This is a genomic window from Salmonella sp. SAL04213, assembly GCF_046550535.1.
In the GTDB taxonomy this organism is placed as follows: Bacteria; Pseudomonadota; Gammaproteobacteria; order Enterobacterales; family Enterobacteriaceae; genus Salmonella; species Salmonella enterica.
In genome coordinates this window covers 286,090-340,870 of record NZ_JBGDXS010000002.1, presented here as the reverse complement: position 1 = coordinate 340,870, position 54,781 = coordinate 286,090, and the positions used below count along the sequence as shown (strand labels likewise).

The window sequence follows — 54,781 nt, the reverse complement described above, 5'->3', positions numbered from 1 at the left end:
CATATTTTGGCTGTGTGCCGCAAACACCATGTTGATCTGGTCATTTGCGGCAACCATAACCACAGTTTCTTTTCGCGCGCGTCCTGCTCGGCAAAAAGTGTCGTCAGCGCCAGTCAGGTAGATGTGTTGCTGGTACCGTTAGCGGGCGACTAGTCGCCGCTCGCGATATTTCAGGCCAGCTTAGGGAACGTCGCCACGTTGTTCTGCTGCTGACGCTCAGGGCTACGCGGCGTGACCTCCTTTAGGTCATGAATAAAACGCTCCTGCCAGCGGTTAATGTCATTTTTAACGATCACGTCCAGCATTTCCGCATGGCGCGAAATACGCTCGGCAAGGGGCATCGTTAACGCACGATTGAGCGCCGCCGCCACGTCATCCCGATCGTAAGGATTGACGATTAACGCCGACGTCAGTTCATTCGCCGCGCCGGCAAACTGTGACAGTACCAGTACGCCAGGATTAGCGGGGTCCTGCGCGGCGACAAACTCTTTCGCCACCAGGTTCATCCCGTCACGCAACGGGGTGACGAGCCCGACGTCTGAATAACGGAATATCTTCATTAACAGTTTACGGTCGAAATGCTGATTCAGATAATAGAGCGGCGTCCAGCCCAATTGTCCATATTTCCCATTAATCCGGCCTGCTTCCGTCTCAAGCTGGTGGCGAATATCCTGATATGCCTGTACTTCGCCGCGTGACGTAGGCGCAATTTGGGTATAACGAATTTTTCCCCGATGCTGCGGGTAGTTTTCCAGTAGTGCTTCATACGCCAGAAAACGTTCCGGCAGCCCTTTCGAATAATCCAGCCGCTCAACGGAAAAAATATTCTTCACATTTTTCAGTTCCGCCTTGAGCTGCGCCAGTTTTGGCGGCAACGGCCCGGCAGCCTGTAGAGCAATCTCATCGGGCTCAATACCGATAGGATACACTTCTGTCTGGAAGTCTTTACCCCACGCGATATGCTGCTTGCCGCTGCGAGTCGTGACTCGCGTTTGACTCGAAAGGCTATCCAGAAAAGCCAGGCGATCATTTTCGGTCTGGAACCCTAGCAGATCAAAGTCACACAACTGCTCCAGCAGTTCATCATGCGGCGGTAAAGCGTTAAAAATCTCCGGGGTCGGGAATGGAATATGCAGGAAAAAACCAATTCGGTTGTTCACGCCGCGTTTACGCAGTTCGCTGGCAAATGGTAACAGGTGGTAGTCATGCACCCAAATGATGTCGTTCTCTTTAATGAGGGGCAATAACTTATCCGCTAATAACGCATTCACCCGCATATAGCCTTCCCATGCAGGACGCTGAAACTGTACCAGGTCCAGACGATAGTGGAACGCAGGCCAGAGAACCGCATTGGAAAATTGACAGTAATAATCTTCGTAATCTTGTTCACTCAGGTTAAACGATGCCCAGGTAATATTACCTTTTGTCACCTTTTTTAATGGCTCATCCTCGTTACCTGTCTCGCCACTCCAGCCGAACCACAACCCGCCAGCCGCTTTTAGCGCGCCAAGCACGCCAACGGCGAGGCCGCCGGCGCCGCCTTTATTATCCGGGGGGGCAATTCGATTAGATACTACGACTAAACGACTCATAGCCATCTCTCCTGTTATTCATTACTTGTTGTTCTTGTTGTGGATAATTGATTTGTTCCAGCCAGCGCCAGACATCGGGTACGCTTTCCAGCCGCCATGCCGCCTGGGTTGCCCCGACGCCCACTTTTACGGAAATTCCGCCAGCGTGATTCACCACGCCAAAGCCAGCCTCATCGGTCAAATCGTCGCCCACAAAAACGGGAATCCGTCCCGCAAAGGGCGCCTCCTGCATAAAGGCGGCAATCGCTTCGCCTTTATTAGTTCCCTTAGGTTTGATTTCCACAACACATTTACCAGGCTGCAACGCCAGTTGCGGCCAGTGCTGCGTAACGTGTTGCGCAAGCGCCAACAGCGCCGCTTCATGTTCCGGAGCCTGACGGTAGTGCAGCGCAAACGCCATCCCCTTCGTCTCCAGCTCCGTTCCGGGCAGCGCTGCAAGCGTCGAACGTAATAACGCCTCCACCTCACGGACTACCGCTTCAGGAAGGCGCACGATATGGGTTTTACCATTGATGTCACGACGCTCTGCCCCGTGAACGCCAGCGAGCGGAAAGCGAAAAGGCTTCGCCAAAGCATCCAGCTCAGTCATTGAACGCCCTGAAATCAATGCCAGTGCCCCTGCGTTGTGCGCCGCGAGACGGTCTAACAACTGAAGGATTTTATGCGGTACCACTACCTGATCGGGATGAGGCTTTATCTCTGCCAATGTGCCATCAAGGTCAAAAAAATACGCATAGTTCGCAGTGAGTTCGGGGGATACGGTTAACGGTTCTGCCACCCTGGTCTCCTCCTTATCATCATATTGAGATTCACAAACGGTCTCATTAGTCATGTAAGTATAGACAGTGTGACGCTGCTCGCCATTTAGAAAGACCATCGCCAGCCGGGGTAGCGGCTGGCGATGACGTGAAGCTATACTGTTTAGTTGAGTGTTAATTCATCAAATCGTACGCTTCGCTTTTTGCTTATAATGGTCGAAAATAACTGCTGCCAAAAGGATTCAGCCGCGAACCACGTACTGTGCAAAAGGTGAAATGTTGAGCAGGTTCATCGCGTTCTCCACCGTTCCTGATATCAGTACGCTCGCCACCACATATGAGATTTTTCCGAGGCCGCCTCTCAGGAAAACGCCCCCTAATACGCACGCAGAAATAACGATTAACTCATAACCCAGGGAATTCATTGACCTGCTTTAGCGTTTTTTATGTAGGGTAAAATCAAACGATTCTTGTTAGAGAAGACGTAAAACGGTGCACTGTCTTTCATTCATTAGATAAATGCTGATGGCGGGAATAGTTTTAGCGGAAAATGACATAACCCAGAGCGAATTCATCAGCCAAAAGGCAGGAAAGCCAGCACATTAATCCATAACATCAGCCAGCTAATCCTTATGGCCCTGGGTGAATAACGATTACCAGGGATAATAGATATGTTCAGCCTGTTCGCGAACCGGCGCATCGTCTCCCAGCAGTCTGGCGGAAAGGGTTAGCGCGAAATCAAAGACATGACCCAAGCCTTTGCCGCTAATTAAATTACCATCTTCAACAACGGGCGCATCCACATAGACACCTTCCGGAACCGCTTTCCACAGGTCGCCGGAACAGACATAACGACGCCCCTTCAGCAATCCGTGAGCACCCAGCACCCTTGCCGCCGCGGAACAGATAGGACAAATTAATTTGCCTGCCGCATCATGACGCGCAACGAAAGCGATCACCGCCGGATTAGCCGCCAGATTAGCGCTCCCCTGCGGACCGCCCGGCAGCACTACCGCATCGAAAAGCGCCTGCTGGCGTTCACTCAGCGTGCTGTCCGCAACCATAGGAATATCATGGTAACTCACCACCGCCCGTGATTCAGCACACGCCAGCGTTTCGACGTCGATATGCAAACGTCGCAGAATATCAAGAGTAACAATGGCCTCTGCTTCTTCAAATCCTGGTGCCAACAGCACCGCGACCTTTTTCATTGACTGCTCCTTGTTAACGAGTCACCCATCAAAACTGCGCTCAACCGAATAACGTGCTCGTATGATTAATGACATTAAAAATGATCTACCGCAAAATCGGCTAGTTTATAAAAACAGGCATATTTGCTCTCAACCGTTTATGCGTGTGATATCCAGACTGACTAATGTTTATTTTATTGAAATTACCATACTTGAAAGACACACCTCATGATCTGAAACAATGTTTCATAAACCAGAAAATCCATATAATATCATTTAAATTTCAAACAGTTGCAATCTTTCCACACTCAAAATCATTACACCTGAAAAAATCACACCGCTGAAAATGTAAAAAAAGATAAACAATTGCATTTAAGGATTTTCTTATTTTTATTGACGCGCTATTCTCATTACCGATCGATAAACAGGAAATGAGATCGCATAAGGGACTGGCGGAACGGAGTTCTTCTGCTAAGAGTATTTATTGTGCATAGAGGTAAGAATGTGACAACGGCCCGTTGCATTCTCGTCTGTCATGCACATCAACACTTTCTGGAAATAAGGATATTGTTATGGCAGCTGTAGGAATGGTTCAAAAGCTCAACACGCCAATGAACCTTGAGTTTTACGCATCAAATCTTTACCTCCATCTAAGCGAATGGTGTTCTGAACACAGTTTAACAGGCACCGCTACCTTTCTTCGTACCCAGGCGCAAGGCAACGTGACGCAAATGATGCGCATGTTTAATTTTATGAAAAACGCCGGCGCCACCCCTATCGTTAAAGCCATTGACGTTCCGGGTGAAGAGCTCTGCTCTCTGGAAGAATTGTTCCAGAAAACCCTGGAGGATTATCAGCAACGCGCCAGCACGCTGTCGCGTCTGGCAGATGAAGCGAAAGCGCTGAATGATGCCTCAACGCTTGATTTTCTCCATACCCTGGAAAAAGAGCAGCAGCAGGATGGCGTACTTTTACAAACTATTCTCGAAGAAGTTCGCAGCGCTAAACGAGCAGGGCTATGCCTGGCGCAAACCGATCAGCATCTCCTTAACGTCGTGACCTATCAGCATCACTGATAGCGGCACCCCGAGCGACAATATTGAGACGTTATTAGCCGGATAGCAACGCGAAGCAGCTTATCCGGCCTACACCGTTTCTGATCTGTTTGCCAGAGGTGGCGCCTGTCGCTACTGGCGTATTATCGGCACATCATGCCAGCCGACAGGCGCGAAACGCCTCTGTCTTGTCCGGGCATTACCCCAGCATCTCACGTACAAACGCTTCTATTTCTTTATTCTGGCCGTTTTCAAACAAACATTGCTGGAAACGCGGCCCTGAAACCGCCGTTTTAACCAGTTCAGGATCGATAGCCCGTAGTGTATCCAGATAATTCTCTTTGACGACCGCGGCCTTAACCTGGTTCAAAATGCCCGCATTGCGTACCTGCGGCGCTTTGCGCTCAGGCGGATACCCCTCGCCTTTACGCCCGGTAAACGCTTTTTCAAAGATGAAACGCACGTTCAGCTCAGCGCCCCAGCCAAAGCCTTTCGCAAATGGCAGGGACAACGCATTGCCGTTGTTGATCTGCGCAAACAGAAAAGCATCTGCCGGATCGATGCAATAGCCACAAATGACACCTGGATGAATATTTAACGACATCAGCGCGCCCTGACCGGTGCCACAGCCAGTAACCACAAAATCAACCGCGTTTGCATTAAGCAGAATACTCGCCATGATGCCTAAATGAATGTACGTCAGGTGATGGTCATTTTCGTCGCACATGCCGACGTTAAAAACGGGAAATCCCTTTTCATTGGCGACGGCGCTAAGTTCGTTATAAATGATGGCATTTTTGCTGGCCTGGCTATTTTCCATCATCAGTGCAATTTTCATCGTGTTCCTCCTGAATGCAGACGGTCGCGTCTGCGTAAATCATGACGTTTTGCCCACACTACACACTTAAGAACACGCATTCAAATTTAATGAAACCAAGTTTCATTAAATGAAGAGGCGCTCACACATTTTCTGTTCCCGCTGTAAATCTCCTGCCGTTACCTTTAATCAAGGCGAATCCGTAAGTTATTCCAGCCATTGACGGTGCAAGACACGAGGTAGCATGGTCTGATACCGAACTGTCGGAGCGATTTTATGAAGCCTCTTATTTTTACTCTTTCACTGCTAGCCCTGACGGGATGCACCATTACTCGACAAGCGCAGGTCAGCGAAGCCAGCCCGATAAGCGGCATCGTGCGCCTGACGTATAACCAGCCGCTATTTTTTACTTCACGGACAGATGACTATGTATCTCACGGGACCGCAACACGCGAATGCCAGCAGATGGGCTATGCCGATGCCGTTTCGTTTGGTCAGCCGGTAGGAACCTGTAGCATTTATGCGGGCTCGTTGTGTCTGAACACCCGATTTACCCTCTCCTGGCAGTGCCGGGGCGTTGCCGTCCCGCAAATTATGCCGCTTTATTATTAAGGCGGCTGGCTTAACGCCGACACCATGTACAATGGAGGAGAGCGCAGGGTCGCTATTGCCAGCATGAAGGTGCTGGCTTTCCTTTATTTTTATACCCTATACACTGGCGTTAATGCGTTTTATTCCCATTCGTATTTTTAATAATTAAATTTAATATTTTACCTTTTGCAAATAATAAAATAACAAATTATAGTGGCGCCACATTACTGTATATCTTTTGCTATTTGTGGAGCGGAACCATGCTGAAAACAGAAATGATCGACAAACTGAATGAGCAAATGAATCTGGAGTTGTACTCCTCCCTGCTCTATCAACAAATGAGCGCGTGGTGCAGCTATCATAGTTTTGAAGGCGCGGCCGCATTTCTTCGTCGCCATGCGCAAGAAGAAATGACGCATATGCAGCGCCTGTTTGACTACCTTACCGATACCGGAAGCCTGCCGCGCATTAATACCGTTTCTTCGCCCTTCGCTGAGTACACCTCACTGGATGAGCTGTTCCGCGCGACCTATGAGCATGAGCAGCTTATTACGCAAAAAATTAATGAACTGGCTCATGCCGCAATGACCAGCCAGGATTATCCGACATTTAATTTCTTGCAGTGGTATGTGGCAGAACAGCATGAAGAAGAAAAATTGTTCAAATCTATTATTGATAAATTAACGCTGGCGGGAAAAAGCGGCGAAGGGCTTTATTTCATTGATAAAGAACTCTCCACCCTGGATACGCAAAATTAATCCAACACGTCCTTACACGGTGAGACGCGCTCTCACCGTGGCGTATTAATGGCGGCAGATTTTACTCTCATGCGTTGAAAAACCGTCCTCCACGGCAATAAACTTTCCTTTCGCCGCCAGAAACGCGACCAGTTCCGCCGCCGTCATATCTGACGCTGAACAGGTGTGAAATCGTGCCCGCTCGCCAAAGCGCGCTTTTATTGCCGCCTCCAGCGAGGTATGCGTGTACTGCTCGCCAGACTCAATCATCATGTTGAGTACTTCGTGACCGTGAATGGAATCCATAACCCCTCCTGAATAAAACTCGTAGCCTAATGTGTCCTTGTGCGAGCGACTTTGCGCTAGCGCAGGTTTGCGGCGGTTGTCCGCGTCTCCTCCCATACTCGCTTTTATGCCCGTAACTGTAAATTTTACAGTACACCTATTGTAACGACCATTTGACGAAAATAGCGTAATGCCTTACCCTGCGCCGCGGATATCACCGTTCTTTGTTACCGGGGTAGTAGAAAGCGTGAAAAACAGAACTCTGGGCAGTATTTTTATCGTGGCAGGCACCACTATCGGCGCCGGGATGCTGGCAATGCCGCTGGCAGCGGCTGGCGTTGGTTTCAGCGTCACGCTGGGATTGTTGATTGGCCTGTGGGCGCTGATGTGTTATACCGCGCTACTATTACTGGAGGTATATCAACACGTTCCGGCTGATACCGGGCTGGGCTCGTTGGCAAAACGCTATCTTGGACGTTACGGACAGTGGCTTACGGGATTCAGTATGATGTTCTTAATGTATGCGCTCACTGCCGCCTACATTTCCGGAGCCGGAGAATTACTGGCATCCAGTATTAATAACTGGCTTGGCGCCACGCTCTCGCCCGCTGCCGGAGTACTGCTGTTCACCTTTGTTGCCGGTGGGGTGGTATGTGTGGGAACCTCGCTGGTCGACCTTTTTAACCGCTTCCTGTTTAGCGCAAAGATCATTTTTCTGGTCATCATGCTTGCGTTGCTCACGCCACATATTCATAAAGTAAATCTTCTTACGCTTCCTTTACAGCAGGGGCTGGCGTTATCCGCCATACCGGTCATTTTCACCTCGTTTGGTTTTCACGGAAGCGTACCGAGTATTGTGAGTTATATGAACGGCAACATTCGCCGGCTGCGTTGGGTCTTTATGACGGGTAGCGCCATTCCGCTAGTGGCCTATATTTTTTGGCAGCTCGCCACGCTGGGAAGTATCGACTCGCCGACATTCAGAGGGCTACTGGCCAGCCATGCCGGGTTAAATGGCCTGCTGCAGGCGCTCAGAGAAGTGGTCGCTTCGCCACATGTCGAACTGGCGGTCCACCTGTTCGCCGATCTGGCGCTGGCGACCTCTTTTCTGGGCGTAGCGCTAGGATTATTTGATTACCTGGCCGATCTATTCCAGCGCCGCAGTACGGTGTCCGGACGCCTGCAAACCGGGCTGATTACCTTTCTGCCGCCGCTGGCGTTTGCGCTTTTCTACCCACGTGGATTTGTGATGGCATTAGGCTATGCCGGCGTAGCGCTGGCAGTGCTGGCACTACTCATCCCTGCCATGCTGGTCTGGCAATGCCGTAAACAGAGCCCTCAGGCGGGATATCGTGTGGCAGGCGGCACGCCAGCGCTGGCGCTGGTGTTTATCTGCGGCATTGTCGTGATTGGCGTCCAGTTTTCGATCGCACTGGGGTTCCTGCCCGATCCGGGTTAATGTCAGGCAAAGATTACCGGGCCCGGACGCCGTCCAGGCTCGATAATCATCACGCTATGGCCGTTTACGAGCCATTAATGCAGGCAGCACTGCTTAAATTTTTTGCCGCTCCCGCATGGGCAAGGATCGTTACGCCCCACTTTCACCTCTGCTTTTATCGGCATCTGTAGCGGCGTCGTGTGCGGATGCGCCATCCACCAGGCATGCAGCTCAAGCGCCGCGATACGGATAGCGTCAACGCTTTTATCGAACGCTTCCGGGCTCATTTTATCCAACAGCGCAAAGTTTTCTTCCGTGCCGTGTAAGGCAATCGCTTCCAGCGCCGGTTTTAGCGTATCCGGCAAGTCAGACCAGTCGGACAGCGACACTCCGCGCATGTAACCAAAGCACCATTCTTCAACAATCGTTAATTCATGGCCATCAACTTCTCGCAGGCCAAACAGCGGCTCGAACTGTTCTGGATAGTCTTCAAGCCGGGCGGCTGTGTCCGCCATGTGCTGGAACACCAGATCCATAAATCGCGTCATTTCTTTTTCAGATGTCCAGCGCGGTACGTACGCGGGCCCCCCCCATATCGCGACCAGCCACTGTTCCGGCTCGATGGGGCGCGGAGAGCTTAGTACCGCAGTAATCAGACCGTCCAGCTCCGCGACATCCAAAATGGCCTGATCGGTATTGTATTTCGTCAGCACATCATCCAGCCATTCCAGCTCGTTCTCGTTTAATGGTTCCATTTTCATAACGCTTTTCCTCAGTGATGACTTCCGCCTGTAGGCCTCTTACATTGCAGCGGATAAAAATAATTTTTTTGCAGGCAGTTTGGATGGCAACCATCAGGGGCCAGATTAACACGAAATGAGGAGGATTCCGGAAGTTAACGCACAAAAGGAGGATCAGGGCGCAGATTTTCCGCCAGGAAGCGCTCGCCCCACACAAAAGCGAGAGATGGGTTTCTCGCTATATTATACTCATGCTAACTTATACCACCGCCGCGGACAGATAAAACCGCCCTCTCAAATAGAGCTTATTTTCAGTAAAAAAGTGTTTAATGAGTTCGTCTACCGCTTCTCTGTCAGCAGAAAAGGTTATTTCCATAAACAGCGTATCGTACCCTATTTTGATATTTTTTTTCTTACAGTAAACACGGATCTCATCCTGCACACTCAGCAGCGGCAGGCTAAATGTGTATAGCGGTTGCGGTTCTTTTTTCGCCGCTTTCTCAAAAACTTTAGTGACCAGATCCCCAAGATCGCGCTCCGACCGGGCACCGTTATTAAAATGCAATAAATTACGTCTTTTTACCACCCAGCCTCCAGCCAGATACCGCCAACAATAACTCTCACTTCAATGTGTGAGGCACATAATCACATCCAGAATCAGCTCCAGATAGTATTTCAAATAAACAGCCCGCACTATAGCGCATACTTTTTTCAGACACAGTTTACAGGGATACTCTCTTTATATCCACGCGCACGGCTGCCTTAATCATGTCTTCCGCGATAACACAGTTTGTCAACCTATTCTATATAACCAAGCTTAAACAGAACCTTACCAGCCAGCGATATCAGCTCAGGATTTTCAGGATAAAAACGCAGTAACGGCAAAAATACCGCCTCACCGATAATGCTCCGGCTATTAGCATGGTTTGGGCGCAATCCCCAGATATTCTGATAAGTCATCGGTACGACCTGCCCATTCATGGTTGTGTTACCGATATACAGCATAATATGCCCTGGAATATAGACCAGCGTAGTAAACGGTTTTCCGTATCTGGTGAGATAATCGATCCGCATTTGGGGACTTTTATGACTAAGATCGACCACCCGTCCAGCAGCCTCTACCTGCGCGGATGAATGTCTGGGCAGGAATATGCCAAACGGCATTAATAGGCTGCGGACTTCGGCTGAACAATCATTATAAAAGTTAAAATTTCCCCAACCGTAGGGGGCGCCGTGCATTGCTTTCATTAGCACGGCGATATTTTCCGGCGTCATTTTCCACGGCATAGCCGTAAACTCGTTACCGCTTAGCCAGACCCAATGGATAAACGCACGACCATTGCTGTCGCGAACTGGCGCCGCAATCAGGAACTGGCCCGCCCGTTGATGTCGGAACGGTAAAATAGTGCCCGGTCGCCCGGTGAAATAATAGACGCCTGCGGCATGGACAGAAACCGGCGCGTTGATAAATGCCCCCAGTTGCTTATGAGCAAGCAAAACCCACTGTGTTATAAATTTCTGATCCGTACTGGCAATATCTTCACTATGAACCCAGCCAGTTACCGCTGGTGAAACGACATATTGCCAGCGTTGGTCTTTGCTCTTCGTCAGCGTATAGACCGGCGTACCGGGACGCAGCGAAGACATTTGTAAATTATCAAACGGGTACCCCTCGCCCGCCTGACGGGGATCGTTAAAGAGCGGGTCGTCCGTTGGCAGCGCTCTGACTAAACTTTCTCTGACCATAATGCCTCGCCGGGAGGCATGATAGATATTGTCAATCTGCGTATCCGTATTCCCTCTAACCTCCTCTTTCCTGCGAGAGGTATAAAGTCTGAAGTTTTCCCCCCAATAAGCACTGCCGTCGCTAAGAAACTGCTTAATACTGGCATCCCGGGCCTGTGCTGCGTTTTTTTTCAGCAATGCGGTAATATAAAAATCATTCCACGGCGAGTGCGCTTCACTGCCCATTCCGAAATAATGAGATTTTAGTGCGTTAAAGTAGCGTTGTTGGGTAGCACTATCAATAACCGGAATAGTGTAATCAGCCGAGTCCGGAGGTATCCATTTATCAACCGACTGTGAATAATCCGCTAACGGAAAGCGTGTTTTTGTCGGGTCAATATAGCTCCCTGTGAGAATTTCATCTTTGGCTGTTGATCGGTTGGTCGTCTGGTGGCAAGCGGTGAGGCACAATGGTATCAATAAAACGGCCCAGGTTTTCTTTTGCATCATCATCTCCGTAAAGCGGGGAAAGCATAATATAGAGACTGACCAAAACCGCCATTCACGAAAACCCGAAATTATCTGTAGTTGACCTGTTATTAAGACAATATTGCAAAACGTGATTAAAGCATGAAGCGGATCACATTACCTTGTGATGAATATTAGTTCGCTATCTACCTTTAATTAAATTGTGCAGAAAACACCCCCTGAACAGTTTTATACTCGTTTAATTTGCATAAATACTCCACTGACCCGCCCCTGTTTTTTTCAGACAATACATACTGTAGCGCGTCAGTTCTACTTTTTTTATATACTCTGCAAAGTCATTTTCATCGACGTAGCCAATAAAATTCCGCGCATCACATGTTGAAGAGGAAGGCTCTCCTGGAAGAGAGTAGGTTACGATTGCACTCTCAGGCTCATACAAAATAAAAAAAAGTAAAAAAGCGCAACCTACAATCCCAATATTAATGAAGCTAATAAATAATTTTGCATTATCGGTATATTTCACTGGCAGACCTACTCTCTTTAATAAAGCAGGCATAAAACATATCAGCATTTTTTATAGAGATTAATGGATTTTATCGGCTGATTTACCCGACGTTTAGTATTTACCAGCCATAAGTTCTTGCGGGTCGGTAGCACATAACTGCTGTACTGGCAGAAATGCCGCTACCGGTGTTTTTTTACTGTGTATCGCGCTGGAAAGTTCACGCTCGCGGTCGGCATACAAATTGAAGGCACAAAAAAACCACCCGTAGGTGGTTTCACGACACTGCTTATTGCTTTGATTATTCTTGTCTTTCCCATGGTACCCGGAGCGGGACTTGAACCCGCACAGCGCGAACGCCGAGGGATTTTAAATCCCTTGTGTCTACCGATTCCACCATCCGGGCTCGGGAAAAATTGGAGGCGCGTTCCGGAGTCGAACCGGACTAGACGGATTTGCAATCCGCTACATAACCGCTTTGTTAACGCGCCAAATTTTTTGGCTTTTCAGCCAGCATCCGCTTTACGCCAATGCTTTTAAACTGGAGCGGGAAACGAGACTCGAACTCGCGACCCCGACCTTGGCAAGGTCGTGCTCTACCAACTGAGCTATTCCCGCAGTATCAAGCAACTTTGTTAATCACTTGATTTTGTTATCGTCTGGCAATCAGTGCTGCCGTTCGATGCGTTGCATTCTACTTACCTGACGCACTGAGTCAACGATATTTTTCGTCACTCACGATCGTTTGCTGAAATTTGCGGCGAAACGATCACTGATCAAGCAAATCTCCGCGTGCAGCGCTCAAATATTGCAACATGGACCACAACGTTAGCACCGCTGCGACAAAGAAAAGCGCGATCCCGGCATACTCTACCCAGATATTCGGACGCCACAAGAGCCACGCCAGCGCCACCATCTGCGCGGTAGTTTTGACTTTACCGATCCAGGAGACCGCTACACTACTGCGTTTGCCCAGCTCCGCCATCCATTCACGCAGAGCAGAGATAATAATTTCGCGGGCTATCATCGTCGCCGCAGGTAACGTCACCCACCAGCTATGATAATGCTCGGTGACCAGCACCATGGCGATCGCCACCAGCACCTTGTCGGCGACGGGGTCGAGGAAAGCGCCGAAACGCGTACTCTGGTTCCAGCGTCGCGCCAGAAAGCCGTCAAACCAGTCGGTAATAGCGGCAATACAGAAAATCAGCGCGCTGACCATCGGCGCCCAGGCGAACGGCAAATAAAACACCACGACAAAGAATGGAATCAGGATGACGCGAAACAGCGTGAGCAACGTAGGGATATTAAATTGCATAGTGACGGGTAACTATCTGTTGTCAGTGAAATTACCCCTATGTTGCTACAGTGGCCTCAATGTTTCAACGACCAGAAGATCTTTTCTGCCAGACCTTGCGAAATACCCGGCACTTTTGCAATTTCTTCTACGCTGGCGTTACGTAGCCCTTGCAAACCGCCCATATATTTCAGCAGCATCTGGCGACGTTTAGGCCCAACGCCTTCAATGGTTTCCAGCGTACTGGTATTTTTAACCTTCGCGCGTTTTTTACGGTGCCCGCCGATCGCGTGATCGTGCGACTCATCGCGAATATGCTGAATAACATGCAACGCCGGCGAGTCCGGCGGCAGGCTAAACCCCTCGCCTTCCGGTTCAAAAAAGAGTGTTTCCAGACCGGCCTTTCTGTCCGCGCCTTTGGCGACGCCGAGCAGCAAAGGACGATGCTTATCCCAGGGGACATCCAGCTCAGCAAAAACGGCTTTCGCCTGGGCGAGCTGCCCTTTTCCGCCGTCGATCAGAATAACATCCGGAATCTTACTTTCTTCTATAGCCTTGCCATAACGCCGACGTAGCACCTGATTCATCGCCGCGTAGTCATCACCCGGCGTGATGCCCGCGATATTATAACGACGATACTCGGCGCGTAACGGCCCGTTAGCGTCAAATACCACACAGGATGCGACCGTTTGCTCCCCCATGGTATGGCTGATGTCAAAACATTCCATCCGCTTGATCGCAGGAAGTTTTAATACCGCCGCCAGCGCAGTCAAACGCTGCGTGATGGTGGACTGCTGCGAGAGTTTAGTGACTAAGGCCGTTGCCGCGTTGGTCCGCGCCAGCTTGAGATAACGGGCGCGATCGCCACGCGGTTTTGTCTGGACATGAATACGCCGTCCGGCAAGTTCCGACAACGAGTCGGCCAGCAGCGTTTTATCGCTAAGATTAAAATCGAGCAGTATCTCGCCCGGTAGCGTGCGCATCTGGCTACCCTGTAGGTAAAACTGCCCGACAAAGGTTTCCACCACTTCGCCCAGTTCCGTACCACCAGGCACTTTTGGAAAATAGCTGCGGCTGCCCAGCACCTTACCCTGGCGAATAAACAACACATGCACACAGGCCATACCCGCATCAAAAGCCACGCCGATAACGTCGAGATCGTCGCCCGCATTGGAGACAAACTGTTTCTCCGTGACCCGGCGTACCGCCTGGATCTGATCGCGAATACGCGCCGCCTCTTCAAATGCCAAATCCTGGCTGGCCTTTTCCATCCGGGCAATCAGTTGTGTTAAGACCTGGTCGTCCTTGCCGGACAAAAACAACCGGACATACTCCACCTGTTGCGCATACTCCTCCTCGCTGACCAGTCCTGCAACGCAGGGGCCTAAGCAGCGGCCAATCTGGTATTGCAGGCAAGGACGCGAGCGGTTGCGATACACGCTGTTTTCGCACTGGCGGATAGGGAAAATTTTCTGTAACAGCGCCAGCGTTTCCCGCACGGCATAGCCATTAGGAAATGGGCCGAAGTACTCGCCTTTCGCATGTTTGGCGCCACGGTGCATCGCCAGACGCGGATGGGTATCGCCGCTCAGAAAAATAAAAGGATAGGATTTATCATCACGCAACAACACGTTGTAACGCGGTTGGTACAACTTGATGTAATTATGCTCAAGCAGCAGCGCTTCCGTTTCGGTATGCGTTACCGTGACATCAATGTGTTGAATTTGCGCAACTAGCGCTTCGGTTTTACGCGAAGCCAGGTTGCTGCGAAAGTAGCTGGAAAGACGCTTTTTCAGGTCTTTTGCTTTACCGACATAAATAACCGTACCGCCGGCGTCATACATACGATAGACACCGGGTTGGCTGGTAACGGTTTTCAAAAATGCCTTTGCGTCAAATATTTCACTCACTGGCTTGTTAACGTCTCCGCATTACACAGGCCATGGCGGATTGCCAGGTGAGTCAGCTCAACATCACCATGAATGTTTAATTTACTGAACATGCGATAGCGATAGCTGTTCACCGTTTTAGGACTGAGATTCAGCTGTTCTGAAATCTCATTGACCTTCTGACCCTTGGTGATCATCAGCATAATCTGCAACTCGCGTTCAGACAAACTGGCGAACGGCGTTTCCGTTTTTGCAGGCTCGATCTGACTGAGCGCCATCTGCTGAGCGATATCGGAGGCGATATAACGTTGTCCGGAATACACCGAACGAATAGCGCTCACCACCTCCTGAGGCGCAGCGCCTTTGCTGAGATAGCCAGCTGCGCCAGCCTGCATCACTTTGGCGGGCAACGGGTTCTCCGTATGGACGGTCAGCATGATCACTTTGATATCCGCTGTCGAGCGGGCAATTTTACGCGTCGCCTCAAGGCCGCCAATACCGGGCATGTTCATATCCATCAGCACGACGTCAACGGCGTTAGTACGGCACTATTTTACCGCATCCTCTCCGCAGCACGCTTCACCGACAACTTTAATGCCCTTTATATCTTCAAGAATGCGTCGTATCCCTGCGCGCACCAGTTCGTGGTCATCAACAAGAAGAACGTTGATCAAAGGAATATCTCCAGAATAGGGATAACGCTACTGATAGTTAATCGCCCTTATATTAGCTGGTTTTATCTCAACTTTGAAACGTAAAAAAACACCGGGTATTCGATTTTGCTCTCGTTTTTGGAAATTATGTTGTACGTCGTGTGGCAACTGCCAACGTTGTAGCCCCTTCTGACGGCGCTGTCCCGGGCTGCTATTTCATAATGGTGACAAAAATTTCACGTTCCGCTGTCTAAACACTAATTAGGGAATCAACTTTGTAACAATAATTAACGAGTAAAATACGCGTAATAAACAAAGAATGAAGAAAATATATGCATCACGCAGCAACGTTTATTTTGTGGGTAACCCCTCCGCTTTTTGATCAAAAAACAACCACTGCTATTTTTAGCGTAGCTTATGGTATACTCCGCCGCCTTAACATCTGCTATCGCACATTTTCACTGAAACATAACGAGGAAAATAAATGAGTACGCCTGATTTTTCCACCGCTGAGAATAATCAAGAACTGGCTACTGAAGTCAACTGCCTGAAAGCCATGTTAACGCTGATGCTGCAGGCGATGGGCCAGGCCGATGCAGGGCGCGTGATTCTTAAAATGGAAAAACAGATCGCGCAGATGGATGATGAAGCACAAGCGGCGGTATTTTCCAGTACGGTTAAGCAAATTAAACAGGCTTACCGCCAGTAGTAAAAAACCGGCTGTTAGCATCGCTTTCAGCCGGTTTCGCGTCTGGCGCGAAGCATCGTCAGCACGTCATATCAGACCTGTCGCCGCAGCGTAGCAGGCAATCTGTGTTTTATTTGGCGCATTGAATTTCTTCTGCATGTTTTTCTGATGGAAGTTAACGGTATTTTCAGAAATTGACAGAATAATGGCGATCTCTGATGAGGTCTTCCCTTCCGCCGTCCACTTCAGAATCTCTTTCTCACGTTTACTGAAACGCATCTCAGGCGCCATCACCATGTCGTCTTCAAATCTTGTCAGCGCCGAAAGACTCTCCCGCGCCAGCAGTTGCAACCTCAGCTCCACTTCATCGTAGGTAAACGAGGAGCAGCGTAAGCTGCTACGGGAGAAAGATAAAAAGCCCAGCGCCCGGTTCGGCAACATCACACACTGGGTTACGCCTCTGCGTAATCCGAAACGCTGGGCGGCATCCCACATCGCCTGCGCTTCATGAAATAGCACGTCATCCCAATGTAAATGACCCTGCCTGAAATTTTCCGGCTTTAATACCGGATCGATCGCGAAATAGTTTTCGGACTGGTAATGCGTTACCCACGCCTGAGGATAGGTGGTACGAAGCGATATTTTAGGCCGGGTAAAGGGAACGGGATGGCGAACACACAGGGCATAATAATCAAATTCCAGCCGCTGTGTCTGATATTGCAATTCAGTATAAACATCCTCTGCTGCCGCCATCTCCTGAAAGCGTAACAACATTGCGCGTCGCCAGGTGAAGAAATCATTTTCCTGCATATTTTATGGTCACGCCTTTGATATTGATAATCATTATTATGAATGACTTAAATTAATACATAAATAGTGTTTATATATAAGAAATATCGGACGAAACGTAGAATACTTGAGCGACATTACACTTTTTTGGCTTCCGCCTGAGAGCGAGGCTAATAATCTGGCAGAATGAGTTCATAATTATTCATTGCGCTCGCCAGAGGCACGGCTAATTCGGGCGAGCGTTGAAAAGGTATTATTTCACTAAAAATTTCTCAAGGAACTGGCGGGTACGCGGATGCTGAGGATCGGCGAACAAGGTTTTCGCCGGCCCCTGCTCAACGATTTGCCCCTGATCCATAAATATCGCCCGGTCAGCCACGTCACGCGCAAAGCCCATTTCGTGAGTAACGATCACCATCGTGCGCTTTTCCTGCGCCAGCTGGCGAATCGAATTAAGCACCTCGCCGACTAATTCAGGATCAAGCGCCGACGTCGGCTCATCAAACAGAATCACTTCCGGGCGCATCGCCAGCGCGCGTGCAATCGCCACGCGCTGCTGTTGCCCGCCCGACAGGCGGCGCGGATAACGGGTCTCTTTACCGGCCAACCCGACTTTGGCTAACAGTTCCCGCGCCAGCGCCGTCGCCTCGGCTTTCGGCTCTCCCTTTACAATCACCGGACCTTCAATGATATTTTCCAGCACGGTACGATGCGGGAACAGGTTAAAACTCTGAAAGACAAAGCCGACATGCTGGCGTAGCTGGCGAATCAACCCTTTTTGCTGGCTGAATGGGCGGGCGGTATCGATGATAATATCGCCCACTTTAATGGTGCCCGCTTCCGGTTGTTCCAGCAGGTTAATACAGCGTAATAACGTTGTCTTCCCTGAGCCGCTCGGGCCGATAATGGCGACGACTTCTCCGGGCTTCACCTCAAGGTCAATACCGTGCAGCACCGTTTGACCATGAAATTTTTTGACCAGGTTGGTGACTTCGATCGCACTCATTTTGGCTCTCTCTCCTGGCGGTTAAGCTGGTTTTCAAAATAGTTTTGCAGTGCCGATAAGACGGTCGCCATTACCCAGTAGATTAACGACGCGGCCAGATACATGGTAAACACCTCCAGCGTTCGCGAGGTAATTAACTGCGCCTGGCGGAACAACTCCGGCACCTGAATCGTCGCGGCGAGCGACGTATCTTTCACCAGGCTGATAAAGCTGTTGCTCAACGGCGGAAGCGCGACGCGAGCGGCCTGCGGCAAAATAGCGCGACGTAGCGTTTGCCACGGCGTCATGCCAATGCTCGCCGCCGCTTCCCATTGTCCCTTGTCGATAGCCGAGATCGCCGCGCGCAGCGTCTCGGACGTGTAAGCCGCGGTATTGAGCGATAAACCAATCATCGCCGCCGGGATAGGGTCCAGCTCAATCCCAAATTGCGGCAGGCCGTAATAGATCATAAATAACTGGGCGATAAGCGGCGTACCGCGAAAAATCGAGATATAAAAGCGCGCCAGCCAGCGAACCGGCCATAGCGGAGACATCCGCATCAGCGCCAGCACAAATCCCAGCAGCAGACCAAAAAACATACCGCCAATACTCAGTTGCAGGGTAAAGACGGCGCCTTTAAGCAAATACGGCAGCGATTCAATAACCAGTTGGATACTTTCTTGCATTCGCGTTGATTACCTGGAGGTTATACATGAGGATGGTAGGCAAACAGCGCAGGCGCCCCACCGGTGTGAATAAAGAGAATCGGCCCGTCATCGTTAAAGCGTTTCTGGCTGATGCCGTCTATCAGACCCGCCATCGCTTTACCGGTATATACCGGATCCAGCAGCACTCCCTCCAGGCTCGCCAGCAGTTTCACCGCCTCCATCCCCGCGTCATTTGGCACGCCGTAACCCGGGGCAAAATAGTCATCCCATAAATGAATATCCGCCGTCGCCGTCAGCGCCAGCTGACCGGCAATAGCCTGCTGCAAGGCAATCACTTTGGGTTTCTGCTCGGCGACAGAACGTGAAACGGTCACGCCAATCAGTTCGACATCCGGCATCAGATGTTCCAGCCCGACAGCTAACCCGGCGTGCGTTCCGGCGCTGCCGGAGGCCACCACCACCGAAGAGAGCCCGACGACCTCTTCACACTGCTGGGCGATTTCCAGAGCGCTCTCTACGTATCCCATTGCGCCCAGCGCGCTGGAGCCGCCGACCGGAATCACATAGGGCCTGAACCCTTGCGCTTCAATGCGCGTCGCCAGCGTTTGCAGCTGCGCATCCGGATCGGTTAGCGCATCGCACATCTCAATTTGCGTATTAAATAAATCCAGTAACAGGCGATTACCATTCGTCAGGTAATTTTCCGCGGTGGTACCGATTGGATTTTCCAGCAAGGCGACGCAATGCAGTCCCAATTTGGCCGCGACTGCCGCCGTCTGACGGACATGGTTCGACTGAATCGCCCCTGCGGTTATCAGCGTATCCGCCCCTTCTCGCAGCGCGTCGGCCACCAAAAACTCCAGCTTGCGCAGTTTATTGCCGCCCATTGCAATGGGCGTAACGTCATCGCGCTTAATGTAAATCTCACGGCCAAGATAATCAGACAATCGCGGCAGGTATTCGAGCGGGGTCGGCGCGCCAATAAGCTCCAGGCGAGGAAAGCGCGTTAAGTGATGTAGTGGCATTGAGCCTCCGGTAACGTTGTGGTGTGTTCTTTTTATTATGCACGTTGATCTAACGGAAATAAAAAAGGCGCCGATTCACGCGCCTCCGTTTGCTGACATAGTATGAGGTTGATATTGCCCGGCGGCGCACTGCCTGCCGGGCAACGTAGAACATTATTGGGTCACGTCAGCGCCAAACCATTTTTCAGAGAGGGCTTTTAAGGTGCCATCTTTTTGCATTTCCGCAATGGCGTTATCTACCGCCTTCAGCAAGTCTTCGTTGCCTTTACGTAACGCAACGCCGGACTCCTGACGCGAAAACGCATCACCGGTGACGGCCAGCGTACCTTTGGTTTTTTTCACCAGATCCAGCGCCGCCAGACGATCGACTAAAATCGCGTCAATACGGCCTACGCGCAGATCCTGGTATTTTGTAGGATCATCGTCATAGGTACGGATATCCACGCCCTGCACATGTTGACGTAGCCACTCTTCATAGTTAGTCCCCAGCCCAACGCCAACTTTTTTGCCCTGCAGATCGGCCGCCGTTTTGATCGTGCCTTCATTGCCTTTTTTCACCAGCGCCTGAACGCCGGAGACAGTGTAAGGCGTAGAGAAATCATATTTTTTCTTGCGGACGTCTGAAATCGTGACCTGGTTTATCACTACATCAATGCGTTTAGCGTCCAGCGACGCCAGTATTCCGTCCCATTTGGTCGGCTTCAACGACGCTTTAACGCCCAGATGTTTTGCCAACGCCTCGGCGAAATCGACTTCAAAACCGGTTAATTTGCCGTCTTCGCCCTGAAAGCTAAACGGCGGATAGGTACCTTCCAGCCCTACCAGCAGCGTGCCACGTTCTTTAACTTTGTTCAGCAAACCCTCATCGGCAAAGCTCTTCGCGCTCATTCCCGCCACCAGCGCTACAGCCATTACTCCCATCAGTGCCTGACGTCCCAGCAGTGCTAATTTCATAGTAACCCCGAATATTGCCGTTAATGACCATAGACTGTGTCCCGCCATGGCGCATCGTCACGTCTCGCGAACCTTTGGGGGACTCAGCCTAATGTAGAAGGTTTGCCACGTTTCACCAACACGACTCTGCTACATCTTATGCTTTTTTAATATATATCAGAACTGGCGGTAAAGGGGGATTTCTGTCTGGGTGCAATCTGCTGATGCGCTTTATATTGCTGGTATTTACGTAGTGCGATACGGTAATTATTGGTGCTGGTTTCCGGCAACCATGGCGCCAGGCTTTCATCGAGAAAACCGTCCTGCAGCAGATCGTGGGAAATGTTTTGCTCGCTGAGGTAATTGCCAAGACGTCGTAAACGCACGACATATTCCCGCACCGTGCCATGGCTCATCTCGGTTTGTTCAAACAAATACTGTTTGAAACCGATAATATCGAAAAAATCACTCTGCTTTTTGCAGTGCAAATCGCCGCAAAAGCGACATAGCGCCACCCACTCCTTCTGCTCCCGCTGCCAGGCAGCGTCGTCAAGTAGCATATCCAGCTGTGAAATAGCGATTTTATTAACGATCTTGCCACGGCGAACCAGCGTAATGCGATCGAGCAGTTTGTGACAATGCGCGCAATGCGTCTGGCTGTGTTTAAAGTCTTTAAGATAGCGGCTCAAGGGCCGCCTTTTAGGTTGCTGCACCGTCATGAGAACTCCTGGTAGTCTATACGTTGTGCGGCACTTTTCGGGTGCGACCATGCGCGACCTATAACTTACCCAGTTTGGTGCGTAATCGTTTGATGGCCTGACTATGCAACTGGCTGACCCGCGATTCGCCGACTTCCAGTACCGCGCCAATCTCTTTGAGGTTGAGCTCTTCCTGGTAATACAGCGTTAACACCAGTTGCTCGCGTTCCGGCAGCGATTCAATCGCGTCCATTACCCGCTGTCGCAGGTCGCCCTCCAGCAGTTGATGTAACGGGTTTTCCTGTTGATGTTCTTCAGTCACCAGTTCGATGCTATCGCCATGCTCTTCCCGCCACTCATCGTAAGAGAAAAGTTGGCTGTTGTTGGTATCGAGCAACATCTGACGATACTCCGCAACAGGGATGCCAAGACGTTCCGCCACTTCGGTTTCCGTCGCATTACGCCCCAGTTCCTGCTCCAGTTGTCCCATCGCCTGCGCCACTTCGCGGGCATTACGCCGGACGCTACGCGGCACCCAATCGCGGCTGCGTAATTCATCCAGCATCGCCCCACGAATACGCTGCACTGCGTAAGTGGTAAATGCCGTTCCTTGCAAAGCGTCATATCGGTCGACCGCATTTAATAACCCGATGCCGCCCGCTTGTAGCAGATCGTCCAGTTCCACGCTCGCCGGCAATCGCACCTGCAGGCGCAATGCTTCGTGACGCACCAGCGGTACATAACGCTGCCACAGCGAGTGTTTATCCATTACACCTTCAGCGGTATACAGTGAATTCACGATAAACAGCCCTGCGTTAAATGAGTTATCGGCATGATTATCCGTTTCTACAGAGGGTTCTATCGAAGGAATAAGGCTATAAAAGAAGGGTTATTTCACTTATGTAACCTGTAGCGCCTTTTTTGCGGCTAAAAGAGCAGAATAAAATCAGCCAGATAGGATAAACGGGATGCGCAAGCGCCCACCCCGAATAAAACTATGTCAGAAGATGAATCATCGACAGATCGTCGCCAGTACGCACCGTTTCTATATGGCGATGAAAATTCTTCGCCACCTCGCTGTTATGCTGGCTGCGGGAGTGAAAGCTATACACAATATTAATAACGTCATCCCACTCAAGCCGCCCGCGCTCATACACGCTGGCTGCCGTTAATAGCTTAATAAAGGCATATTCCGCCACGATAATATACAGCGCGCGTAACGGGTCGACATTCGGCTGGTTGGGGAAATTATTTTCCCAAATTTTATAGAGAATTAAATTTCTGAAAGCCCAGTTCTTCTGCTGCTCATCCGCCTGTAAACAGCGCGCTAATGAGGACTCAATATCGCTAACCTTCTGCTCCATTGAAACACCCTCTTCCGCCGTCAGCACCCGCAGAAGGCACTGGATATAGTGATCGAGGATAACACTGCCACGATTAAGCGGGAGCGAGCGGAAATAGTCCTGCATCTGCAATACCAGCGAGGTTTTTACCTTGCTATCCGGCGCGATATTCATTAACTCCTGCGCCAGCACGCCGGTCTGCAACTGCTCAAGTAGCGCAGCATACACCTGTTCCAGTTCACCCAGCGCCGCATCATCAATTTTGGCAAATTTCTGCGTATACATGACAAATTTTATTAACGCATAGAGCGCCGCTTCCGTACTGCTGTTGGCATGATTGATCAAACTCAGGCAAAACAGATTGAGTAACTTTTGCTGCGCTGGGAATAACGGCGCAGTATTGAATGTCTGCTGAATGATTGTTTTTTCGCCGAGCGCCATCGCGTCAGGATCGTTTAAAATGCGGGACGTCACCTCCGGGCAGGCAAGACTCAGGGAGTTACGTACCTCATTTTTGTAGGTATGATGCGCCCGCGGGAAAGAGGAACAGGTATGACTTAATGCCTTTGCGCCTAACGTTTTTTGTACCCGGCACAGACGGTCCTCATCCAGATAAGGGCAATTCCCCAGCGCCGAAGGCAGCTTAATTTCGCCCCAGTGGCTGTTGTTCTTTTTCAGCAGGATAATATGGTCTTGCGCGATGGTACGAATCGTCGCGTCTTTACTGGCGAGATACTTTTTAACCGTCGTCTTATCCAGCGTGATTTTCCAGCCCTTACAACAGTGGTCGCGACAGGCCGAGCCAGAACAGGAAAAGCGGGTGACAAAGGCAGGTTCAGTGACGGTGATTTCTTTCATTACACAGGCTCCGGAATTAAAAAAGGCAGCTTTCGCTGCCTTGATTGTGTACCACGTGTCGGTGAATCAATCGCCGGATTAACGCAGTAAAGAGAGGACGTTTTGCGGAACCTGGTTCGCCTGCGCCAGAACGGAGGTACCGGCCTGCTGCAGAATCTGCGCGCGAGACATGTTGGAAACTTCGGTCGCGTAGTCGGAATCTTCGATACGGCTACGGGCAGAAGTCAGGTTGTTTACGGTGTTGCCCAGGTTGGTAATAGCGGAGTTGAAACGGTTCTGTACCGCACCCAGGTCAGAACGTAACGTGTCAACCTGTGCCAAAGCAGCATCAATTTTCTGCAGCGGGTTTTCGGTGGTTGTAGCAGCCGCTTCCGCCAGATCAGGCTGTGCTTTAAAGTTGTGACCTTCGGCTTTACTTGCAGCGTAAGTTTTACCACCAATAGAAACAACTTCGGTTTTGCCGTCTGCGCCACCCAGTTTGTTTAGTGCAGTTTTGGATGTACCGTCATCTGCAGTGTATTTCGTAGTATTAATACTTATGGAACCATCTTTATTTTGAGTTGCAGAATAGTAATCATCGCCTACCTTAACTGCTAAACCACCATCAATAGTTTTACCGTTATTATCAGTATAAGACATCTTAACAACAGATGCTGTGCCGGTAACACCTGCTGCTGTCAATGCGGCTTTAGCCTCTGTCAAATCAGCATTTGCAACTTGTACATTTTTCACATCCTCAGTTGCTGTCGCAGGTAGTCCACCTGTAAGCGGGGAAGTCGCACCGCCAGCAAGAGTCACCTCACCGTTCGTCTTATCAACGGAAACTTCATAATAGCCATCTTTACCAGTTCCCCCCGTAACGGTAACTTTGGCGTAATATTTTCCAGTCGTATCATCAAATTTTAAATCGCCATCAATTTTCTGGTCAGTACCACCAAGACCAGTAGCCGAGGCTTTAAAAGTACTATTGTCTAAAGCAATCGTAGTATCGGCATATCCTGTAACAGTTGCAGCCGTATCGCTGACCTTATATTTTTGTTGCACATTCAGCGTATCCAGACCCAGGGTCTGAGAGTTGATCTGCTTCAGATCGATATCGATAGTTTCACCGTCGTTGGCACCAACCTGGATGGTCAGGGTGTTGTCCTGCGCCAGGACTTTCACGCCGTTGAACTGAGTCTGGCCGGATACACGGTCGATTTCGTTCAGGCGCTGGGTGATTTCAGCCTGGATGGAGTCGAGGTCAGACTGGGAGTTGGTGCTGTTAGCAGACTGAACCGCCAGTTCACGCACACGCTGCAGGTTGTTGTTGATTTCGTTCAGCGCGCCTTCAGTGGTCTGCGCAATGGAGATACCGTCGTTAGCGTTACGGGAAGCCTGAGTCAGGCCTTTGATGTTCGCGGTGAAACGGTTAGCAATTGCCTGACCTGCCGCATCGTCTTTCGCGCTGTTGATACGCAGACCGGAAGACAGACGCTCGATAGCGGTACCCAGAGCAGACTGGGATTTGTTCAGGTTATTCTGGGTCAACAGCGACAGGCTGTTTGTATTAATGACTTGTGCCATGATCTTTTCCTTATCAATTACAACTTGATGTTATTGGGCTGTTGCCCACGGTTTCTCACCGTAACCCTTGTATCGGCACCTGAATTTCGAACTTTAGAAAATTTTTCACTTCCCCCGATCTTTTTCTTAGGCGGCGAAATAGCCGCTTTATGCATCATTATTCCGCGCATTATTTTTGCAAAATTATCATTAAACTTTGCCTCCAGATTGCCGATAACGCGCTTAACTACTGTTTGCAATCAAAAAGGAAGAAGGCATGGCTTCAATTTCATCATTAGGTGTGGGATCAAACTTACCGTTAGACCAGTTGTTGACAGACCTGACAAAGAACGAAAAAGGACGCTTAACGCCAATTACCAAACAGCAGAGCGCGAATTCGGCAAAGCTAACCGCCTATGGCACATTGAAAAGCGCATTAGAAAAATTCCAGACGGCAAATACCGCGTTAAATAAAGCGGATTTATTTAAGTCTACCGTGGCGTCCAGCACGACAGAGGACCTCAAAGTCAGTACTACCGCAGGCGCTGCCGCAGGGACTTATAAGATTAGCGTAACCCAGCTTGCCGCCGCGCAGTCGCTGGCGACAAAAACCACCTTCGCAACCACCAAAGAGCAGTTGGGCGATACGTCGGTCACGTCCCGGACAATTAAAATTGAACAGCCGGGACGTAAAGAGCCGCTGGAAATTAAGCTGGATAAAGGCGACACCTCCATGGAGGCGATCCGTGACGCCATCAATGACGCCGACAGCGGTATCGCCGCCAGCATCGTTAAGGTCAAAGAGAACGAATTCCAGTTGGTGCTTACCGCCAATAGCGGTACCGACAATACGATGAAGATCACGGTGGAGGGCGATACAAAACTTAACGATTTACTCGCTTATGACAGCACCACCAATACCGGCAATATGCAAGAGCTGGTGAAAGCAGAAAACGCGAAGCTGAACGTAAACGGCATCGACATTGAACGTCAGAGCAATACCGTAACCGACGCCCCTCAGGGAATTACGCTCACCCTGACGAAGAAAGTGACCGACGCGACCGTGACGGTAACGAAAGATGATACCAAGGCGAAAGAGGCGATTAAATCCTGGGTGGATGCCTATAACTCGCTGGTGGATACCTTTAGCTCGTTAACCAAATATACCGCCGTTGAGCCGGGCGAAGAAGCCAGCGATAAAAACGGCGCGCTGTTAGGCGATAGTGTGGTTCGTACTATCCAGACCGGGATTCGGGCACAATTTGCCAATAGCGGCAGTAATTCTGCGTTCAAAACAATGGCGGAAATTGGCATCACCCAGGATGGGACTTCCGGCAAACTGAAGATTGATGATGATAAGCTGACCAAAGTACTGAAAGATAACACAGCCGCAGCGCGTGAGCTGTTGGTAGGTGATGGTAAAGAAACGGGGATCACCACCAAAATTGCCACCGAAGTGAAAAGTTATCTGGCGGATGACGGCATTATTGATAATGCGCAGGACAACGTTAACGCCACGCTGAAAAGCCTGACGAAACAGTACCTGTCCGTTAGCAACAGCATCGATGAAACCGTTGCCCGTTACAAGGCCCAGTTTACCCAACTGGATACCATGATGAGTAAGCTGAATAACACCAGTAGTTATTTGACCCAGCAATTTACAGCTATGAACAAGTCCTGATAACAGAGGTCACCATGTACACCGCGAGCGGTATCAAAGCTTATGCGCAAGTCAGCGTGGAAAGCGCCGTGATGAGCGCCAGCCCGCATCAGTTGATTGAAATGTTGTTTGATGGCGCGAATAGCGCTCTGGTGCGCGCTCGCCTGTTTTTAGAACAAGGCGATGTTGTCGCGAAAGGTGAAGCGTTAAGCAAAGCCATCAATATTATCGATAACGGGCTGAAAGCCGGTCTCGATCAGGAAAAAGGCGGTGAGATTGCGACGAATCTTTCCGAGCTATACGACTATATGATTCGCCGTTTACTGCAGGCTAATTTGCGTAACGACGCTCAGGCCATCGAAGAAGTGGAAGGGTTACTCAGCAATATTGCAGAAGCCTGGAAGCAGATTTCACCGAAAGCATCTTTCCAGGAGTCTCGTTAATGACCTCAACCGTGGAGTTTATCAACCGTTGGCAGCGTATTGCGCTGCTCAGTCAATCGCTGCTTGAACTTGCGCAGCGAGGTGAATGGGATCTCTTATTGCAACAAGAGGTCTCCTATCTGCAAAGTATTGAAACGGTGATGGAAAAGCAAACTCCACCGGGCATTACGCGAAGTATTCAGGATATGGTCGCCGGATACATCAAACAAACGCTGGATAATGAGCAGCTCCTGAAAGGGCTGCTGCAACAGCGACTGGATGAACTCAGTAGTTTGATCGGACAATCCACCCGCCAAAAATCACTCAACAACGCTTATGGCCGTCTTTCCGGTATGTTACTCGTGCCAGACGCGCCTGGTGCCTCATAATATTTTCCCGTCTCGTATGAAAATTCTTCCATACTCCAGAGGTCGGCTAAACGACTTCTGGAGCACGGAAGATGAAAAACCCCACGTTATTGCAGTACTTCCACTGGTATTATCCCGACGGCGGTAAACTCTGGTCTGAGCTGGCGGAACGTGCTGATGGGCTGAATGATATCGGTATCAATATGGTCTGGCTACCGCCCGCCTGTAAAGGCGCCTCCGGCGGCTATTCCGTAGGCTATGATACCTACGACCTGTTTGACCTCGGCGAATTTGACCAAAAAGGAACTATCGCGACAAAGTACGGCGATAAACGCCAGTTACTGACGGCGATAGACGCGCTCAAAAAAAATAATATTGCGGTGCTGCTCGACGTCGTCGTGAACCACAAAATGGGCGCAGACGAAAAAGAACGTATTCGCGTTCAGCGCGTGAATCAGGATGACCGCACGCAAATCGATGACAACATCATTGAATGCGAAGGCTGGACGCGCTACACCTTCCCTGCCCGCGCGGGCCAGTATTCCAACTTTATTTGGGACTATCACTGTTTCAGCGGCATTGATCACATCGAGAATCCCGACGAAGACGGCATTTTTAAGATCGTCAATGACTATACCGGCGATGGCTGGAACGATCAGGTTGATGATGAGATGGGTAATTTCGACTATCTGATGGGTGAAAATATCGATTTTCGCAATCACGCGGTTACGGAAGAGATTAAATATTGGGCTCGTTGGGTCATGGAACAAACCCACTGTGACGGCTTTCGCCTGGACGCGGTAAAACATATACCCGCCTGGTTTTATAAAGAATGGATTGAGCATGTACAGGCGGTTGCACCAAAACCGCTGTTTATTGTCGCAGAATACTGGTCGCATGAAGTGGATAAACTGAAAACGTACATCGATCAGGTCGACGGGAAAACCATGCTGTTCGACGCGCCGTTGCAGATGAAATTTCACGAGGCCTCGCGCCAGGGCGCGGAGTATGACATGCGCCACATATTCACCGGCACTCTGGTAGAAGCCGACCCTTTTCATGCGGTGACGCTGGTCGCTAACCACGATACACAACCGTTACAGGCGCTGGAAGCGCCGGTAGAACCCTGGTTCAAACCATTGGCCTATGCGCTGATCCTGCTTCGTGAAAACGGCGTGCCGTCGGTGTTTTATCCCGATTTATACGGCGCCAGCTATGAGGATAAAGGCGAAAATGGCGAGACCTGTCGGGTCGACATGCCGGTGATTAACCAACTGGATCGGCTGATCCTCGCTCGTCAGCGTTTTGCGCACGGTATACAAACACTCTTTTTCGATCATCCTAACTGTATCGCCTTTAGTCGCAGCGGTACTGAAGAGAATCCAGGCTGTGTGGTCGTACTTTCCAATGGCGACGACGGTGAAAAAACCCTCCTGCTCGGCGACAATTACGCTAACAAGACCTGGCGTGATTTTCTGGGAAACCGCAGTGAGCATGTTGTAACTAATAATCAAGGCGAAGCGACGTTCTTCTGCAACGCAGGCAGCGTCAGCGTGTGGGTCATTGAGGACGTGTGATGAGCGTTCCCGGCGGCAGAGCGCTGCCGGGAAGCGAAATTACGGCAGCGGCGTCGGCAGCGGCGTTTTTTCTAACGCGGCGGCGCATTCCGGCGTCGGACGAGCGACCCGTTGCAGCGTCATGCCATCATATTCCAGGGTATTCCCGTCGCGCTCAATCTCATAGAGCTCACGCTTAACCGTAACATTGGTTAAGTCATCGGAGAGCATGGTCAGCTTGCCCGGCAGAGCAATAACGCGCTGCCACTGGCGGCAGTCCAGCGTATCGCCTTCTTTAGTCACCACCAGGCTGGCGATAGCTTCAGGGCTCACCAGCTTACGTTGCGGGCCTTTTGACTGCCAGTACCCTTCCAGACCGGCCGGCGCGGGCGTTTTCACCACATCATTATAGTTTTCCACCTCGGCGCATCCGGCCAGAACCAGCAATGCGCCAACGATCGCTACTTTTTTCATCATTCATCCTGCATCAGAAGAAAGAAGAATTGTGGCATTAAAGCCCTGACGCCGCCAGCCTTTCCAGGCGCTGGCCGCAATTTGATCCAGTCGGTATTACCGCTTATTAGGTGTAGGCAAATTCTGTGATCGGTGTAGTATGCGCACTTCTTGTTTCACACCTTCTGAGTTCAGAGGCTAAACACATGTCATGGCAACACTTCAAGCAAACCTGGTTAATTAAATTCTGGGCGCCGGCCCCTGCGGTGATCGCAGCCGGTATTCTCTCTACCTACTATTTTGGCATCACCGGCACGTTCTGGGCCGTGACGGGCGAATTTACCCGCTGGGGCGGGCAAATTTTGCAGCTTTTTGGCGTTCATGCCGAACAGTGGGGCTACTACAAGCTGATTCATCTGGAAGGTACGCCGCTGACGCGTATCGACGGCATGATGATCCTCGGCATGTTCGGCGGCTGTTTCGCCGCGGCACTGTGGGCCAACAACGTAAAACTGCGTATGCCGCGCAGCCGAATCCGTATCGTACAGGCGGTGGTCGGAGGCATTATCGCTGGCTTCGGCGCGCGTCTGGCGATGGGGTGTAACCTGGCCGCCTTTTTTACCGGGATCCCGCAGTTCTCCCTACACGCGTGGTTCTTTGCGCTGGCGACCGCTATCGGTTCCTGGTTCGGCGCCCGCTTTACGTTGCTGCCGATATTTCGCATACCGGTGAAAATGCAAAAGGTCTCCGCGGCTTCGCCACTGACGCAGAAACCGGATCAGGCAAGACGGCGTTTCAGGCTCGGTATGCTGGTCTTTATCGGCATGATTGGCTGGGCGTTATTAACGGCAATGCATCAGCCGAAACTGGGGCTGGCGATGCTGTTCGGCGTCGGGTTTGGGCTGCTGATCGAGCGCGCGCAAATCTGCTTTACTTCGGCCTTTCGCGACCTGTGGATCTCCGGACGCGCCCATATGGCGAAAGCGATTATTTTCGGCATGGCGGTCAGCGCCATTGGTATTTTCAGCTACGTGCAGTTGGGCGTTGCACCTAAAATTATGTGGGCTGGCCCGAATGCGGTCATTGGCGGACTGCTGTTCGGTTTTGGCATCGTGCTGGCGGGCGGCTGCGAAACCGGCTGGATGTACCGCGCCGTAGAAGGCCAGGTGCATTACTGGTGGGTGGGCCTCGGCAATGTCATCGGTTCGACCATCCTGGCTTACTACTGGGATGATTTCGCGCCCGCGCTGGCGACCAGTTGGGATAAAGTTAACCTGCTGAATACCTTTGGTCCGCTGGGCGGTCTGCTGGTCACCTACCTGTTGTTATTTACCGCGCTGATGTTAATTATCGGCTGGGAAAAACGTTTTTTCCGCCGTGCGGGGCTGACGCCTGCTAAGGAATCTGTATGAAAAATATCGTCCCTGATTACCGTCTGGATATGGTTGGCGAACCTTGCCCGTACCCGGCGGTCGCCACTCTGGAAGCGATGCCGCAGCTAAAAAAAGGTGAGATCCTGGAAGTGGTGAGCGACTGTCCGCAGTCCATTAATAATATTCCACTGGATGCGCGCAATCATGGCTATACGGTGCTGGATATCCAACAGGATGGCCCGACAATTCGTTATCTGATTCAAAAATAAGCGCATACTCCCGCTGTACGTTACGGCGGGAGACCTTTTACGGCATAACCGGCAAAAATCTACAACGCATAAAAGAAATCAGACAAGGTCGTCTTGTGCGCCGTGGCATAAATCTATTATATAACGTATACCGTTTTAATTTTGTCTGAGCCGATGAAAAATCCAGGGTTATTTTAATCAAAACATAAAACAATTATTATTTTCCCTCTACGCCATAAAAGACTATCAGGTATTTATATTTTTACTCACTGACACCATCAGGTGATGATTTATGCACAGCAGAAGCCCAAAAAATGATAAAAATTATTTTCATCTCCATTATTGGAGTCGTCTGTCTTGCCGCTGCCCGTTACTCACCCGTCACAGTGGTCAATGCACATCCGAGCGCCATTGCCCGCTGTCTCGCTGATAATCTGTCCCCGTATGGGTATATACTGGATCTCCATGAAACAGATATTCCAGGCATTAATAAAGAATTTACCGTGTATTATCGCAACGGCGCATATATTGCAGGAACATTCTGGATTGCAAACTCAATGACAATCGCGTCAGAACGAATAGTAGGAATGAATGGCGTCAGTAAACAGGCGTACCCTATTTTTAATAAGTCCCTGCAACAATGTGCAACCCGCTTATCAATAAAATGAGCGCGCCTCGCAAAAAACAAGCCCACATAATCACGCACTGGTTGCATGGGCGTCGCGTCCCCCGCCGCTGACTTAGGTAAGCGCCCGGGAGTTCGCTGCGGATGTGTTGTCAACCCTGGCTTAAACCTGCATGGACATGACTTCCTGATACGCGGCGACCAGCTTGTTGCGCACCTGAATCCCCATTTGCATAGAGACGGACGCTTTTTGCATATCAGCCATCACGTCATTAAGCGCAATGCCCGGCTCACCCAGAGTGAATTTTTCCGCCTGAACGCGCGCCGCCGTTTGTCTGTCGCTAATACGATCCAGCGCAGCATGTAGCTGGCCGGCAAAACTCACCGTCGACTGCGAGTGTGTTTCTTGCCCGCTTGCGGCCATCGCCGTCGCCTGTAACTGGCTAATAACCCCTTCAATCCCCTGTATTGCTGCCATGTTATTCCCCTGGATGATTTTTTACGCAGCAGAGATTACCAGTTTGTCAATAAGATAAAGGCGTTAAATAACGATAAAAAACCTCGGTTTTTAGCGCATAGAAAAATTCGAAACCACAAATAATGAGACCGTCAATTTTTCGAGTTTGCTGACCCGGGAGTGAGTCTTGTTCCACTTTGCAAAAAACGCCGTCCACGATCAGTCACGAGGTGCGAGATGAGTGCGACTGCATCGACTGCAACCCAACCTAAACCTCTCGAGTGGCTTAATCGCCTACGCGCGAATCCCCGAATTCCGTTAATTGTGGCGGGTTCCGCCGCCGTGGCGATCGTCGTTGCGATGGTGCTGTGGGCCAAAACGCCCGATTACCGCACGCTATTTAGCAACCTTTCCGATCAGGACGGCGGCGCGATCGTCGCGCAGTTGACACAGATGAATATCCCCTATCGCTTTGCCAATGGCAGCGGCGCGATTGAAGTGCCCGCCGACAAAGTGCATGAACTGCGTCTGCGTCTGGCGCAGCAGGGGCTGCCTAAAGGCGGCGCGGTAGGCTTTGAACTGCTTGATCAGGAAAAATTCGGTATCAGTCAGTTCAGCGAGCAGGTGAATTATCAGCGCGCGCTGGAAGGTGAACTGGCCCGGACGATCGAGACGCTGGGTCCGGTAAAAAGCGCTCGCGTTCACCTGGCGATGCCAAAGCCGTCGCTATTTGTGCGGGAACAAAAATCCCCTTCCGCCTCCGTCACCGTCACACTGGAACCGGGCCGGGCGCTGGATGAAGGACAAATTAGCGCCGTGGTACATCTGGTTTCCAGCGCTGTCGCCGGTTTGCCGCCAGGAAACGTCACTCTGGTCGATCAATCCGGTCATCTACTCACGCAATCCAATACCAGCGGTCGCGACCTTAATGACGCGCAATTAAAATTTGCTAATGATGTGGAAAGCCGCATCCAACGCCGTATCGAAGCCATTCTGTCGCCTATCGTCGGGAACGGTAATGTTCACGCTCAGGTAACCGCCCAGTTGGATTTTGCCAATAAAGAACAGACGGAAGAGCACTACAGCCCGAACGGCGATGCGTCGAAGGCCACCCTGCGTTCACGTCAGTTGAATATTAGCGAACAGGTAGGCGCGGGCTATCCCGGCGGCGTGCCTGGCGCGCTGTCGAACCAACCAGCGCCGCCTAACGAGGCGCCGATCGCCACGCCGCCGACCAATCAACAAAACGCGCAGAATACGCCACAAACCAGCACCAGTACCAACAGTAACAACGCTGGCCCGCGCAATACGCAGCGTAATGAAACCAGTAACTACGAAGTGGACCGCACCATTCGTCACACCAAAATGAATGTGGGCGATATTGAGCGCCTCTCCGTGGCCGTCGTGGTGAATTACAAAACGCTGGCGGATGGCAAACCGCTGCCATTAACCGCCGATCAGATGAAACAGATCGAGGATCTAACCCGTGAGGCGATGGGTTTTTCTGATAAACGCGGCGATACGCTAAACGTGGTGAATTCACCGTTTAGCGCAGTGGATAACACCGGCGGCGAACTGCCCTTCTGGCAACAGCAGTCCTTTATCGATCAGTTGCTCGCGGCAGGTCGCTGGTTGCTGGTGCTGGTGGTGGCCTGGATTCTGTGGCGCAAAGCGGTACGTCCGCAGTTGACGCGCCGCGTTGAAGAAGCGAAAGCGGCGCAGGAACAGGCACAGGTTCGCCAGGAAACCGAAGAAGCCGTGGAAGTACGCCTTAGCAAAGACGAGCAGCTCCAGCAACGCCGGGCTAACCAGCGTCTGGGCGCCGAGGTGATGAGCCAGCGTATTCGCGAAATGTCAGACAACGATCCGCGCGTGGTGGCGCTGGTCATTCGCCAGTGGATGAGTAACGATCATGAGTAATCTTAGCGGTACCGATAAAAGCGTCATTTTGTTGATGACCATTGGCGAAGACCGGGCGGCAGAGGTGTTTAAACACCTCTCCACCCGCGAAGTGCAGGCGCTAAGTACGGCGATGGCTAACGTGCGTCAGATCTCCAACAAACAACTGACGGACGTACTATCAGAGTTTGAGCAAGAAGCGGAGCAGTTCGCCGCGCTGAATATCAACGCCAACGAATACCTGCGCTCCGTACTGGTTAAAGCGCTGGGCGAAGAACGCGCCTCCAGCCTGCTGGAAGATATTCTGGAAACGCGCGATACCACCAGCGGTATCGAAACGCTCAACTTTATGGAACCGCAGAGTGCCGCCGACCTGATTCGCGACGAGCACCCGCAGATTATCGCCACCATTCTGGTCCACCTCAAACGCAGTCAGGCCGCCGATATTCTGGCGCTGTTTGACGAGCGTCTGCGTCATGATGTGATGCTGCGTATCGCGACATTTGGCGGCGTACAGCCGGCGGCGCTGGCGGAGTTGACCGAAGTGCTGAATGGCCTGCTCGACGGTCAGAACCTGAAACGCAGCAAAATGGGTGGCGTAAGAACCGCGGCAGAAATTATCAACCTGATGAAAACGCAGCAGGAAGAAGCGGTTATTACCGCTGTGCGCGAATTCGACGGCGAACTGGCGCAGAAAATCATCGACGAGATGTTCCTGTTCGAAAATCTGGTGGATGTGGACGATCGCAGTATCCAGCGTCTGCTGCAGGAAGTGGATTCCGAATCGCTACTGATCGCTCTGAAAGGCGCCGAACCGCCATTACGCGAGAAGTTCCTGCGCAATATGTCCCAGCGCGCCGCCGATATCCTGCGCGACGACCTTGCCAACCGTGGCCCGGTTCGTCTGTCTCAGGTGGAAAACGAGCAGAAAGCGATTCTGCTTATTGTGCGTCGTCTGGCGGAAACCGGCGAAATGGTGATTGGCAGCGGCGAGGATACCTATGTCTAATGAATTGCCGTGGCAAGTCTGGACCCCCGACGATCTCGCCCCGCCGCCGGAGACGTTTGTGCCGGTTGAGGCTGATAACGTGACCTTGACAGACGATACGCCGGAGCCCGAACTCACTGCCGAACAGCAGCTGGAGCAGGAGCTGGCGCAGCTAAAAATACAGGCCCATGAACAAGGTTATAACGCCGGGCTGGCGGAGGGACGGCAAAAAGGACACGCGCAGGGATACCAGGAAGGGTTAGCGCAGGGGCTGGAGCAAGGACAAGCCCAGGCGCAGACGCAGCAGGCGCCGATTCATGCCCGTATGCAGCAGTTAGTGAGCGAGTTTCAGAACACGCTTGACGCGCTCGATAGCGTTATCGCCTCACGGCTGATGCAAATGGCCCTGGAGGCTGCGCGTCAGGTCATCGGCCAAACGCCGGCGGTGGACAACTCGGCGCTGATTAAACAGATCCAACAACTGTTGCAGCAAGAGCCGCTCTTTAGCGGCAAGCCGCAGTTGCGCGTGCATCCGGACGACTTACAGCGGGTGGAAGAGATGCTGGGCGCCACGCTCAGTCTTCACGGATGGAGGTTACGCGGCGATCCAACGTTGCATCACGGCGGGTGTAAAGTCTCTGCCGATGAGGGCGATCTGGACGCCAGCGTCGCTACTCGCTGGCAAGAGTTGTGTCGCCTGGCGGCGCCGGGAGTGCTCTGATGACCACGCGCCTGACCCGCTGGCTTACCGCGCTCGACAACTTTGAAGCCAAAATGGCGTTATTGCCGGCGGTGCGTCGTTATGGACGTTTAACCCGCGCCACTGGCCTGGTACTGGAGGCCACCGGTCTCCAGCTTCCGCTGGGCGCCACCTGCATTATTGAGCGCCAGGACGGCCCTGAAACCAAAGAGGTGGAATCGGAAGTCGTCGGTTTTAACGGCCAGCGTCTGTTTTTAATGCCGCTGGAAGAGGTCGAAGGCATTCTGCCCGGTGCCCGCGTTTACGCCCGTAACGGGCATGGCGACGGTCTGCAAAGCGGCAAACAGCTACCGCTCGGCCCGGCCCTGCTTGGTCGGGTGCTGGATGGCGGCGGTAAACCGCTCGACGGACTGCCTGCGCCGGATACGCTGGAAACCGGCGCGTTAATCACGCCGCCGTTTAACCCGCTACAGCGAACGCCAATCGAACATGTGTTGGATACCGGCGTACGCGCTATCAACGCGTTGTTAACCGTAGGGCGCGGTCAGCGTATGGGACTCTTTGCCGGTTCCGGCGTCGGTAAGTCGGTTCTGCTTGGCATGATGGCGCGCTACACGCGGGCGGACGTGATTGTCGTGGGACTTATCGGCGAACGTGGCCGCGAAGTTAAAGATTTTATCGAAAATATTCTCGGCCCCGACGGCCGCGCGCGTTCGGTGGTGATCGCCGCCCCGGCGGATGTTTCGCCACTGCTGCGAATGCAGGGCGCCGCCTATGCCACCCGCATCGCCGAAGACTTTCGCGATCGCGGACAGCATGTGTTGCTGATTATGGATTCGCTGACGCGCTATGCGATGGCACAGCGTGAAATTGCGCTGGCAATCGGCGAACCGCCAGCCACCAAAGGTTATCCGCCCTCGGTGTTCGCAAAGCTACCGGCGCTGGTCGAGCGTGCCGGTAATGGTATCCATGGCGGCGGCTCTATCACCGCGTTTTATACCGTGTTGACCGAGGGGGACGACCAACAAGATCCCATTGCCGACTCGGCACGCGCAATCCTCGACGGACACATTGTCTTGTCCCGCCGTCTGGCGGAGGCCGGGCACTATCCGGCCATTGATATCGAGGCGTCAATCAGCCGGGCGATGACCGCGCTCATTACCGAGCAGCACTATGCGCGGGTACGGCTATTTAAACAGTTGCTTTCCAGTTTCCAGCGTAACCGCGATCTGGTCAGCGTCGGCGCCTATGCCAAAGGTAGCGATCCGATGCTCGATAAAGCCATTACCTTATGGCCGCAACTGGAAGCGTTTTTACAGCAAGGCATTTTTGAACGGGCCGACTGGGAGGACTCTCTGCAGGCGCTCGATTTAATTTTCCCGACGGAGTGATAAAGCAGGAGGGCGACGATCATGGCACAACATGGCGCTCTGGAAACACTCAAAGATCTGGCCGAAAAAGAGGTAGATGACGCGGCGCGTTTACTGGGCGAAATGCGTCGCGGCTGCCAACAGGCGGAAGAACAGCTCAAAATGCTGATCGATTATCAGAATGAGTATCGCAGTAATTTGAACACCGATATGGGCAACGGCATCGCCAGTAATCGCTGGATCAACTATCAGCAGTTTATTCAGACACTGGAAAAGGCGATAGAGCAGCATCGCCTCCAGCTTACGCAGTGGACGCAAAAAGTCGACCTGGCGCTGAAGAGCTGGCGTGAGAAAAAGCAGCGACTTCAGGCCTGGCAAACCTTACAGGACCGACAAACCGCGGCAGCGCTGTTAGCTGAAAACCGCATGGATCAGAAAAAGATGGATGAATTTGCTCAGCGTGCAGCAATGAGGAAACCCGAATGATCACCCTGCCCCAACTGATCACCACCGATACCGACATGACCGCGGGTCTGACGTCAGGAAAAACCACCGGTTCAGCCGAGGACTTTCTGGCGCTACTGGCGGGCGCGTTAGGCGCAGACGGCGCACAGGGCAAAGACGCCCGCATCACGCTGGCCGATTTACAGGCGGCAGGCGGCAAGTTATCGAAAGAGCTACTGACCCAACATGGCGAGCCGGGCCAGGCGGTGAAGCTTGCCGACCTGCTGGCGCAAAAAGCGAATGCGACGGATGAAACGCTTACCGATCTGACACAAGCGCAGCATCTACTGTCTACGCTAACGCCATCGTTGAAAACCAGCGCTCTGGCCGCACTGAGTAAGACGGCGCAGCATGATGAGAAAACGCCCGCGCTGAGCGATGAGGATCTTGCCAGTCTGAGCGCCTTATTCGCCATGCTGCCCGGACAACCTGTCGCGACGCCTGTCGCCGGAGAGACGCCGGCTGAAAATCACATCGCCTTGCCGTCACTGTTGCGCGGCGACATGTCATCGGCGCCGCAGGAAGAGACACATACGCTCTCTTTTAGCGAGCATGAAAAAGGGAAAACCGAGGCGTCGCTTGCGCGCGCCAGCGACGATCGCGCCACGGGGCCAGCACTGACGCCGCTGGTGGTCGCTGCCACCGCGACCAGCGCGAAAGTGGAGGTGGATAGCCCGCCCGCGCCAGTAACGCATGGCGCGGCAATGCCGACGCTCAGCAGCGCCACGGCGCAACCGCAACCGCTACCTGTCGCCTCAGCCCCGGTACTCAGCGCGCCGTTAGGCAGCCATGAATGGCAGCAAACGTTCAGTCAGCAGGTCATGTTATTTACGCGTCAGGGACAGCAAAGCGCGCAGCTTCGATTGCATCCGGAAGAGTTAGGTCAGGTGCATATTTCGCTCAAGCTGGATGACAATCAGGCGCAACTCCAGATGGTATCGCCGCATAGCCATGTCCGCGCCGCGCTGGAAGCCGCCCTGCCCATGTTGCGCACTCAGTTGGCGGAAAGCGGCATTCAGTTGGGACAAAGCAGCATCAGTAGCGAAAGCTTTGCCGGACAGCAGCAGTCTTCATCGCAACAACAGTCTGCCCGCGCCCAACACACGGACGCGTTTGGCGCTGAAGATGACATAGCGTTAGCGGCGCCGGCCTCGCTTCAGGCCGCCGCGCGCGGCAATGGCGCAGTGGATATCTTCGCCTAACGCCAGAGGTAGCATGATTATCCGCGTCTTTTCCACGCTTTGTCGTGGACAGGACACGGGATAATCAGCCAATAAGCAGTACCGAAACAGGAAGCCCGTATCAGATGACTGACTCCGCGATTAACAAAAAGAGCAAACGCTCGATTTGGATACCTTTGCTGGTGTTGATTACCCTCGCCGCCTGCGCGACCGCCGGTTATAGCTACTGGCGTATGCAGCAGCAACCGACCACGAACGCTAAAGCGGAACCGGCTCCGCCGCCCGCGCCGGTATTTTTTGCGCTGGATACGTTTACCGTCAATCTGGGCGATGCGGATCGCGTGTTGTATATCGGCGTGACCCTGCGTCTGAAAGACGAAGCGACGCGCGCACGATTAAATGAATATCTGCCGGAAGTGCGCAGCCGTCTGCTGTTGTTATTTTCCCGTCAGAATGCCGCCGAGCTCTCAACAGAAGCTGGCAAACAAAAACTGATTGCCGCCATTAAAGAGACGCTGGCCGCGCCGCTCGTTGCCGGACAACCAAAACAGGTCGTCACTGACGTGCTTTATACAGCTTTTATTCTGCGGTAACGACATGGGCGATAGTATTCTTTCTCAGGCTGAAATCGATGCGCTGTTGAACGGCGACAGCGACACCAAAGACGAACCCACTCCCGGTATCGCAAGCGATAGCGATATTCGCCCTTACGATCCCAATACCCAGCGTCGCGTCGTGCGTGAACGCTTGCAGGCGCTGGAGATTATTAACGAGCGTTTCGCACGCCAGTTCCGGATGGGATTATTTAACCTGCTGCGCCGCAGCCCGGATATTACCGTGGGTGCCATACGTATTCAGCCGTATCACGAATTTGCGCGTAACCTGCCGGTACCGACCAACCTGAACCTGATCCACCTGAAGCCGCTACGCGGCACCGGGCTGGTGGTGTTCTCGCCGAGTCTGGTGTTTATTGCCGTCGATAACCTGTTCGGCGGCGACGGTCGTTTTCCGACCAAAGTCGAGGGCCGCGAGTTTACCCATACGGAACAGCGGGTCATCAACCGTATGCTGAAACTGGCGCTGGAAGGCTATAGCGACGCATGGAAAGCCATTAATCCGCTGGAAGTGGAGTATGTGCGTTCCGAAATGCAGGTGAAATTTACCAATATCACCACCTCGCCGAACGATATCGTCGTCAATACGCCGTTTCATGTGGAGATCGGCAATCTGACCGGTGAATTTAACATCTGTCTGCCATTTAGCATGATCGAGCCGCTGCGTGAGCTGTTGGTGAATCCGCCGCTGGAAAACTCGCGCCATGAAGATCAGAACTGGCGTGATAACCTGGTACGCCAGGTTCAGCACTCTGAACTGGAGCTGGTGGCCAATTTTGCCGATATTCCGTTACGTCTTTCCCAGATTTTGAAGCTGAAACCCGGCGATGTACTGCCGATTGAAAAACCCGACCGCATTATTGCTCATGTGGACGGCGTTCCGGTACTCACCAGCCAATATGGCACCGTAAACGGACAGTATGCGCTACGCGTAGAACATTTGATCAACCCAATTTTGAATTCGCTGAATGAGGAACAGCCCAAATGAGTGACATGAATAATCCGTCCGATGAGAATACTGGCGCATTGGATGATCTGTGGGCTGACGCGTTAAACGAGCAAAAAGCGACCACCAATAAAAGCGCCGCCGACGCGGTTTTCCAACAGCTTGGCGGCGGCGATGTCAGCGGTGCTATGCAGGATATCGATCTGATTATGGATATCCCGGTCAAACTGACCGTAGAGCTGGGCCGCACGCGAATGACCATTAAAGAACTGTTGCGTCTGACGCAGGGGTCGGTCGTCGCGCTGGACGGGCTGGCGGGCGAGCCGCTGGATATCCTGATTAATGGCTACCTGATTGCCCAGGGTGAAGTGGTCGTCGTGGCGGATAAATACGGCGTACGTATCACCGATATTATTACGCCATCCGAGCGTATGCGTCGTTTGAGTCGTTAATGATGAAGACAGAGGCCACGGTTTCTCAGCCCACCGCGCCAGCCGGATCGCCGCTCATGCAGGTGAGCGGCGCATTAATTGGCATTATTGCGCTCATTCTGGCGGCGGCCTGGGTGATTAAGCGTATGGGATTCGCGCCAAAAGGAAATAGCGTCCGGGGACTGAAGGTGTCAGCCAGCGCCTCGCTTGGCCCGCGCGAACGCGTGGTGATTGTCGAGGTCGAAAATGCGCGTCTGGTACTGGGCGTGACCGCCTCGCAGATCAACCTGCTGCACACCCTGCCGCCCGCGGAGAATGACACGGAAGCACCCGTTGCCCCACCGGCGGATTTCCAGAACATGATGAAGAGCTTACTCAAGCGTTCCGGGAGATCCTGATGCGCCGTTTGTTATTCCTTTCTCTGGCGGGTCTGTGGCTTTTTAGTCCCGCCGCCGCTGCGCAACTGCCGGGGCTTATCAGCCAACCATTAGCGGGCGGAGGCCAAAGCTGGTCATTATCCGTCCAGACGCTGGTTTTCATCACCTCGCTGACGTTTCTGCCGGCGATTTTACTGATGATGACGAGCTTCACGCGTATCATCATTGTTTTTGGCCTGTTGCGTAACGCGCTGGGCACGCCCTCGGCACCGCCAAATCAGGTGTTACTCGGGCTGGCGTTGTTTTTGACCTTTTTTATTATGTCGCCCGTCATTGACAAGATTTACGTGGATGCTTACCAGCCGTTTAGCGAGCAGAAAATTTCTATGCAGGAAGCGCTGGATAAAGGCGCGCAACCGTTACGCGCGTTCATGCTGCGCCAAACCCGCGAAGCCGATCTGGCGCTGTTTGCCCGTCTGGCCAACAGCGGTCCGTTACAGGGACCGGAAGCAGTACCGATGCGTATCCTCCTGCCCGCTTATGTCACCAGCGAATTAAAGACGGCGTTTCAGATCGGTTTTACGATTTTTATCCCTTTTTTGATTATCGACCTGGTGATCGCCAGCGTATTGATGGCGTTAGGGATGATGATGGTGCCGCCAGCGACAATCGCCCTACCGTTTAAGCTGATGCTGTTTGTGCTGGTCGATGGTTGGCAATTGCTTGTGGGGTCGCTGGCCCAAAGCTTTTACAGTTAGAGGCGCAAAATGACTCCTGAATCCGTCATGATGATGGGCACCGAGGCGATGAAAGTCGCTCTCGCCCTGGCTGCGCCGCTGTTACTCGTCGCGCTGATTACCGGCCTCATTATCAGCATCTTGCAGGCCGCGACTCAGATTAATGAAATGACGCTGTCGTTTATCCCTAAAATCGTCGCGGTATTCATCGCAATTATCGTTGCCGGCCCGTGGATGCTCAACCTGCTGCTGGATTACGTGCGCACTCTGTTCAGCAATTTACCTTATATCATCGGATAAACAGAACGATGATACAGGTTACAAGCGAGCAATGGCTATATTGGCTGCATCTCTATTTCTGGCCTTTGCTGCGCGTACTGGCGCTGATTTCAACGGCGCCAATTCTCAGCGAGCGCACTATTCCCAAGCGGGTAAAACTGGGGTTGGGAATAATGATTACCCTCGTTATCGCGCCGTCGCTACCAGCAAACGATACGCCGCTTTTTTCTATTGCCGCCTTATGGCTGGCGATGCAACAAATTCTGATCGGTATTGCGCTGGGATTTACCATGCAATTCGCCTTTGCGGCGGTGCGTACCGCAGGCGAGTTTATCGGTCTGCAAATGGGGCTTTCCTTTGCCACCTTCGTCGACCCGGGCAGCCACCTGAATATGCCGGTTCTGGCGCGTATTATGGATATGCTCGCCATGCTACTGTTTCTCACCTTTAATGGCCATTTGTGGCTTATTTCGCTGCTGGTCGATACCTTCCATACTCTGCCCATCGGTAGTAACCCGGTGAACAGTAATGCATTTATGGCGCTCGCCAGGGCCGGAGGGCTCATTTTCTTAAACGGACTGATGCTGGCATTGCCGGTCATTACCCTCCTGCTTACGCTCAACCTGGCGCTGGGGCTATTAAACCGCATGGCGCCGCAGCTCTCGATATTTGTTATCGGTTTCCCGCTTACCCTCACCGTCGGCATTATGCTGATGGCCGCGCTAATGCCATTAATTGCGCCGTTTTGCGAACATTTATTCAGCGAAATTTTCAATTTGCTTGCTGATATTGTTAGCGAGATGCCGATAAATAATAACCCATAATTTTTATCCTGTTTTACTAAGGTTTATCCGAAAATAAATTTTAAAAAACATTCACCAGGATATATCCGCTGCCCCTTATTTGTTTTTACTTCACTCACATAACGCAACATTCACTTTACTTTAAGATGATTCCTGGCAAATTATATGTAACTTTACGGGATAGTAAGTTCGCCTGAAAAACCGCGTAAGCGTTGTCTAAGGTGACTATTCGTGTTCCGTCTGATTATGGTGAGTTATTCAGGTAAGGGGAATTATCGTTACGCATTGAGTGAGGGTATGCCATGTCAACGATTATTATGGATTTATGCAGTTACACCCGGCTAGGGTTAAGCGGGTATCTGGTCAGCAGAGGGGTGAAAAAAAGGGAAATCAACGACATCGAAAACGTTGACGAACTCGCTATCGCTTGTGGCGCGCATCAGCCTTCGGTGGTGTTTATTAATGAGGACTGTTTCATTCATACGCCTTCAGACAGTCAACAAATAAAGCAAATCATTAATCAACATCCTGACACGTTATTTATTGTTTTTATGGCAATTGCTAATGTGCATTTTGATGAATATTTATTAGTAAGAAAAAACTTATTGATTAGCTCGAAATCGATTAAACCTGACTCGCTGGATACCATTCTTGGCGATATTCTGAAAAAAGAGTCGGGTATTTCAGGAACCATAAATTTACCAACATTATCGTTAAGTCGAACTGAATCCAGCATGTTGCGAATGTGGATGGAAGGTCAGGGAACCATTCAGATTTCTGACAGAATGAATATTAAAGCAAAAACAGTATCCTCCCATAAGGGGAATATAAAAAGAAAGATAAAAACGCATAATAAACAAGTGATCTATCACGTAGTGCGGCTGACAGATAACGTCACTAACGGCATTTTTGTTAACATGCGCTGAGACATCCGGACTGGCAATGTACCTCCAGTCCGGCTCAATTAGTCCTGCTCCGCCTTCTCGACAAAAATACCATCCTGGTGACCTGACTCATTGAAGAACCAGATGCCGAGCGGGTAATCCTCCAGCGAAACCAGATACATTGTGCCTTCACTAAATTCTTCCACTGCCAGTACCACGCCCGGTCGGCGGGGACCGCCGTCCGTTTTAACGGTTACCCGATCATTCACCTTCATCATTTTCCTCCTGTCGCTTTGTGCCAGTGTAGAACAATTTTCTGCGTCTGACAGCGCCTTGCCGGCGTGTTTGCTGGTTTTCTCAACGGTCTATACTTAGGCTGTCAGGAACCCGTGAGGTAGTGAAGATGAAAACGGCAAAAGAGTACAGTGATACGGCCAAGCGCGAAGTGAGCGTCGATGTAGATGCGCTACTGGCGGCCATCAATGAAATCAGCGAAAGCGAGGTTCACCGTAGCCAGGAAGATCCTGAGCGGGTGAGCGTAGACGGACGGGAATATCATACATGGCATGAATTAGCTGAAGCATTCGAGCTGGATATTCATGATTTTAGTGTAACAGAAGTAAACCGTTAAAAATGGCCGAAAAAAATCCCGGCCCTACGGGTCGGGATCAAACTTGCTTATGCAAGAAGCACTTGAAAATTCGTTACACCAGGAAATCTGATGTGAGATTTACCTTATCTGCAATTTTTTTGCATGACAAGTAAATATTTTTTACATGAATGATTAAGCGCGCTAATAGTTCGGTAGCAAAAGTGTGACAACGCATGTGCTGCCTGGAAGCGACGGGATCGGTTCCAGTTAGCGTTCGACTTCTTTCGGGTGTGCTTTAGGACTTTTCCTGGAAATAAGCCCGCCGTTGCAACGGAAAATGAGGAAAAAATGCTCTCAATCCATGACCCCTTGCTGATTTTTACCGATCTGGACGGCACATTGCTGAACAGCCACACTTTTGAGTGGCAGCCCGCGGCTCCCTGGCTTACACGCCTGCATGAAAGCGGCGTGCCCGTGATCCTCTGTAGCAGTAAAACCGCGGCTGAAATGCTCCAGCTCCAGACGACGTTAAATCTACAGGGACTGCCGCTGATTGCGGAAAACGGCGCGGTGATCCAACTGGACGTTCATTGGGAAGACCATCCCAACTATCCCCGCCTGATAGCCGGTATTTCTCACAACGAAATCCGCCTCGTCCTGCATAAATTGCGTGAAAAGGAACAGTTTAAGTTCACCACGTTTGATGACGTTGACGATCAGGTGATAAGCGAATGGACGGGCCTAAACCGGGCACAGTCTGCCCTAACCCGTCTGCATGAAGCGTCGGTGTCGCTGATCTGGCGCGATAGCGATGAACGCATGGCGCAGTTTGTCGCCCGTTTAAATGACCTGGGACTGCAATTTGTCCATGGCGCCCGTTTCTGGCATGTGCTGGACGCCTCCGCTGGTAAAGATCAGGCTGCTAACTGGCTGATAGAAGCATATCGTCGGCAGTGGCGCGCGCGTCCTCTGACGTTGGGGCTAGGAGACGGCCCCAATGATGCGCCCTTACTGGATGTGATGGATTATGCGGTTGTCGTTAAAGGGCTAAACCGGGAGGGCGTACACTTGCGTAACGACGATCCTCAGCGCGTCTACCGTAGCCAGAACGAAGGGCCGGATGGCTGGCGCGAAGGAATGGACTATTTCTTTTCCCGCTCCTGAGTCGCGTCGCTGGCGCAAATACGGTTACGTCCGGACTGTTTGGCGTAATAAAGCCGTTTGTCGGCCAGCGACTGCAACTGCTCAAAATCATAGTCGCCGTATTCCTCCGCGCTACTGATCCCCATTGACGCGCTGATACGAAGCGTCGTGCTTTTCGTCACCAGAATCTCTTTGTCATTAATGCGCTGGCGTATGCGTTCGGCAATCTGCAGCGCCTGCGCTTTCGTCGCGCCGGGCAGCACGATACAAAACTCTTCGCCCCCTACCCGTCCGGCGATGTCGTGCGCTCGAATGGTGCTGCCAATGAGCCCAGCGGCATGGGACAACACGCGATCGCCTGCCTGATGACCAAAGCGATCGTTAACGCTTTTAAAATAATCTAAATCCAGCTGTATCACAGAAAATGGCTGGCGGGCTTCCCGGTAGCGCTTTGCCAGCCTGGACGCTTTTTCAAACAGCGCGCCACGGTTATATAGCCGGGTCAGCGGATCGTGCCATGCCTGCCATTGCAGCGAATTTTGCAGAACAAACATGTTTTTGACCATATGTCGAATAACGCCCCAGGAGATCAACAGCATCGCCGTAAAAAGCACCCATAACAGCGTCAGCGCGATACTAATACTGCCAAAATTCCCTTGTATGCCTTCACGTAATGTATGCACGCGCAGCAGGACGCCATCAAAATGATCCAGCCGCTCCCAGCTTACATAATGCGTTCCTAAACGCAGCCCGCCCAGGGTATCTTTTTCTATTTCACGCGCCAGTAAGGCGCGCTCACGGTCATTTAACGTATTCGCGGTTTGTTGTTCCGGCGCGGAGTCCGTCAACAAACGGAGATGGTTATCGTATAGCTGATATTCCCCTTCAATATCCTTTTCGGCCGCATCGCGCAGGAACCGCTGTAGTGACGCGACGGGAATATCCATTGCCAGTACGCCATACCAGTAATTATCGTGATCCAGCGGTAGACTGGCTGTCACTTTTTTCTGCTCGTCAGCAACATAGGGCTGTGCGGAGGTAAACCACCGCACGCCGCGCTGTGGGTTACGCCGTTGGCTTTGCTCGATAAACCAGGGCTGGGTCACGTACTGATAGTAACGGGAGACAATATCGCTACCGTACGCCGTAGGGAGAGTTGAGAGGTAAAACCCTGAGCGAGAAACATACATCGTCTCCAGCGTCAGCATGGCGGATGAGCGCGCCAGACGCGCCAGATACCCTAACTCCAGCGTGGCGGTTAATTCATTTGCCAGGTCACGACTCTCCCGCGAAAGAAGCGTCGTCCGGGCGACAAATTGATCGGAAACGCCATATAACGGCAATGTCCGCCGCTTATCCAACTCCAGTTGCCAGAAATGTCTGATGCGTCGTTGCTCAAACTGCGTCACCGCGCTTTGCAATGCGGAAAAAGCCAGCGGCGCCACCAGCGCTTCATGCATACCGTTGCGTAAAAAGATCAACCTGTCCATGTTGAATTGCAGTTGGCGGTCAAGGACATTCGCGACGCTCCCCAGATGATTGCGCTGACTGGCGACATACGCGTCTTTCAGTATCATCACTTCCCGCCAGGTAAGTAGCGTCGAGAACAGCATCACGATCAGAAAACAGGTGTTGACGACATGACCGGGACCAAAACGCCGCGCCAGCTTTTTAAACCAGCCTTGATTGTCTAACAGTGTTTCGTGCGGCACCCTGGTAACTCCTGGTTATTGATACAACGCCCCCTGATGGCTTACGGTAGCCAGACCTCATCAAGGGATACCACTCAATCCTGGCATAACCAGGTAGCAGCATGTCGCAGCGCGACGACTCTTTTTCTCCACAGCAAAACGCCCGGCATTAACCGGGCGTTTTGTCATCGGGCTTCGTCCCGCCCGCGCCTTTCCTTGCCTGGCACGAGCTCATTCTCATGGAATGCCTCCCGCTTTACGCCAAAACCATCATACCAGCGACACTCTACCATTCCGCTGGAATAACCGGTGACGATCATCCGGGGTCCACCTTCTTTCACGGTAACTTCCTCACTGACAGAAAAGACCATACCTGCCTCCTGTATCAGATGAAACGTTTTCACCTTAGACGAGGATGGGCAATTTTGCATAATTCATTCTAGAAAATCAGTGCGAAACACCGCGAATTTTCGCCACACCTTTCACCAGCGCCACCACAATAGCGCCGATAATAAAGCCGAGCACCAGATTCAGCCCCGCAGGGATCGTATGCGCCATGAAAGCCCCCTGCTGCTGCGCAAAATGTTCAATGGCATGGTGCAGCGGCGCAATACCGTGTACGACAATCCCGCCGCCAACCAGAAACATCGCCAGCGTACCGACAATGGATAATGCTTTCATTAACCAGGGCGCGATAATCAGTAATCCTTTACCGACGCCCTGCGCCAGCACGCTACGCTTTTCCGCCAGCCAGTACCCCATATCATCCAGTTTGACAATAATACCCACCAGGCCATACACGCCAATGGTCACAACCAACGCAATCCCCGCCAGTACCAACACCTGATTAAGCAGCGGCGCCTGCGCGACAATCCCCAGGGTAATGGCCACAATTTCAGCGGAAAGAATGAAATCGGTACGGACCGCCCCTTTTACTTTATCTTTTTCAAAGGCCAAAGGATCTTGCGCAGCCAGCGCCTCAAGACGTTTTTGCCGCTCCGCCGGGTCTTCTTTGTGTTTTCGCGCCTCAAAGGTATGCAGGACTTTTTCTACCCCTTCAAAGCAGAGAAACGCGCCGCCTAACATTAATAAAGGCGTAATGGCCCACGGGATAAATGCGCTTATCAGCAGCGCCAACGGCACCAGAATAACCTTGTTGATTAATGATCCTTTCGCCACGCTCCATACCACTGGCAGCTCGCGATTAGCGCGAACGCCGGTCACCTGCTGCGCATTGAGCGACAGGTCGTCCCCCAGTACGCCCGCGGTTTTTTTCGCGGCCAATTTGCCCATTACCGAAATATCATCCAGCAGCGTGGCGATATCGTCGAGTAATGTCAGTAAGCTACTTCCTGCCAAAATGATTTCCTCGGTCTTTTCTTCTAAGACGTTAAGTATGTAGCAAAACGCGCAATGCCGAAACCGGCGGCGCGGGTCAACGCCTTTTTATTCCAAAAGGGCAATTATAATGCTCGCCAGCATAATAATTTTGACGTTTACTATATCCACCCTTTTTATTTCACCGTGAGTGATTATGCGTTTCCGGCAGTTATTACCTCTTTTTGGCGCGCTTTTTGCCTTGTATATCATTTGGGGGTCTACCTATTTTGTTATCCGCATAGGCGTTGAAAGCTGGCCGCCGCTGATGATGGCAGGCGTACGTTTTCTCTCGGCGGGTATGTTGCTCATGGCGTTTTTGCTGTTGCGCGGCGAAAAACTTCCGCCGCTGCGCCAGACCATCAACGCCGCGCTGATTGGTCTACTGCTGCTGGCGGTGGGTAACGGCCTGGTGACGGTGGCGGAGCATCAAAACGTGCCATCGGGCATTGCTGCCGTCGTGGTCGCCACTGTCCCGCTATTTACGCTGTGCTTTAGCTACTTTTTTGGTATTAAAACGCGCAAATTAGAATGGGTGGGGATTGCCATTGGACTTGCCGGGATTATTCTGCTGAACAGCGGCGGCAACTTAAGCGGCAATCCGTGGGGCGCGATTTTGATCCTGATAGGTTCGATGAGCTGGGCATTTGGTTCCGTTTACGGCTCGCGCATCGCCCTCCCTGTGGGCATGATGGCGGGTGCGATTGAAATGCTGGCGGCGGGCGTGGTATTGCTTTGCGCGGCATTTCTTTCCGGCGAAAAGCTCGCCACGCTGCCTGGCTTATCGGGGTTTATGGCCGTCGGCTACCTGGCGTTATTCGGTTCTATTATCGCCATTAATGCCTATATGTACCTGATTCGCAACGTCAGTCCGGCGCTGGCGACCAGCTACGCCTATGTGAATCCGGTTGTCGCCGTGTTGCTTGGCACTGGCCTGGGCGGTGAGAGGTTATCGCCCGTTGAATGGGCCGCGCTGGGCGTGATTGTGTTTGCCGTAGTGCTGGTGACTCTGGGTAAGTACCTGTTTCCCGCCAGGGCGGTGATCACACCGTGTAAAACGGAAGATTCACGCCAGTAGATGAATCCCCTGGGTGTCGATCTGCGCGCTGGCGCCGCCGCCGCAGATCCACTCTTCCAGGCGCTCCGCCAACGCCGCGTCGCTCAATTTCGCTCGCCCGCGCAAGGCGCACTCCCAGACGATCAGTACCCGCCAGCCAAGCGCCTGTAAACGCTGAATATCGCGCTCATCGCGCTCAACGTTCTTACCGATTTTTTCCAGCCAGAAAGCCGTTCGCGTGGCCGGCACTTTGAACAGATAACAGTGGTGATGATGCCAAAAGCAGCCGTGAGTAAAAATCACACAATCATAATCATTCACCACAAAGTCCGGCTTGCCCGGTAATGTCGCGTCCTGAGTATGAAACGTAATCCCCTGCGCGCTTAACAGGCCAGCAAGACGTTTTTCAATAGCCGTATCGCGGGTCGCTATCGCGCGCATATTTTTACTGCGCGTGGCTTTATCGTGAACGTCCGCCATCTACCGTCTCTCTCTGACGCAACGTCACCGCCTGGTGAATTTTGGGTTCCAACAGCTTTGCTACCGCAGCAAATACCGGCACCACCACGGAGTTGCCAAACTGGCGATAGGCCTGCGTATCCGAGACAGGTATCCTGAACTGGTACGTTTGCGGCGCCTCAAATCCCATTAAACGCGCGCACTCTCTCGGCGTGAGTCGGCGGGGACGATGTTGTTGGTTGCCAGCATCGTCGAAATTCACTTCGCCTTTCGCCATATCCCAACCACGATCGATCAGAATTTCGGCACCATCTTTGTAGTAGCGAGCAGATAACGTGCGCGCCACACTTTCCGGATTGTCAGGATAAACCATGCCATAGCCAAAACCGTTTCCCCGCGCCTGGTGCTTTTTCGCGTAGCGATATAAATATTTCCACAGCACCGGCGTCAGGATATATTTGGCTTCGACGACGGGCTCCAGCAGTTCTGCCAGCGTCGGACGGCGCGGTGGATAACAACGGGCGATATTGCGTAACGTAAAATCGGTTTTCAGGTTTAAATCGCGACGGAATCCCACCAACACAATACGTTCCCGATGCTGAGGAAGAAAGTGCTGCCCGTCGATAATTTTCGGATCGTCCGGGCCATTGTCAGCGGCATCCGCCACGTCATATCCCAGTTCATCGAGCGTTTGCATAATAATGCGGAAGGTGTTGCCCTGGTCGTGACTTTTAAGGTTTTTCACGTTTTCCAGCACAAACAGCGCGGGGCGGCGGGCGTCGATAATTCTTACGACATCAAAAAATAACGTCCCCTGAGTCTCGCAGGCAAAGCCGTGGGCGCGGCCCAGCGCATTTTTCTTGGAAACGCCCGCCAGAGAAAATGGCTGACAGGGAAAGCCCGCCAGCAGGACATCATGTTGCGGAATATGCTGGCGAATGTGTTCCGCCGCCTCATCATCGCTGACCCCTTCCCGGTGGCTCAATGTGATATCGCGGATATCTTCATTAAAGCGATGTTGCAGCGGATCGCAAAAATAGTTCGCTTTATATGTCCGTACCGCGTGCTTATTCCATTCGCTGGTAAACACGCACTGCCCGCCTATCGCTTCAAATCCGCGGCGAATGCCGCCGATGCCCGCGAAGAGATCGATAAAACGAAAGGCGTAATGTGGATGATGCGCTGGCGGCGTCGGCAACTCTGTTTTAAGACAGGTGAGTTCATTGTCGCTCAAACGATGCCATGCCGCGTTCATCATTACGCGCTTGAAGATGGCCGGGCTCCAGTGCTGTTCGCCCAGGCCGTTAAGGTGCGCCACCAGCGTTTTAACATCGTAGATTTCCAGCAATTGACTCAGCATCGCCTGGATCTCGCTTCCGGCGTCGTCGGCGATGAGGTTCCGGGCGTGTGTTACTGAAATATTTTCCTGCATACATTTAACCGGCCAAAAATAATTGCCGACAGACTAACATAAAATGACGCGGTTTACGTTTCAGCGGCAGGGGTTACTGATGCGTAGCAAACATCTGGATGACCGCCTCATCCCGTGTTTCATAGTCGCCTTTCAGCTCAGCGCTCAGTTTCGCCATGTACGACACCAGAAAATCCGCATTACGCTGCGCCAGGTACTTGCCCCGTTCAGTCTGCATCGTCAGCGGCAGTTTCAGCAGCTTGGTTTGAAAATGGTCGAGCGCGAATTGCTTATCGTTAAGAGGCCGTCTGTCGGCAAAGGGATCGTCGGCATCAAACAGCGCGACGCCCAGCGCGCCGGAGACCGCGAAGACCCGCGCCAGACCAATGGCGCCCAACGCCTCCAGCCTGTCTGCATCCTGCACGATTTTTGCCTCTGGCGTGGTGGGCGCAATTTTTGCGCTGAAACTATGCGCTTCGATAGCATGACAAATGCCCGTCAGTTTTTCTGCCGGAAAGTCAGGAAAATCCCGCAGAAAAATACGCCGGGTTTCTGCCGCCGCCAGAATGGAAGAACGATGCCGCTGCGGATGATTTTTCGCCAGGCTGACGATGTCATGGAAATAACATGCCGATAGCACCACCAGCCAGTCGACAGGACTGTTTTCCCCCAGCGTTTGCGCGGTTGCCCAAACACGACGAAAATGGAAGATGTCATGGGCGGCATCCTGTTCCTGGTGGTGGTGACGTAGCCAGTCTTCAAACTGCGATTGCCAGTATCCTGAGTCCATACGCCCTCTCTTTATAGCAGACCATTTTTATTACATGCCTGAGCACAGGGTTCGCTATCCTGACATATCCGCCACCACTTTACATCCTTGCGTGCTTGCGCGTTTCTGGCTGAGTGTCGGCGGGATACCCCCTGTTTTTGCGAGGCCGGGTGTACCAGGCAATATTCCCCAGAATAAGCCAGACGACGCCCAGCGAAAGCGCGTTAAGCCATTTTTCCGTTGCGCTGCCAGGAGTGCTGATTGGGCCGAGAACCGGCTCGGTTTGTATGGCGGACATCAGCCACACGCAACGCGCCATCGCCCAGATGAAGTAGCCGCAAAAGGTATAAAAAACCCATAACGCTAATTTACCGCCCATGCTACGGGTGGCGTTGTCCTCCCTGGTACTCAAACTTTACTCCGCTTTTGTGATGTAAGTCATATGACATTAATTACATTATAATGTGACATTAGTCACATTTCGACCATAGAATACCTTATCCACCTGTTCTGGTCATTCGCCCCACAAATAGTTTATTCTCAGTTAATGTTGCGTCAGGCGCTGAACCTGCTGTTAAATAAGGGAATGGTGATTGAATCGCACTCTGATGCAGAATAACCCATAACCAGAACAACTTATTTTTACGCACCGCGATAGCGTTTTATTTTATTAGCATTAAATGTCAGAATGATTCGGTTATTAGCCTTTTATCATTTATTTTATCATTACCCACATTACCGGCATTTATGCCGGTTTTTTTTATGCCTTTTCATAATCAAAGCATCAAATACATATAAAAAACAAATTATATTCACGCCAACATCCATCAAACCAAAACATATAACTCATTGATAAAAAATGATAATTATAGAATATATATTCTTAGTTATTTATATATCCAGTATTATAAAAAACCAAAAGGAAACAAATTGAAATATTTTAAATAGCTTTGTTACATGTTATTTTTTAAATTCCATGAACTTCATAGAATAGTATCAATTTGTAGTTTTGTTGAAGTGGCTACATATTCATATAAATTATTATCATAAGGGAATACATAATGAACAGAAAAGTTCTGGCACTGCTTGTCCCGGCGTTATTAGTGGCAGGCGCAGCAAATGCGGCTGAAGTTTATAATAAAAATGGCAACAAACTCGACCTGTACGGCAAAGTTGATGGTCTGCGTTACTTCTCTGACGATGCAGGCAGCGACGGCGACCAGTCCTACGCCCGTATTGGCTTTAAAGGCGAAACGCAGATCAACGATATGCTGACCGGCTATGGTCAGTGGGAATACAACATGCAGGCGAGCGGCACTGAAGGTAACAGGGATACGTCCTGGACTCGTCTGGGCTTTGCCGGTCTGAAATTCGGCGAGTACGGCTCTTTCGATTATGGCCGTAACTATGGTGTTATCTACGACGTTGAAGCCTGGACCGATGTGCTGCCGGAATTCGGCGGCGACTCTTACACCCAGACAGATGTATATATGCTTCAGCGTGCTAACGGCCTGGCCACCTATCGTAACACCGACTTCTTCGGCCTGGTGGAAGGCTGGAACTTCGCGCTGCAATACCAGGGTAATAACGAAAGTGGCAATAACGGATTTGGCCAGGAAGGCTCCGGTAATGGAACTAACCGCGGTACAAATAAAGAAAACGGTGACGGTTTCGGCCTCTCTACCTCTTATGACTTTGACTTCGGGTTAAGCCTGGGGGCTGCTTATTCAAATTCTGACCGTACCGATGCCCAAGTAGGTAATGGATATGGTGATGGTCATCGTTACTATGGCAACAATGATGCCGGCGGTGAAACTGCCGAAGCCTGGACCGTAGGTGTCAAATATGACGCCTATAACGTATACCTGGCGGCGATGTACTCTGAAACCCGCAATATGACCTCTTATGGAGACAGCGACTATCACTCTGCAGACGGTAAGTTGGGTGGCGGCGGTATCGCTAACAAAACCCAGAACTTTGAAGTGGTTGCGCAGTATCAGTTCGATTTCGGTCTGCGTCCGTCCATCGCCTACTTGCAATCTAAGGGCAAAGATTTAGGCGGCCAGGATATGGATAGCCATGGTAACTATCGTTACACCGACAAAGATCTGGTTAAA

Annotated in this window: 62 protein-coding genes, 3 tRNA genes and 2 pseudogenes (2 of these 67 running past the window's edge); 32 read left to right on the top strand and 35 right to left on the bottom strand. The window is 51.7% G+C overall.

What is annotated here, in order from left to right:
- Window positions 1-153, top strand: partial view of a universal stress protein UspC gene (gene uspC, locus ACLJPQ_RS06505; protein ID WP_000122606.1) — the 3' end only. The gene continues 276 nt to the left of window position 1, outside the view; 153 of the gene's 429 nt are visible here — the last part of the coding sequence; the start codon falls outside the window, past its left edge; its stop codon occupies window positions 151-153.
- A gap of 17 nt (window positions 154-170) precedes the next feature.
- Here uspC and otsA read toward each other — a convergent pair whose 3' ends face one another.
- The 4 genes and pseudogenes from otsA to ACLJPQ_RS06485 all read right to left on the bottom strand — a co-directional run bounded on the left by otsA (window position 171) and on the right by ACLJPQ_RS06485 (window position 3,561).
- A complete protein-coding gene (gene otsA / locus ACLJPQ_RS06500; protein WP_000089042.1) occupies window positions 171-1,592 on the bottom strand; it encodes an alpha,alpha-trehalose-phosphate synthase in 1,422 nt (473 codons plus the stop codon).
- A complete protein-coding gene (otsB, locus tag ACLJPQ_RS06495) occupies window positions 1,567-2,370 on the bottom strand; it encodes a trehalose-phosphatase (RefSeq protein ID WP_000830109.1) in 804 nt (267 codons plus the stop codon). Before otsB ends, otsA begins: the two co-directional genes overlap by 26 nt.
- A 222-nt stretch (window positions 2,371-2,592) precedes the next feature.
- Window positions 2,593-2,775 (bottom strand): annotated as a pseudogene (gene araH / locus ACLJPQ_RS06490) (L-arabinose ABC transporter permease AraH); the annotation flags it as partial.
- A 228-nt stretch (window positions 2,776-3,003) separates the two neighbouring features.
- Complete coding sequence (locus tag ACLJPQ_RS06485; protein WP_000754800.1) at window positions 3,004-3,561, bottom strand: DJ-1/PfpI family protein; 558 nt, start codon at window positions 3,559-3,561, stop codon at window positions 3,004-3,006.
- 551 nt (window positions 3,562-4,112) lie between these two features.
- Between ACLJPQ_RS06485 and ACLJPQ_RS06480 the strand changes: the two genes are divergently transcribed.
- On the top strand, window positions 4,113-4,616 hold the full coding sequence (locus tag ACLJPQ_RS06480) for a non-heme ferritin-like protein (RefSeq protein ID WP_000741707.1): 504 nt from the start codon (window positions 4,113-4,115) through the stop codon (window positions 4,614-4,616).
- 178 nt (window positions 4,617-4,794) lie between these two features.
- Here the strand turns inward: ACLJPQ_RS06480 and ACLJPQ_RS06475 are convergent, their stop codons facing one another.
- A complete protein-coding gene (locus tag ACLJPQ_RS06475) occupies window positions 4,795-5,433 on the bottom strand; it encodes an RpiB/LacA/LacB family sugar-phosphate isomerase (RefSeq protein WP_000684804.1) in 639 nt (212 codons plus the stop codon).
- A gap of 255 nt (window positions 5,434-5,688) precedes the next feature.
- On the opposite strand from ACLJPQ_RS06475, the gene ACLJPQ_RS06470 reads away from it, so the two are divergent.
- Complete coding sequence (locus ACLJPQ_RS06470; RefSeq protein WP_000803229.1) at window positions 5,689-6,024, top strand: YecR-like lipofamily protein; 336 nt, start codon at window positions 5,689-5,691, stop codon at window positions 6,022-6,024.
- 239 nt (window positions 6,025-6,263) lie between these two features.
- Window positions 6,264-6,761 carry a non-heme ferritin gene (ftnA, locus tag ACLJPQ_RS06465; protein ID WP_000920619.1) on the top strand — a complete coding sequence of 166 codons (498 nt, stop codon included), beginning with the start codon at window positions 6,264-6,266 and terminating at the stop codon, window positions 6,759-6,761.
- A 45-nt stretch (window positions 6,762-6,806) separates the two neighbouring features.
- On the opposite strand, the gene ACLJPQ_RS06460 is transcribed toward ftnA, so the two are convergent.
- Complete coding sequence (locus tag ACLJPQ_RS06460; protein WP_000377238.1) at window positions 6,807-7,046, bottom strand: YecH family metal-binding protein; 240 nt, start codon at window positions 7,044-7,046, stop codon at window positions 6,807-6,809.
- Between the two features lie 226 nt (window positions 7,047-7,272).
- Between ACLJPQ_RS06460 and tyrP the strand changes: the two genes are divergently transcribed.
- Window positions 7,273-8,484 carry a tyrosine transporter TyrP gene (tyrP, locus tag ACLJPQ_RS06455; RefSeq protein ID WP_001562965.1) on the top strand — a complete coding sequence of 404 codons (1,212 nt, stop codon included), beginning with the start codon at window positions 7,273-7,275 and terminating at the stop codon, window positions 8,482-8,484.
- Window positions 8,485-8,558: 74 nt separating this feature from the next.
- Here tyrP and ACLJPQ_RS06450 read toward each other — a convergent pair whose 3' ends face one another.
- From ACLJPQ_RS06450 to uvrY, 10 genes and pseudogenes are all read right to left on the bottom strand, one after another.
- A complete protein-coding gene (locus ACLJPQ_RS06450) occupies window positions 8,559-9,224 on the bottom strand; it encodes a YecA family protein (RefSeq protein WP_000781521.1) in 666 nt (221 codons plus the stop codon).
- A gap of 238 nt (window positions 9,225-9,462) precedes the next feature.
- On the bottom strand, window positions 9,463-9,789 hold the full coding sequence (locus ACLJPQ_RS06445; protein ID WP_000240837.1) for a glucose-6-phosphate dehydrogenase: 327 nt from the start codon (window positions 9,787-9,789) through the stop codon (window positions 9,463-9,465).
- A gap of 212 nt (window positions 9,790-10,001) precedes the next feature.
- The gene (locus ACLJPQ_RS06440) at window positions 10,002-11,441 is read right to left on the bottom strand and encodes an SH3 domain-containing C40 family peptidase (RefSeq protein ID WP_080185037.1); all 1,440 of its coding nucleotides are present in this window, start codon (window positions 11,439-11,441) and stop codon (window positions 10,002-10,004) included.
- A gap of 214 nt (window positions 11,442-11,655) precedes the next feature.
- On the bottom strand, window positions 11,656-11,988 hold the full coding sequence (locus ACLJPQ_RS06435) for a hypothetical protein (protein WP_023139758.1): 333 nt from the start codon (window positions 11,986-11,988) through the stop codon (window positions 11,656-11,658).
- A 250-nt stretch (window positions 11,989-12,238) separates the two neighbouring features.
- Window positions 12,239-12,325 (bottom strand) — tRNA-Leu (locus ACLJPQ_RS06430).
- Between the two features lie 11 nt (window positions 12,326-12,336).
- Window positions 12,337-12,410, bottom strand: a tRNA-Cys gene (locus ACLJPQ_RS06425).
- A gap of 51 nt (window positions 12,411-12,461) precedes the next feature.
- Window positions 12,462-12,537 (bottom strand) — tRNA-Gly (locus tag ACLJPQ_RS06420).
- Window positions 12,538-12,688: 151 nt separating this feature from the next.
- Window positions 12,689-13,237 carry a CDP-diacylglycerol--glycerol-3-phosphate 3-phosphatidyltransferase gene (gene pgsA, locus ACLJPQ_RS06415; RefSeq protein ID WP_001160192.1) on the bottom strand — a complete coding sequence of 183 codons (549 nt, stop codon included), beginning with the start codon at window positions 13,235-13,237 and terminating at the stop codon, window positions 12,689-12,691.
- Between the two features lie 56 nt (window positions 13,238-13,293).
- A complete protein-coding gene (gene uvrC / locus ACLJPQ_RS06410) occupies window positions 13,294-15,126 on the bottom strand; it encodes an excinuclease ABC subunit UvrC (RefSeq protein ID WP_023254656.1) in 1,833 nt (610 codons plus the stop codon).
- Window positions 15,123-15,779: pseudogene (uvrY, locus tag ACLJPQ_RS06405) on the bottom strand (UvrY/SirA/GacA family response regulator transcription factor). Before uvrY ends, uvrC begins: the two are co-directional and overlap by 4 nt.
- Window positions 15,780-16,090: 311 nt before the next feature.
- Here uvrY and ACLJPQ_RS06400 point away from each other — a divergent pair.
- Both ACLJPQ_RS06400 and ACLJPQ_RS06395 read left to right on the top strand, forming a co-directional pair.
- Window positions 16,091-16,246 (top strand): hypothetical protein, encoded by a 156-nt coding sequence (locus tag ACLJPQ_RS06400; protein WP_000546186.1) that lies wholly within the window; start codon window positions 16,091-16,093, stop codon window positions 16,244-16,246.
- Complete coding sequence (locus ACLJPQ_RS06395) at window positions 16,243-16,467, top strand: DUF2594 family protein (RefSeq protein WP_000106483.1); 225 nt, start codon at window positions 16,243-16,245, stop codon at window positions 16,465-16,467. The genes ACLJPQ_RS06400 and ACLJPQ_RS06395 overlap by 4 nt, the downstream gene beginning before the upstream one ends.
- Before the next feature lie 66 nt (window positions 16,468-16,533).
- Here ACLJPQ_RS06395 and sdiA read toward each other — a convergent pair whose 3' ends face one another.
- From sdiA to ACLJPQ_RS06350, 9 genes are all read right to left on the bottom strand, one after another.
- Window positions 16,534-17,256: a transcriptional regulator SdiA gene (sdiA, locus tag ACLJPQ_RS06390; protein WP_001157172.1), complete on the bottom strand. Its 723-nt coding sequence runs from the start codon at window positions 17,254-17,256 to the stop codon at window positions 16,534-16,536.
- Between the two features lie 232 nt (window positions 17,257-17,488).
- A complete protein-coding gene (gene tcyN / locus ACLJPQ_RS06385; protein WP_080185038.1) occupies window positions 17,489-18,241 on the bottom strand; it encodes an L-cystine ABC transporter ATP-binding protein TcyN in 753 nt (250 codons plus the stop codon).
- Window positions 18,238-18,906: a cystine ABC transporter permease gene (tcyL, locus tag ACLJPQ_RS06380; RefSeq protein WP_001158238.1), complete on the bottom strand. Its 669-nt coding sequence runs from the start codon at window positions 18,904-18,906 to the stop codon at window positions 18,238-18,240. Before tcyL ends, tcyN begins: the two co-directional genes overlap by 4 nt.
- Window positions 18,907-18,926: 20 nt before the next feature.
- Complete coding sequence (gene dcyD, locus ACLJPQ_RS06375; protein WP_001128188.1) at window positions 18,927-19,913, bottom strand: D-cysteine desulfhydrase; 987 nt, start codon at window positions 19,911-19,913, stop codon at window positions 18,927-18,929.
- Between the two features lie 153 nt (window positions 19,914-20,066).
- On the bottom strand, window positions 20,067-20,867 hold the full coding sequence (gene tcyJ, locus ACLJPQ_RS06370) for a cystine ABC transporter substrate-binding protein (RefSeq protein WP_000761634.1): 801 nt from the start codon (window positions 20,865-20,867) through the stop codon (window positions 20,067-20,069).
- Window positions 20,868-21,013: 146 nt separating this feature from the next.
- A complete protein-coding gene (fliZ, locus tag ACLJPQ_RS06365; protein WP_000218080.1) occupies window positions 21,014-21,565 on the bottom strand; it encodes a flagella biosynthesis regulatory protein FliZ in 552 nt (183 codons plus the stop codon).
- Window positions 21,566-21,623: 58 nt separating this feature from the next.
- A complete protein-coding gene (locus ACLJPQ_RS06360) occupies window positions 21,624-22,343 on the bottom strand; it encodes an RNA polymerase sigma factor FliA (protein ID WP_001087453.1) in 720 nt (239 codons plus the stop codon).
- Between the two features lie 196 nt (window positions 22,344-22,539).
- Window positions 22,540-23,745 (bottom strand): flagellin lysine-N-methylase, encoded by a 1,206-nt coding sequence (gene fliB / locus ACLJPQ_RS06355; RefSeq protein WP_000659222.1) that lies wholly within the window; start codon window positions 23,743-23,745, stop codon window positions 22,540-22,542.
- Window positions 23,746-23,823: 78 nt separating this feature from the next.
- The gene (locus tag ACLJPQ_RS06350) at window positions 23,824-25,311 is read right to left on the bottom strand and encodes a FliC/FljB family flagellin (protein WP_000079805.1); all 1,488 of its coding nucleotides are present in this window, start codon (window positions 25,309-25,311) and stop codon (window positions 23,824-23,826) included.
- 256 nt (window positions 25,312-25,567) lie between these two features.
- Between ACLJPQ_RS06350 and fliD the strand changes: the two genes are divergently transcribed.
- The 4 genes from fliD to amyA all read left to right on the top strand — a co-directional run bounded on the left by fliD (window position 25,568) and on the right by amyA (window position 29,317).
- A complete protein-coding gene (gene fliD / locus ACLJPQ_RS06345; RefSeq protein ID WP_000146806.1) occupies window positions 25,568-26,971 on the top strand; it encodes a flagellar filament capping protein FliD in 1,404 nt (467 codons plus the stop codon).
- 14 nt (window positions 26,972-26,985) lie between these two features.
- Window positions 26,986-27,393: a flagellar export chaperone FliS gene (gene fliS / locus ACLJPQ_RS06340; RefSeq protein WP_000287764.1), complete on the top strand. Its 408-nt coding sequence runs from the start codon at window positions 26,986-26,988 to the stop codon at window positions 27,391-27,393.
- Window positions 27,393-27,761, top strand: coding sequence for a flagella biosynthesis regulatory protein FliT (gene fliT / locus ACLJPQ_RS06335; RefSeq protein ID WP_000204899.1), 369 nt, complete (start codon window positions 27,393-27,395; stop codon window positions 27,759-27,761). The genes fliS and fliT overlap by 1 nt, the downstream gene beginning before the upstream one ends.
- A gap of 71 nt (window positions 27,762-27,832) precedes the next feature.
- Window positions 27,833-29,317, top strand: coding sequence for an alpha-amylase (gene amyA, locus ACLJPQ_RS06330; RefSeq protein ID WP_080184625.1), 1,485 nt, complete (start codon window positions 27,833-27,835; stop codon window positions 29,315-29,317).
- A 39-nt stretch (window positions 29,318-29,356) separates the two neighbouring features.
- Here the strand turns inward: amyA and yedD are convergent, their stop codons facing one another.
- A complete protein-coding gene (gene yedD / locus ACLJPQ_RS06325; protein ID WP_000754694.1) occupies window positions 29,357-29,770 on the bottom strand; it encodes a lipoprotein YedD in 414 nt (137 codons plus the stop codon).
- A 185-nt stretch (window positions 29,771-29,955) separates the two neighbouring features.
- Here yedD and yedE point away from each other — a divergent pair, with 185 nt between their 5' ends.
- From yedE to ACLJPQ_RS06310, 3 genes are all read left to right on the top strand, one after another.
- Window positions 29,956-31,161: a selenium metabolism membrane protein YedE/FdhT gene (gene yedE / locus ACLJPQ_RS06320; RefSeq protein WP_023253745.1), complete on the top strand. Its 1,206-nt coding sequence runs from the start codon at window positions 29,956-29,958 to the stop codon at window positions 31,159-31,161.
- Window positions 31,158-31,391 (top strand): sulfurtransferase-like selenium metabolism protein YedF, encoded by a 234-nt coding sequence (gene yedF, locus ACLJPQ_RS06315; protein WP_000790504.1) that lies wholly within the window; start codon window positions 31,158-31,160, stop codon window positions 31,389-31,391. Before yedE ends, yedF begins: the two co-directional genes overlap by 4 nt.
- Before the next feature lie 293 nt (window positions 31,392-31,684).
- The gene (locus ACLJPQ_RS06310) at window positions 31,685-32,038 is read left to right on the top strand and encodes a hypothetical protein (RefSeq protein ID WP_000590435.1); all 354 of its coding nucleotides are present in this window, start codon (window positions 31,685-31,687) and stop codon (window positions 32,036-32,038) included.
- Window positions 32,039-32,158: 120 nt separating this feature from the next.
- Here ACLJPQ_RS06310 and fliE read toward each other — a convergent pair whose 3' ends face one another.
- Window positions 32,159-32,473 (bottom strand): flagellar hook-basal body complex protein FliE, encoded by a 315-nt coding sequence (gene fliE, locus ACLJPQ_RS06305; protein WP_000719042.1) that lies wholly within the window; start codon window positions 32,471-32,473, stop codon window positions 32,159-32,161.
- 216 nt (window positions 32,474-32,689) lie between these two features.
- On the opposite strand from fliE, the gene fliF reads away from it, so the two are divergent.
- The 14 genes from fliF (at window position 32,690) to rcsA (ending at window position 44,207) form a co-directional block, all read left to right on the top strand.
- The gene (fliF, locus tag ACLJPQ_RS06300; protein WP_001276828.1) at window positions 32,690-34,372 is read left to right on the top strand and encodes a flagellar basal-body MS-ring/collar protein FliF; all 1,683 of its coding nucleotides are present in this window, start codon (window positions 32,690-32,692) and stop codon (window positions 34,370-34,372) included.
- Window positions 34,365-35,360, top strand: a complete 996-nt coding sequence (fliG, locus tag ACLJPQ_RS06295) for a flagellar motor switch protein FliG (protein WP_000067735.1) — start codon at window positions 34,365-34,367, stop codon at window positions 35,358-35,360. The genes fliF and fliG overlap by 8 nt, the downstream gene beginning before the upstream one ends.
- Window positions 35,353-36,060: a flagellar assembly protein FliH gene (gene fliH, locus ACLJPQ_RS06290; protein ID WP_000064158.1), complete on the top strand. Its 708-nt coding sequence runs from the start codon at window positions 35,353-35,355 to the stop codon at window positions 36,058-36,060. Before fliG ends, fliH begins: the two co-directional genes overlap by 8 nt.
- Entirely contained in the window at window positions 36,060-37,430 is a 1,371-nt protein-coding gene (gene fliI / locus ACLJPQ_RS06285; protein ID WP_079954388.1) for a flagellar protein export ATPase FliI, read from the top strand. The genes fliH and fliI overlap by 1 nt, the downstream gene beginning before the upstream one ends.
- A gap of 21 nt (window positions 37,431-37,451) precedes the next feature.
- Window positions 37,452-37,895 carry a flagellar export protein FliJ gene (gene fliJ, locus ACLJPQ_RS06280; protein ID WP_000046981.1) on the top strand — a complete coding sequence of 148 codons (444 nt, stop codon included), beginning with the start codon at window positions 37,452-37,454 and terminating at the stop codon, window positions 37,893-37,895.
- Window positions 37,892-39,115, top strand: a complete 1,224-nt coding sequence (gene fliK, locus ACLJPQ_RS06275; protein WP_079954389.1) for a flagellar hook length control protein FliK — start codon at window positions 37,892-37,894, stop codon at window positions 39,113-39,115. The genes fliJ and fliK overlap by 4 nt, the downstream gene beginning before the upstream one ends.
- A 104-nt stretch (window positions 39,116-39,219) precedes the next feature.
- The gene (gene fliL / locus ACLJPQ_RS06270; protein ID WP_000132169.1) at window positions 39,220-39,687 is read left to right on the top strand and encodes a flagellar basal body-associated protein FliL; all 468 of its coding nucleotides are present in this window, start codon (window positions 39,220-39,222) and stop codon (window positions 39,685-39,687) included.
- 4 nt (window positions 39,688-39,691) lie between these two features.
- Window positions 39,692-40,696 (top strand): flagellar motor switch protein FliM, encoded by a 1,005-nt coding sequence (gene fliM, locus ACLJPQ_RS06265; protein ID WP_000502811.1) that lies wholly within the window; start codon window positions 39,692-39,694, stop codon window positions 40,694-40,696.
- On the top strand, window positions 40,693-41,106 hold the full coding sequence (gene fliN, locus ACLJPQ_RS06260) for a flagellar motor switch protein FliN (protein ID WP_001282111.1): 414 nt from the start codon (window positions 40,693-40,695) through the stop codon (window positions 41,104-41,106). Before fliM ends, fliN begins: the two co-directional genes overlap by 4 nt.
- Window positions 41,106-41,483: a flagellar biosynthetic protein FliO gene (gene fliO, locus ACLJPQ_RS06255; RefSeq protein ID WP_000978276.1), complete on the top strand. Its 378-nt coding sequence runs from the start codon at window positions 41,106-41,108 to the stop codon at window positions 41,481-41,483. The genes fliN and fliO overlap by 1 nt, the downstream gene beginning before the upstream one ends.
- A complete protein-coding gene (fliP, locus tag ACLJPQ_RS06250) occupies window positions 41,483-42,220 on the top strand; it encodes a flagellar type III secretion system pore protein FliP (protein WP_001253411.1) in 738 nt (245 codons plus the stop codon). Before fliO ends, fliP begins: the two co-directional genes overlap by 1 nt.
- Window positions 42,221-42,229: 9 nt before the next feature.
- Window positions 42,230-42,499: a flagellar biosynthesis protein FliQ gene (fliQ, locus tag ACLJPQ_RS06245; RefSeq protein WP_000187355.1), complete on the top strand. Its 270-nt coding sequence runs from the start codon at window positions 42,230-42,232 to the stop codon at window positions 42,497-42,499.
- Between the two features lie 8 nt (window positions 42,500-42,507).
- On the top strand, window positions 42,508-43,302 hold the full coding sequence (fliR, locus tag ACLJPQ_RS06240; RefSeq protein ID WP_023201531.1) for a flagellar biosynthetic protein FliR: 795 nt from the start codon (window positions 42,508-42,510) through the stop codon (window positions 43,300-43,302).
- Between the two features lie 281 nt (window positions 43,303-43,583).
- Window positions 43,584-44,207, top strand: coding sequence for a transcriptional regulator RcsA (rcsA, locus tag ACLJPQ_RS06235; protein WP_023181475.1), 624 nt, complete (start codon window positions 43,584-43,586; stop codon window positions 44,205-44,207).
- 38 nt (window positions 44,208-44,245) lie between these two features.
- Here the strand turns inward: rcsA and dsrB are convergent, their stop codons facing one another.
- Window positions 44,246-44,440 carry a protein DsrB gene (gene dsrB, locus ACLJPQ_RS06230; RefSeq protein ID WP_000867218.1) on the bottom strand — a complete coding sequence of 65 codons (195 nt, stop codon included), beginning with the start codon at window positions 44,438-44,440 and terminating at the stop codon, window positions 44,246-44,248.
- 128 nt (window positions 44,441-44,568) lie between these two features.
- On the opposite strand from dsrB, the gene yodD reads away from it, so the two are divergent.
- Together yodD and ACLJPQ_RS06220 are read left to right on the top strand one after the other, a co-directional pair.
- Entirely contained in the window at window positions 44,569-44,796 is a 228-nt protein-coding gene (yodD, locus tag ACLJPQ_RS06225) for a YodD family peroxide/acid resistance protein (protein WP_000844798.1), read from the top strand.
- A gap of 309 nt (window positions 44,797-45,105) precedes the next feature.
- A complete protein-coding gene (locus ACLJPQ_RS06220) occupies window positions 45,106-45,921 on the top strand; it encodes a mannosyl-3-phosphoglycerate phosphatase-related protein (RefSeq protein WP_000948794.1) in 816 nt (271 codons plus the stop codon).
- Here the strand turns inward: ACLJPQ_RS06220 and dgcQ are convergent.
- The 3 genes from dgcQ to ACLJPQ_RS06205 form a co-directional block, all read right to left on the bottom strand.
- Window positions 45,900-47,612: a cellulose biosynthesis regulator diguanylate cyclase DgcQ gene (gene dgcQ, locus ACLJPQ_RS06215; RefSeq protein ID WP_064034313.1), complete on the bottom strand. Its 1,713-nt coding sequence runs from the start codon at window positions 47,610-47,612 to the stop codon at window positions 45,900-45,902. The genes ACLJPQ_RS06220 and dgcQ overlap by 22 nt on opposite strands.
- A 164-nt stretch (window positions 47,613-47,776) precedes the next feature.
- Window positions 47,777-47,962, bottom strand: coding sequence for a YodC family protein (locus tag ACLJPQ_RS06210; RefSeq protein ID WP_001521741.1), 186 nt, complete (start codon window positions 47,960-47,962; stop codon window positions 47,777-47,779).
- A 76-nt stretch (window positions 47,963-48,038) separates the two neighbouring features.
- On the bottom strand, window positions 48,039-48,956 hold the full coding sequence (locus tag ACLJPQ_RS06205) for a DUF808 domain-containing protein (RefSeq protein ID WP_085920526.1): 918 nt from the start codon (window positions 48,954-48,956) through the stop codon (window positions 48,039-48,041).
- A gap of 169 nt (window positions 48,957-49,125) precedes the next feature.
- On the opposite strand from ACLJPQ_RS06205, the gene yedA reads away from it, so the two are divergent.
- A complete protein-coding gene (gene yedA, locus ACLJPQ_RS06200) occupies window positions 49,126-50,046 on the top strand; it encodes a drug/metabolite exporter YedA (protein WP_001212262.1) in 921 nt (306 codons plus the stop codon).
- Here yedA and ACLJPQ_RS06195 read toward each other — a convergent pair.
- The 4 genes from ACLJPQ_RS06195 to drpB form a co-directional block, all read right to left on the bottom strand.
- A complete protein-coding gene (locus tag ACLJPQ_RS06195; protein ID WP_000785978.1) occupies window positions 50,035-50,505 on the bottom strand; it encodes a very short patch repair endonuclease in 471 nt (156 codons plus the stop codon). The two genes, yedA and ACLJPQ_RS06195, sit on opposite strands and share 12 nt — an antisense overlap.
- The gene (locus ACLJPQ_RS06190; protein WP_001157301.1) at window positions 50,486-51,916 is read right to left on the bottom strand and encodes a DNA cytosine methyltransferase; all 1,431 of its coding nucleotides are present in this window, start codon (window positions 51,914-51,916) and stop codon (window positions 50,486-50,488) included. The genes ACLJPQ_RS06195 and ACLJPQ_RS06190 overlap by 20 nt, the downstream gene beginning before the upstream one ends.
- 73 nt (window positions 51,917-51,989) lie before the next feature.
- Window positions 51,990-52,685, bottom strand: a complete 696-nt coding sequence (locus tag ACLJPQ_RS06185) for a phosphohydrolase (RefSeq protein WP_080184626.1) — start codon at window positions 52,683-52,685, stop codon at window positions 51,990-51,992.
- 79 nt (window positions 52,686-52,764) lie between these two features.
- Window positions 52,765-53,076: a cell division protein DrpB gene (drpB, locus tag ACLJPQ_RS06180; protein ID WP_080184627.1), complete on the bottom strand. Its 312-nt coding sequence runs from the start codon at window positions 53,074-53,076 to the stop codon at window positions 52,765-52,767.
- 649 nt (window positions 53,077-53,725) lie between these two features.
- On the opposite strand from drpB, the gene ompC reads away from it, so the two are divergent.
- Window positions 53,726-54,781 carry the 5' portion of a porin OmpC gene (gene ompC, locus ACLJPQ_RS06175; protein WP_001080673.1) on the top strand. Its footprint extends 156 nt past the window's final position, so the window shows 1,056 of its 1,212 coding nt (coding positions 1-1,056); its start codon is at window positions 53,726-53,728; its stop codon lies beyond the right edge, outside the window.

Coding starts and splice junctions, on each gene's coding strand:
- otsA (WP_000089042.1), bottom strand. CDS start 1,592: ATGAGTCGTTTAGTCGTAGTATCTAATCGAATTGCCCCCCCGGATAAT.
- ACLJPQ_RS06485 (WP_000754800.1), bottom strand. CDS start 3,561: ATGAAAAAGGTCGCGGTGCTGTTGGCACCAGGATTTGAAGAAGCAGAG.
- ACLJPQ_RS06480 (WP_000741707.1), top strand. CDS start 4,113: ATGGCAGCTGTAGGAATGGTTCAAAAGCTCAACACGCCAATGAACCTT.
- ACLJPQ_RS06475 (WP_000684804.1), bottom strand. CDS start 5,433: ATGAAAATTGCACTGATGATGGAAAATAGCCAGGCCAGCAAAAATGCC.
- ACLJPQ_RS06470 (WP_000803229.1), top strand. CDS start 5,689: ATGAAGCCTCTTATTTTTACTCTTTCACTGCTAGCCCTGACGGGATGC.
- ftnA (WP_000920619.1), top strand. CDS start 6,264: ATGCTGAAAACAGAAATGATCGACAAACTGAATGAGCAAATGAATCTG.
- ACLJPQ_RS06460 (WP_000377238.1), bottom strand. CDS start 7,046: ATGGATTCCATTCACGGTCACGAAGTACTCAACATGATGATTGAGTCT.
- ACLJPQ_RS06450 (WP_000781521.1), bottom strand. CDS start 9,224: ATGAAAATGGAACCATTAAACGAGAACGAGCTGGAATGGCTGGATGAT.
- ACLJPQ_RS06440 (WP_080185037.1), bottom strand. CDS start 11,441: ATGATGATGCAAAAGAAAACCTGGGCCGTTTTATTGATACCATTGTGC.
- ACLJPQ_RS06435 (WP_023139758.1), bottom strand. CDS start 11,988: ATGCTGATATGTTTTATGCCTGCTTTATTAAAGAGAGTAGGTCTGCCA.
- pgsA (WP_001160192.1), bottom strand. CDS start 13,237: ATGCAATTTAATATCCCTACGTTGCTCACGCTGTTTCGCGTCATCCTG.
- ACLJPQ_RS06400 (WP_000546186.1), top strand. CDS start 16,091: ATGCATCACGCAGCAACGTTTATTTTGTGGGTAACCCCTCCGCTTTTT.
- ACLJPQ_RS06395 (WP_000106483.1), top strand. CDS start 16,243: ATGAGTACGCCTGATTTTTCCACCGCTGAGAATAATCAAGAACTGGCT.
- sdiA (WP_001157172.1), bottom strand. CDS start 17,256: ATGCAGGAAAATGATTTCTTCACCTGGCGACGCGCAATGTTGTTACGC.
- tcyN (WP_080185038.1), bottom strand. CDS start 18,241: ATGAGTGCGATCGAAGTCACCAACCTGGTCAAAAAATTTCATGGTCAA.
- tcyL (WP_001158238.1), bottom strand. CDS start 18,906: ATGCAAGAAAGTATCCAACTGGTTATTGAATCGCTGCCGTATTTGCTT.
- dcyD (WP_001128188.1), bottom strand. CDS start 19,913: ATGCCACTACATCACTTAACGCGCTTTCCTCGCCTGGAGCTTATTGGC.
- tcyJ (WP_000761634.1), bottom strand. CDS start 20,867: ATGAAATTAGCACTGCTGGGACGTCAGGCACTGATGGGAGTAATGGCT.
- fliZ (WP_000218080.1), bottom strand. CDS start 21,565: ATGACGGTGCAGCAACCTAAAAGGCGGCCCTTGAGCCGCTATCTTAAA.
- fliB (WP_000659222.1), bottom strand. CDS start 23,745: ATGAAAGAAATCACCGTCACTGAACCTGCCTTTGTCACCCGCTTTTCC.
- ACLJPQ_RS06350 (WP_000079805.1), bottom strand. CDS start 25,311: ATGGCACAAGTCATTAATACAAACAGCCTGTCGCTGTTGACCCAGAAT.
- fliD (WP_000146806.1), top strand. CDS start 25,568: ATGGCTTCAATTTCATCATTAGGTGTGGGATCAAACTTACCGTTAGAC.
- fliS (WP_000287764.1), top strand. CDS start 26,986: ATGTACACCGCGAGCGGTATCAAAGCTTATGCGCAAGTCAGCGTGGAA.
- fliT (WP_000204899.1), top strand. CDS start 27,393: ATGACCTCAACCGTGGAGTTTATCAACCGTTGGCAGCGTATTGCGCTG.
- amyA (WP_080184625.1), top strand. CDS start 27,833: ATGAAAAACCCCACGTTATTGCAGTACTTCCACTGGTATTATCCCGAC.
- yedD (WP_000754694.1), bottom strand. CDS start 29,770: ATGAAAAAAGTAGCGATCGTTGGCGCATTGCTGGTTCTGGCCGGATGC.
- yedE (WP_023253745.1), top strand. CDS start 29,956: ATGTCATGGCAACACTTCAAGCAAACCTGGTTAATTAAATTCTGGGCG.
- yedF (WP_000790504.1), top strand. CDS start 31,158: ATGAAAAATATCGTCCCTGATTACCGTCTGGATATGGTTGGCGAACCT.
- ACLJPQ_RS06310 (WP_000590435.1), top strand. CDS start 31,685: ATGATAAAAATTATTTTCATCTCCATTATTGGAGTCGTCTGTCTTGCC.
- fliE (WP_000719042.1), bottom strand. CDS start 32,473: ATGGCAGCAATACAGGGGATTGAAGGGGTTATTAGCCAGTTACAGGCG.
- fliF (WP_001276828.1), top strand. CDS start 32,690: ATGAGTGCGACTGCATCGACTGCAACCCAACCTAAACCTCTCGAGTGG.
- fliG (WP_000067735.1), top strand. CDS start 34,365: ATGAGTAATCTTAGCGGTACCGATAAAAGCGTCATTTTGTTGATGACC.
- fliH (WP_000064158.1), top strand. CDS start 35,353: ATGTCTAATGAATTGCCGTGGCAAGTCTGGACCCCCGACGATCTCGCC.
- fliI (WP_079954388.1), top strand. CDS start 36,060: ATGACCACGCGCCTGACCCGCTGGCTTACCGCGCTCGACAACTTTGAA.
- fliJ (WP_000046981.1), top strand. CDS start 37,452: ATGGCACAACATGGCGCTCTGGAAACACTCAAAGATCTGGCCGAAAAA.
- fliK (WP_079954389.1), top strand. CDS start 37,892: ATGATCACCCTGCCCCAACTGATCACCACCGATACCGACATGACCGCG.
- fliL (WP_000132169.1), top strand. CDS start 39,220: ATGACTGACTCCGCGATTAACAAAAAGAGCAAACGCTCGATTTGGATA.
- fliM (WP_000502811.1), top strand. CDS start 39,692: ATGGGCGATAGTATTCTTTCTCAGGCTGAAATCGATGCGCTGTTGAAC.
- fliN (WP_001282111.1), top strand. CDS start 40,693: ATGAGTGACATGAATAATCCGTCCGATGAGAATACTGGCGCATTGGAT.
- fliO (WP_000978276.1), top strand. CDS start 41,106: ATGATGAAGACAGAGGCCACGGTTTCTCAGCCCACCGCGCCAGCCGGA.
- fliP (WP_001253411.1), top strand. CDS start 41,483: ATGCGCCGTTTGTTATTCCTTTCTCTGGCGGGTCTGTGGCTTTTTAGT.
- fliQ (WP_000187355.1), top strand. CDS start 42,230: ATGACTCCTGAATCCGTCATGATGATGGGCACCGAGGCGATGAAAGTC.
- fliR (WP_023201531.1), top strand. CDS start 42,508: ATGATACAGGTTACAAGCGAGCAATGGCTATATTGGCTGCATCTCTAT.
- rcsA (WP_023181475.1), top strand. CDS start 43,584: ATGTCAACGATTATTATGGATTTATGCAGTTACACCCGGCTAGGGTTA.
- dsrB (WP_000867218.1), bottom strand. CDS start 44,440: ATGAAGGTGAATGATCGGGTAACCGTTAAAACGGACGGCGGTCCCCGC.
- yodD (WP_000844798.1), top strand. CDS start 44,569: ATGAAAACGGCAAAAGAGTACAGTGATACGGCCAAGCGCGAAGTGAGC.
- ACLJPQ_RS06220 (WP_000948794.1), top strand. CDS start 45,106: ATGCTCTCAATCCATGACCCCTTGCTGATTTTTACCGATCTGGACGGC.
- ACLJPQ_RS06210 (WP_001521741.1), bottom strand. CDS start 47,962: ATGGTCTTTTCTGTCAGTGAGGAAGTTACCGTGAAAGAAGGTGGACCC.
- yedA (WP_001212262.1), top strand. CDS start 49,126: ATGCGTTTCCGGCAGTTATTACCTCTTTTTGGCGCGCTTTTTGCCTTG.
- ACLJPQ_RS06195 (WP_000785978.1), bottom strand. CDS start 50,505: ATGGCGGACGTTCACGATAAAGCCACGCGCAGTAAAAATATGCGCGCG.
- ACLJPQ_RS06190 (WP_001157301.1), bottom strand. CDS start 51,916: ATGCAGGAAAATATTTCAGTAACACACGCCCGGAACCTCATCGCCGAC.
- ACLJPQ_RS06185 (WP_080184626.1), bottom strand. CDS start 52,685: ATGGACTCAGGATACTGGCAATCGCAGTTTGAAGACTGGCTACGTCAC.